This window comes from Bradyrhizobium diazoefficiens (genome assembly GCF_016616235.1).
Taxonomy (GTDB): Bacteria; Pseudomonadota; Alphaproteobacteria; order Rhizobiales; family Xanthobacteraceae; genus Bradyrhizobium; species Bradyrhizobium diazoefficiens_H.
Genome location: NZ_CP067100.1, coordinates 4785099 through 4841886, shown reverse-complemented (window position 1 = coordinate 4841886; position 56788 = coordinate 4785099). Strand labels below are relative to the sequence as shown.

The following is a 56788-nucleotide window of genomic DNA, read 5'->3' as shown; positions in this document are numbered from 1 at the left end:
CCGGTCCGCCTAGTGCTGCGGACGCGGTCCGACGGCAGCCGTTTTGCGGTGGCGCAGAGCACGGGGGTTCGGGACGAGATCGCGGGCGACATGGCGTTCCGGACCGTGCTTCCGATCGCAGCGCTGATCCCCTGCCTGATGCTGGTGATCGCCTTTGTCATTGCCCAATCGCTCCGCCCGATGGTGCGACTGGCTGACGAACTCGACGCCAGGCCCGCCGATGACATGACGCCGCTGCCACTGCGCGGCCTCCCGAGCGAACTCAATCCATTCGTCGCTTCGATCAACGGATTGTTCCGGCGCGTGCACGAAATGATGGAGCAGCAGCGCAGGTTCATCGCCGATGCCGCGCACGAGCTGCGGACGCCCTTGACGGCGCTGAGTTTGCAGGCCGAGAATCTCGATCAGGTCGAGCTGCCGCCAGCGGCGCGCGAACGCCTTGCGGTGCTCCGGCAGGGCATGGCCCGCAGCAAGCATCTTCTGGAACAGCTGCTTGCGCTGGCACGGCATGACGCCGCGTCACCCGATCGCGCGCGATGGGAGGTCGTGGGGCTCGACCAGGCGGCGAGGGGCGTTGTCGCCGATCTCTTGCGGGAGGCGGCGAGTCGCGGCGTCGATCTCGGCTTCGAACGAGCCGAGTCTGTTCCGGTGCGCGGCGAGCCGATGATGCTCGCCGCCGTGATCCGCAATCTCGTCGACAACGCGCTCCGTTTCACGCCAGCGGGCGGCAGCATCGATGTGGCCATTCACCAGGAGGGCGCGACCGGCGTTCTCCGTGTCGGGGACACCGGGCCGGGCGTTCCCCCAGAAGAGATCGGCCGGATTTTCGAGCCGTTCTTCCGCGGTCAACGTCCGGAAGGCGATGGCGTCGGTCTTGGCCTTTCGATCGTCAAACGGATCGTCGATCGGCTCGGCGGGTCCATTGAAGCCGTGAACATCGTCGAACCCGGGCGAACCGGACTGCGGGTCGTCGTCAGACTGCCCGCGGCGGCGACCTGAGGCTCACTCCCCCTGGATCCATTCCGCCACCCCGCGCCACAGCGTGTCGCGGTGGTCGGGACGGAAGAAGCCGAAATGGCCGATGGCTTTGGCGCCGACATCCGATGGTTTGACCGTCAGCACTTCCGGCTGGATCGCAGTGAATCCGCTGGTGAGCAGCTCGACTGCGGAGCGTGTCGCCCAGGGATCGTCGGAGAAGCACAGCGCGCGCAGCTCGCCTTTGTACTTTGCAAAATTCTCCAGCGCCGGCAGCTTTGAATCGAACAGATAGCGGGGGCTCGACACCCACTCGGCCCACTGCAGGAAGACGCCCTTGGGCAGATCTTCGCCGACGCCGGCCCAGCCCGGCGCATAGCCGAGCGCATGGACCAACGGCACGCCGACAAAATTCATGAACGCATAGACGCGGTATTTCTCCGGCGAGGTCATCAGCCGCCAGGTCGCGGCCTGCGAGGCCACGAAGGCGGCGCGCGAGATCTCGGTATTGTTCGCAATCAGCCCGAGTGCCTGGCCGCCGAAGGAATGGCCGACATAGGCCAGCGGCAGGTCGTGATAGCGTTCGCGCATCCAGCGCACCGCGGCGGTGACGTCAAGCGCGGCCCAGTCCGATATCGAGGCCTTGAAGCCGACCAGCGATTTCGGCTGGTTGTAGCCGGTCATCGCTGGCGGGCGGGAGCCGCCGACGCCCCGATAGTCGTAAGTCAGCACCGCGCAGCCGCGGTGGGCGAGATAGGAGGCAAAGCCCTTGTAGATCTTGCGCGGGACGGCGGTGGCCGAATTGATCAGCACGGCATGGCGCTTGGCGCCGCGCGGCAGGAACAGGGTGCCGGCCAGCGCGTACCCGTCGGCCGCCGGGAAGCTGATCTCGTCGATGAAAACGTCGTCGCGCGCCGCGTCCATGGGCAGAAGGTGTCTTGCCGGTTTCCTCGTAATCCCCAGCAAATGCGATTCAGCTTTCCCTGCAAGGGTTTGCACTGCGAAACGGATTTACAACTGGCGGGGCGAAGCCAGCCTGTGTATAAGGCGGCCCTCGCAACCCACAGATCAGGTTGTGCTTTTTGCTTCACGGAGAGATTGCGATGTCCGAGCGGTGGACGCCCGAGTCCTGGCGCAGCAAGCCGGTGCTACAGGTGCCCGATTATCCCGACGCCAAGGCCTTGGCCGACGTCGAGGCGCAGCTTGCGACCTTTCCGCCGCTGGTGTTCGCGGGCGAGGCGCGCAACCTGAAGAAGGCGTTGGCCCGTGTTGCGGCGGGTGAGGCCTTCCTGCTCCAGGGCGGCGACTGCGCCGAGAGCTTTGCCGAGCACGGCGCCAACAACATCCGCGATTTCTTCCGCGTGCTCTTGCAGATGGCGGTGGTGCTGACCTATGCCGGCGCCGTCCCGGTGGTGAAGGTCGGCCGTATCGCCGGCCAGTTCGCCAAGCCGCGCTCGTCGCCGACCGAGAAAGTCGGCGATGTCGAGCTGCCGAGCTATCGCGGCGACATCGTCAACGATATCGCCTTCACCAGGGAAGCGCGCGTGCCCGATCCGCAGCGCCAGCTGATGGCCTATCGCCAGTCGGCCGCAACGCTGAACCTGCTTCGGGCGTTTGCGACCGGCGGTTTCGCCAATCTCGGCAGCGTGCATCAATGGATGCTCGGCTTCCTCAAGGACTCGCCGCAGTCCCGCCGCTACAAGGAATTGGCCGACCGCATCTCGGACGCGCTGAACTTCATGCGCGCCTGCGGCCTCGATCTGGAGAGCCATCCCGAGCTGCGCGCCACCGACTTCTACACCAGCCACGAGGCGCTGCTGCTCGGCTACGAGCAGGCCATGACCCGGGTCGATTCGACCACCGGCGACTGGTACGCGACCTCGGGCCACATGATCTGGATCGGCGACCGCACCCGCCAGCTTGACCACGGCCATATCGAATATTTCCGCGGTATCAAGAACCCGATCGGCCTGAAATGCGGCCCCTCGCTCAAGCCCGACGAACTGCTGAAGCTGATCGACGTGCTCAATCCCGACAACGAGCCGGGCCGGCTGACGCTGATCGGCCGTTTCGGTGCCGACAAGGTCGGCGAGCATCTGCCGAACATGATTCGCGCGGTGCAGCGCGAGGGCAGGGTGGTGGTCTGGTCGTGCGATCCCATGCACGGCAATACCATCACCTCGACATCGGGCTACAAGACACGGCCGTTCGACCGCATCCTGTCGGAAGTGAAGTCGTTCTTCGCGATCCATGCCGCCGAGGGCACCCATGCCGGGGGCGTGCATCTGGAGATGACCGGCCAGGACGTCACCGAATGCCTCGGCGGCGCCCGCGCGATTACGGACGAGGATCTCAACGATCGCTACCACACGGTCTGCGATCCGCGCCTCAATGCTGAGCAGTCCATCGACATGGCTTTCCTGGTCGCAGAGCTGCTCAAGCAGGAACGCGCCGGGAAGGTGAAGCCGATGCCGGTCGCAGCGGGACTCTAGGACCTTGCTGCGCATCTGGAAGGCCACGATCAATTCCCGCAACGGAATGGCCTTTGCCTTCCGCTCGGAACAGGCCATCCGCGAGGAAATCTTTGCGCTGATCCTGTCGGTGCCCGTGGCGTGGTTCGTTGCCGCGAGCGCGATGCGCGCGGTCGAACTGGTCTGTGCAGTTGCTTTCGTGCTGGTCGTCGAGCTGCTCAACACCGCGATCGAGAAGCTCGCCGACCGCCTGACCATGGACCACGACAAGCAGATCGGCCGGGTCAAGGACATGGGCTCGGCTGCGGTTGGCGTTGCCCTCTTGATGGCCGGTGCGTTCTGGATCATCGCCATCATCGAGCGATTGGGGTTTCTCTAGAATTACGGATCGGACAAAGCGGTCATGACCGAGCGTCTCATCACATTCGCGGTCACGCTCGCCCAACTCAATCCGACCATGGGCGATATCGAAGGCAACGCTGCCAAGGTTCGCGCCGCGCGTGCGCAGGCAGCTGCCGACGGCGCCGATCTCGTGCTATTTCCCGAGCTGTTCATCGCCGGCTATCCGCCGGAAGACCTGGTGCAGAAGTCGGCCTTCCAGGCCGCCTGCCGCGTGGCGATCGAAAGCCTCGCGCGCGAGACCGCCGATGGCGGGCCGGCCATGCTGGTCGGCACGCCCTGGATCGAGGACGGCAGGCTTTACAATGCCTGCGCGCTGCTCGACGGCGGCCGCATCGCCGCGCTTCGCTTCAAATGCAATCTGCCGAATTACGGCGTGTTCGACGAGAAGCGGCTGTTTGTACGCGGACCCGCCGCCGGCCCGGTGACGGTGCGTGGCGTGCGCATCGGCGTGCCGATCTGCGAGGACATCTGGCTGGAGGAATCCGAGGACTACGAGAACGTGGTCGAGACGCTGGCCGAGACCGGCGCCGAGATCATCCTGGTGCCGAACGGCTCGCCCTACGCCCGCGACAAGAACGACGTGCGCCTGTCGGTCGCGGTGGCCCGGGTGACCGAAAGTGGTTTGCCATTGGTCTATCTCAACCAGGTCTGCGGCCAGGACGAGCTGGTGTTCGACGGTGCCTCCTTCGCGCTTAACGGCGATCTCTCGCTCGCCGTGCAACTGCCGGCGTTCGAGGAGAGCATCACGACGTTGCGCTTCACGCGTCATGGCGATGATTGGCGCTGCACGGGGCCGATCGCCGAGCTGCCCGAGGGCGACAAGGCCGACTACGCCGCCTGCGTGCTGGGCCTGCGCGACTACGTCGGCAAGAACGGTTTTCCCGGCGTGCTGCTCGGCATTTCCGGCGGCATCGACTCCGCGCTCTGCGCAGCGATCGCGGTCGATGCGCTCGGCGCCGACCAGGTACATGGGGTGATGCTGCCTTATCGCTACACCGCAGCACATTCGATTGCCGACGCCGGCGAGCTCGCCGGCCATCTCGGCATCCGCTACGAGGTGCTGCCGATCGCGGAAGCCGTGACCGGGTTCGAGACCATCCTGTCCGACATCTTCAAGAACCTGCCGCCAGATATCACCGAGGAAAATCTTCAGGCCCGCACCCGCGGCACGCTGCTGATGGCGATCTCCAACAAGACCGGCCTGATGGTGGTGACCACAGGCAACAAATCGGAAATGTCAGTCGGCTACGCCACGCTCTATGGCGACATGAACGGCGGCTTCAATCCGGTCAAGGACATCTACAAGACGCAAGTGTTCCGCTTGGCGAGTTTGCGCAACGGCTGGAAGCCGGATGGTGCGCTCGGGCCGGCGGGCGAGGTGATCCCGCCCGACATCATCACGCGTCCGCCGACGGCGGAGCTGCGCGAGAACCAGCGTGACGAGGACTCGTTGCCGCCCTACGAGGTGCTCGATGCGATTCTCGAGCGCCTGGTCGAACGCGAGGAGCCGCTCGACCAGATCATCGCCGCCGGCTTCGACCGCGACACCGTCACCCGGATCGACCATCTCCTCAACATCGCCGAATACAAGCGCCGCCAGGCCGCCCCCGGCGTGAAGGTGACGGCGAGAAATTTCGGCCGCGACCGCCGCTATCCCATCACCAACCGCTTTCGCGACAAGGGTGAGGGGCTGCCCGCACCGGACGAGACGCTGGTGTCGCGCGGGAGCCGGGCGTCGATCGACGCGTTCGAGGGATAGGTGTGAAGGCGGGCAGTGGCGCTCGATAGATTGCTGTCATCATCCGCGAAGGCGGATGATTTAGTACTCCGCGGCGGGCGTTGTCGAAAACCAACTCCGCCGCGGCGTACTGAATGCCCCGCCTTCGCGGGGCATGACACCGAGCAAATGGCTGCTTACTTCTGCTGCTGCGGCAGGAAGCTCGGGCCGACCGAGCGGATCGGCTTGTTCTCCGACGAGGACGTGGGGGCCGCATCCGCAGGGGGCGTCGCAGCCGGTGCAGTCGCCGTCGTTGGCGCGGGAGCGGCGCCCTTCTTGCTATTGGCAGGCGCGCCCTTGCCGAGCCGCTGCTGCTGCATCTTCCTGGCGCTTTCCTCGGTGACGATGATGTCACCCTGCTGCTCGGCCGCGGCCTTGTCGTCGACTGATTTCAGCGCGTCGGCCCAGGTCTGGCCCGCGGCCTTGCAGGAGCAGGACGGGTTGAACTCGCTGCGGAATTTGAACGCGGTCGGCAGCGCCGTGTAGGGCTGGCCGCCGATGGAGACCGCCGAGTTCATGTCCTCGCCGGGATTGCGATGGGTGTAGAGCACGGCTTCCGCGGCCGGGCAGAGCGCCTTGCAGGTCTTCTCGTCGTCGGGAAAGCGCGCCGGCACGGTGGCAAACGAGATCGGGAAATAGGCGCCGTCGCAGGTGCGCACGCACACGGTGCGATAGGTGCCGGACTGCGGGCCGAGATCGGCGGGCGGCACGCCTTGCGGATTGTTGGCGTTGTTGCCACCGCCGAACAGATTGGTCAGGAAGTTGCCGCCACCTTGCGACTGCGCAGCATTGGCGTATTGCGGGCCGCAATTGTTCTGCGCCAGCGCCGCCAGCACCGAGCGGCGCTGATTGTCGCGCTCCGGGCTGAAGCCGCCGGGGCCGCCGCCGCGCAGGCGCTCGAGATTGCCGGTGATCTGATCCAGATTGGCGCGCATCTGCTGGATCTGGGTGTTGACCGGACCGCATTGCGCCGACTGGCCGTTGAACAGCGAGAAGAAGCCGGAGGAATCGCAGCCCATGCGCTTGGCTTGCATGGTGACGCGGTCCAGCTCGGCCTGCTGCCGGCTCTGGGATTCCTGGTAGCGGCGGATCTGGTCTTCGCGCGCGGGGTCACCACCGCCGCCGCGGTCGAGCGCGGCGAGCTGGCCTTCCAGCCGTGAGCACATCGGGTTCGGCCCGAGCCCGTTCTGGCTTGGCTGCGGCGGTGGACCAGGCGGGCCGGCCTGCGCGAAAGCGCCGGTGGCGAGCACGACGGTGCCGAGGAGCACGGTGCAGGCAAGGAGGGGGCGGGCACGGGAGAGAGACAGAAATTCAGGCATATCCGCCATTCTAGCGAGGTCACGGCCCAATGTGACGTTCCAAGTGACTTGGGTGGGCCGAAGCGCGCCCTCCCATAGCCGCTTCCTGCGGCATCGTCACGTCGTTTCGCCGGCCAAGATTGGGCCTAAGGTACGCCAGTTCCGAGCGAATTCAGCGCTGGCAGGTGATTGCGACATATTCGTCGCAATGGCCATGGGAGCAGTTTGCGCCGGTTTTGGGGACAGAGCCGGTAATTTCGTCGGGATCGACCCGGCGATAGCTTGAGGCCTGGGCAAAATCCCGTGACTGGCAATAGGTGCGCGCGACCTGCGCCCCGCATTTCTCGCCCTTGGCGAGGCACTGGTCGACGCCGTAGCCATCCGCCTGGTTGGCGATGATGAAGACGCGGGTCTCGGCGAAAGCGCCGGATGCCGAAAGGATGGAGGCGCAGGCAACGAGTGCGAGTATGGATCGCATGAAAATACCGGGGGCTTCAGGGAACCGCCGGCTTCCGAATAAACTCAAAAGGTTAAGGATGACGAACCATCAAGGCGGGAGGGCGCGCTTTGCGGAGATAAAGTGGCGCTTTCGCGGCTCTCTTGACGCGGGGCGGCCTGATAGCCAATATGTTCCGCATGAACGGTCTCCTCGCCAAGTGTGGCATTTGCCGCGAGATTACGAGCTAGCGATTCGCTGGCTGGAGCCGTCTTTTCTCAAAAATATTGAGAGCCCTGGACGCCCGGCCAACAGCCGACGGGTATCCATATGGAATTGCGCCTCTACGATACGCTGAGCCGGGACAAGCGCACCTTCGTACCGCTCGATCCCAACAATGTCCGCATGTATGTCTGCGGACCGACCGTCTATGACTTCGCCCATATCGGCAACGCGCGGCCGGTGATCGTGTTCGACGTGCTGTTTCGGCTGCTGCGCCATCTCTATGGCGAGGCGCATGTCAAATATGTCCGCAACATCACCGATGTGGACGACAAGATCAACGACCGCGCCGCGCGCGATTTTCCCGGTCTGCCGCTGAACGAGGCGATCCGGAAAGTCACTGAGCAGACCGGCAGACAGTTTCACGCCGACGTCGATGCGCTCGGCGCACTGCGGCCGAGCGTCGAGCCGCGCGCCACAGAGCATATCGGCGAGATGCGCGAGATCATCGAACGGCTGATCGCGGGCGGCTTTGCCTATGCCGCCGAGGATCATGTGCTGTTCTCGCCGCAGGCGATGAACGCGGCCAACTCCTCGCTGCCGCGCTATGGCGCGCTGTCCAACCGCTCGCTGGACGAGCTGGTCGCCGGCGCCCGCGTCGATGTCGCGCCCTACAAGAAGGGCAATACCGACTTTGTGCTGTGGAAGCCGTCGAAGCCGGGCGAGCCGTCATGGCCGTCGCCGGCCGGCATCAGGGCCGAGGGCCGTCCCGGCTGGCACATCGAGTGCTCGGCCATGGCCTGGAAGCATCTCGGCGAGCACTTCGACATCCATGGCGGCGGCATCGATCTCGTGTTCCCGCATCACGAGAACGAGGTCGCGCAGACTTGCTGCGCCTTCCACCGGGAGCGCATGGCGAACTACTGGATGCACAACGGCTTCCTGCAGGTCGAGAGCGAGAAGATGTCGAAGTCCCTCGGCAACTTCATCACCATCCACGAGCTGCTCAAGGACTGGCCGGGTGAGGTGCTGCGCCTGAACATGCTGAAGACGCATTACCGTTCGCCGATCGACTGGACCATGAAATCGCTGGAGGAGAGCGCAAAGACGCTCGATGACTGGTACCGTGTCGCGGCCGACGCCGAACCCGGCAAGCCGGCTGCGTCGGTGGTCGAGCCGCTGCTCGATGATCTCAACACGCCGCTGGCGATCGCGGCGCTGCACGGCTTGCGTGGCGATGCCGCTGCATTGTCGGGATCGCTGCGGCTGCTCGGCTTCCTGTCCGAGAGCGCCGCGCAGTGGGAAAGCCGCAAGCAGCAGGCGAACGGCGTCGATGCCGCGGAAGTCGAGCGCCTGATCGCGGAACGGACGGCCGCGCGTAGCCGCAAGGATTTTGCGGAATCGGACCGCATCCGCGATCTGCTCGCCGCCATGGGCGTTGCGATCAAGGACTCCAAGGAAGGGACGACCTGGGAGATCGCGCGATGAAGCGGCCCGATACGCCTTTCCCGCGGCACTGGCTCTATTACATCATGCTGAAAATCCTGCTGCTTGCCGCTGCCGTGGCGATCGCGCTGAAACTCTATGGGATGTGGTGAGGACGATGGCACAAGCACACCCAAAGCCCGGCTTGCGGCCCTTCCTGCCGGATGACGTGCCGCTGCTCGCCGCGATCTTCGCCGCCAGCATCGAGGAGCTGACCGGCGAGGACTATAGCGAGGCGCAGCAGCAGGCCTGGATGGAAGCGGCGGAAAGCGAAGAGTTCGGCAAGCATCTCGCCGCCGACCTGACGCTGATCGCGACGCTGGAAGGCTCGCCCGTGGGCTTCGCGTCCTTGCGCGGCACCGATCACATCCGCATGCTCTATGTGCATCCGGCCGCTGTCGGGCAAGGCATCGCGACCATGCTGGTCGATGCGCTGGAGAAGCTTGCGGGCAGTCGCGGCGCAACGGCTCTGACCGTTGACGCCAGCGACACCGCCCAAAACTTCTTCGCCAAGCGCGGCTACACCGCCCAGCAGCGCAACAGCGTCACCATCAATGACGAGTGGCTCGCCAACACCACCATGAAGAAGACGCTCGGAGCGGGCCAATGAGCCGGGAGCGTGTTCACCAAATGCGATCCTCTCTCCGCTCCCTCCCCCCTTGTGGGGCAGGGTTGGGGAGGGGGGTAGCTCCGCACTCCGGCCACCCGTGTGGCACCCCCCTCCCGACGATGCTGCGCATCGTCGACCTCCCCCACAAGGGGGGAGGTAACAAGAACGGACGCTCGCGATGAGCTCGGCACCGGCAAAGAAAGAGCGTCTCTATCTGTTCGACACTACGCTGCGCGACGGCGCGCAGACCAATGGCGTCGATTTCACCCTGGCCGACAAGCAGGTCATTGCCGCTATGCTCGACGATCTCGGCATCGACTATGTCGAGGGCGGCTATCCCGGCGCCAATCCGCTCGACAGCGAATTCTTTGGCTCCAAGCCGAAGCTCAAGCACGCGCGCTTCACCGCCTTCGGCATGACGCGGCGGGCCGGGCGCTCGGTCTCCAACGATCCCGGCGTCGCCGGCCTTCTCGCAGCGAAAGCCGATGCGATCTGTTTTGTCGCAAAATCCTCGGCCTATCAGGTGCGCGTCGCGCTGGAGACGACGAAGGAAGAGAATCTCGCCTCGATCCGCGACAGTGTTGCAGCCGCAAAGGCTGCCGGTCGTGAAGTGATGCTCGATTGCGAGCACTTCTTCGACGGCTACAAGGAGGATGCGAGCTTCGCGCTCGCCTGCGCGAAGGCGGCCTTCGATGCCGGCGCGCGCTGGGTGGTGCTGTGCGATACCAATGGCGGCACCATGCCACACGAGATCGAGGCCATCGTCACCGAGGTGACCAAGCACATCCCCGGCGACCACATCGGCATCCACGCCCATAACGACACCGAGCAGGCGGTGGCGAATTCGCTCGCCGCGGTGCGCGCGGGTGCGCGGCAGATCCAGGGCACCTTGAACGGCCTTGGCGAGCGCTGCGGCAACGCCAATCTCTGCTCGCTGATCCCGACATTGAAATTGAAGAAAGAGTTTGCAGACGGCTTCGAGATCGGCATCACGCCGGAGAAGCTGGCGACGCTGGTCAAAGTCTCACGCACGCTCGACGACATGCTCAACCGCGTGCCGAACCGGCATGCGGCGTATGTCGGCGAGAGCGCCTTCGTCACCAAGACCGGCATTCATGCCTCCGCCGTGATGAAGGACCCGCAGACCTACGAGCACGTCCTGCCTGAACTGGTCGGCAACCACCGCAAGGTGCTGGTCTCCGATCAGGCCGGCCGCTCCAATGTCATCGCCGAGCTCGACCGCGCCGGCATCGCTTACGAGAAGAGCGATCCGAAGCTGACGCGTCTCGTCGAGGAATTGAAGGAGCGCGAGGCGCAAGGCTACGCCTATGAATCCGCCAATGCCTCGTTCGAGCTGCTGGCGCGCCGCACGCTCGGCAAGGTGCCGCATTATTTCGAGGTCGAGCAGTTCGACGTCAATGTCGAGCAGCGCTACAATTCGCATGGCGAGCGCGTCACCGTCGCGTTGGCGGTGGTGAAGGTCGACGTCGCCGGCGAGCATCTGATCTCGGCCGCCGAAGGCAACGGCCCCGTCAATGCGCTCGACGTCGCCTTGCGAAAAGATCTCGGCAAGTACCAGAAATATATCGAAGGCCTGACGCTGATCGACTACCGCGTGCGTATCCTCAACGGCGGCACCGGCGCGGTCACGCGCGTCCTGATCGAGAGCGAGGACGAGAACGGCGACCGCTGGACTACGGTCGGCGTGTCCCCGAACATCATCGATGCCTCGTTCCAGGCGCTGATGGATTCGGTGATCTACAAGCTGGTGAAGTCGGGCGCGCCGGCGTAGGCCCCCCTCGACGACTGTCATATCCCGCGAAAGCGGGGTATCCAGTACACCGCGGCTTCTCTGTAACGCCGCAGCGTCTCGGAGTACTGGATCACCCGGACCTCGTGCGTAATTGCGCACCGGCCGGGCGATGACAGTGGAGCGGGAGGAGAGGGCAGGACATGATCGACCACATTTCCGTCGGCGTCAGCGATCTCGAACGCGCCGCAAGATTCTATGAGACGACACTCGCTACCCTCGGCCTCACGCGCCTCATCACGCGCCCGCGCACGGTCGGCTTCGGCAAGGCCTATCCTGAATTCTGGATCAATCTGCGGGAAGGCATGCCGCCCGTAGCCCCGGAAAGCGGCGTGCACACTTGTCTACGCGCGAAGACGACAGGCGAGGTCGATGCGTTTCACGCCGCGGCGCTGTCCGCCGGCGGCGCGTCCGATGGCCCGCCGGGCATCCGCCCGCATGACCGCGTCCGTTACTACGCAGCCTTCGTCACCGATCCCGACGGCAACCGGATCGAGGCGGTGACGTTCCCGGCAGAGTAGGGCGTTACAGCCTGCGCGCCACTTCCGGGGTCATCTGCTTTTCCGCTTCGGCGATCTGCGCCGCGGCCGCCTTCAGCTTCGGCAGGATGTCCTCGATCCGATCGGCCTTGAGGATATCGACCGACAGGCCGGCACGGATGAACTCGGTCTGGCGCATATGCGACAGCAGCGAGAACAGCGGCTCCCAGAAATTGTCGATATTGGCGAGCAGCACCGGCTTGGCGTGACGGCCGAGCTGCTTCCAGGTCAATTGCTCGACCAGCTCCTCCAGCGTGCCGACGCCGCCCGGCAGCGCCACGAAGGCGTCGGAGCGTTCGAACATCAGCCGCTTGCGCTCATGCATGTCGGGGGTGACGATCATCTCCTGCACCCGCGTCAGCGCATTCTCGCGCTTGCGCAGGAATTCGGGAATGATGCCGGTGACGGTACCGCCGTGATCGAGCACGGAGGTCGCGACCGAGCCCATCAGGCCGAGCGAGCCGCCGCCATAGACCAGGCGGATGTTGTTGTCGGCGAGTGCCTTGCCGAACGCCTTGGCGCCTTCGGTGAAGCGGGGATTGGTTCCTGGGCCGGAGCCGCAATAGACACAGACGGTTTTAATGGTGCTCATTGATGTCATGATGCATTGCAGCGAAGAGGCGTCAAGTCCAATCGGTGATTCGGATCACCCGGAAATCTACCGGTAAATGACGACAAACAATCGAAGATTCGCCATCTGGCGGGGTGCGCTGGCATCGAGAAGGCTCTATATGACGGGCGAAAATCGCAATCGTAACGCGGCCCGCATCCGGTGGGCCTTCAGGCTATTTGATGGACCAACCTCAATCGTTCGACGGCCCCAACGTTCCTGAGCCCGCTGGGGGACCGCCGGAGCGGGCCACGCTGATGGGCACGCTGGCGCATCTGTGGCCCTACATCTGGCCGGGCGACCGCTTCGACCTGAAGATGCGCGTGGTCTGGTCCATGGTGCTGCTGCTCGCCGCCAAGCTGATCACGCTCAGCGTGCCGTTCAGCTTCAAATGGGCGACCGACGCGCTGACCGGCGCCCATACCGCGCCGGTCGCGGCCGACAACTGGCATCTCTGGGTGATCGCCTCGCCGCTGCTGCTGACCGCGAGCTACGGCGCGATGCGCATCCTGATGGCGGTGCTGACGCAGTGGCGCGACGGCATCTTCGCCCGCGTCGCTATGCATGCGGTGCGCAAGCTCGCCACCATCACCTTCGTCCACATGCACGAGCTGTCGCTGCGCTTTCACCTCGAGCGCAAGACCGGCGGCCTGACGCGCGTGCTCGAGCGCGGCCGCGAGGGCATCGAGGTCATCGTGCGCATGGTGATCCTCCAGCTGATCCCGACCATCGTCGAGGTCTCGCTGTTGCTGGCGGTGCTGCTCTGGCAGTTCGACTGGCGCTACGTGGTCGCGACACTGATCACGGTCGCGGTCTACATGTACTACACCTACATCGCGACCGAATGGCGGATCGGCATCCGCCGCAAGATGAACGATTCCGACACGGAAGCGAACACCAAGGCGATCGATTCGCTGCTCAATTACGAGACCGTCAAATATTTCAGCGCCGAGGCGCGCGAGGCGCAGCGTTACGACCGGTCGGTCGCGCGTTACGAGGAATCGAGCATCCAGGCCTATACCTCGCTCGCCGTGCTCAACACCGGCCAAGCCGTGATCTTCACGCTGGGGCTGACTGCGACCATGCTGATGTGCGCGATCGGCGTGCGCAACGGCACCAACACGGTCGGCGATTTCGTGCTGGTCAACGCCATGATGATCCAGCTCTACCAGCCGCTGAATTTCATGGGCATGGTCTATCGCGAGATCAAGCAGGCGATCATCGACATCGAGAAGATGTTCGGCGTGCTCGGCCGCGAGGCCGAGATCAAGGACGCGCCGGACGCGAAGCCGCTGGTCATCTCCGCCGGTACGGTTCGCTTCGAGGACGTGCGCTTTGCCTATGAGCCGGCACGGCCGATCCTGAAAGGCATCAGCTTCGAGGTGCCGGCCGGCAAGACCGTCGCGATCGTCGGTCCCTCCGGCGCGGGCAAGTCGACGATCTCACGGCTGCTGTTCCGCCTCTACGACATCTCCGGCGGCAAGATCCTGATCGACGGGCAGGACATCCGGGAGGTCACGCAAGCCAGCTTGCGCGCCTCGATCGGCATGGTGCCGCAGGACACCGTGCTGTTCAACGATACCATCCGCTACAACATTCGCTACGGCCGCTGGGATGCGACTGATGTGGAGGTCGAGGAGGCGGCGCGGCTGGCGCAGATCGACCATTTCATCCGCATGGCGCCGATGGGCTACGAGACCCAGGTCGGCGAGCGCGGCCTGAAGCTCTCGGGCGGCGAGAAGCAGCGCGTCGCGATCGCGCGCACCGTGCTCAAGGCACCGCCGATCCTGGTGCTGGACGAGGCGACTTCGGCGCTCGACACCCATACCGAGCACGAGATCCAGGGCGCGCTCGACCGCGTCGCCAAAAACCGCACCTCGCTGGTGATTGCACACCGGCTCTCGACCATCGTAGGTGCCGACGAGATCATCGTGCTGGACCAGGGCCGCATCGCCGAACGCGGCACGCATGCCAGCCTGCTCGCACAGGGCGGCCTCTATGCCAGCATGTGGAACAGGCAGCGCGAGGCGGAGGCCGCACGCGAGAAACTGGCCCAGATGGCCGATTCGAGCGATGCGCCTAACCGGGAGCCGCCGCCGGTCGAGGACGTCCTGGCGGCGCCGGCGGCCGCGGAGTGAGCTTGTCTCCGGTCCCAACTCTGGCCTAAACAAGCCACCGCGCCGGGGTGACCTTGCGCCATTAACCCTCCAGCGGCAGATAGCGATGTCCATTCTCGATTCGATCCAGCGTCAGATCCCGCCGATCCACAAGGAGGGTTATCCCTTCATCGGCGGCTTTGCGCTGGCCAGCCTGATCCTGTTCTGGCTGTGGTCGCCGCTGGGCTGGATCGGCACGATCCTGACCGTGTGGTGCGCGCTGTTCTTCCGCGACCCGGTGCGCGTGACGCCGGTGCGCGAGGGGCTCGTGGTGTCGCCGGCCGACGGCCGCGTCTCGATGATCACCATGGCGTTGCCGCCGGCCGAACTCGGGCTCGGCGACCGGCCGCTGCCGCGCATCTCGGTGTTCATGAGCGTGTTCAACTGCCACGTGAACCGCGCTCCCGTAGCGGGCAGGGTGGACCGCATCGCCTACCGGCCCGGACTGTTCATCAATGCCGAGCTCGACAAGGCGAGCGAGGACAATGAGCGCAATTCGCTGGTGATCTCGACGCCGACGGCGCGGATCGGCGTGATCCAGATCGCAGGCCTTGTCGCCAAGCGCATCGTCTGCTTCGTGAAGGAGGGGCAGGCCATTGGCGCCGGCGAGCGATTTGGCCTGATCCGCTTCGGCTCGCGGCTCGACGTCTATCTGCCTGTCGGCACCAAGGCGCTGGTGTCGGAAGGGCAGACCGCGATCGCGGGCGAGACCATCCTGGCCGATCTCGTCGGGGAGGACCCGAGCCGCGCTTTCCGCGCCAATTAACCAAAGCCTGTCCATGGGGACCTCCCGCCGCAATGGCGGAGGGGGATGCGGCTTGCTATATCTCGCCTTGAGGTGAGGACCAGCAATGACACCCTATGATTTGAGAGATCCCGATATACGCCGGCGGCGGTTCCGCCCGATCCCGGTGCGGATGCTGGTGCCCAACGTCATCACGCTGCTGGCGATCTGCGCTGGCCTGACCTCGATCCGGCTGTCGATCGAAGGGCGGATGTCGCTCGCCGTCTACGCCATTGTGTTCGCGGCTGCGCTCGACGGCATCGACGGCCGCGTTGCGCGCCTGATCAAGGGCCAGTCGAAATTCGGCGCCGAGCTCGACAGCCTCGCCGACTTCGTCAATTTCGGCGTCGCGCCCGGCCTGATGCTGTATTTCTGGCAGCTGCACGAGCTCGGCAATGCCGGCTGGATCGCCGCGATGGTGTTCGCGATCTCCGGCGGCCTGCGTCTGGCGCGCTTCAACGCCACCATGGACGATCCGAACAAGCCGGCCTTCGCCGCCAATTTCTTTACCGGCGTGCCGGCACCCGCCGGTGCCATCACGGTGCTGCTGCCGATCTATGTCGCGTTTCTCGAGCTCGGCCGCTGGCCCGCTGCGGTGACCGCGGCCTACACGCTGCTGATCGCCTTCCTGATGGTGTCGCGGCTGCCGGTGTTCTCCGGCAAGACCAAGCGCATGCGCGTACCGCCCGAGCTGGTACTGCCGGCCTTCGTCGCGGTGATCGTCTTCATCGCGATTCTGATCGCCTATCCCTGGCACGTGCTCTCGATCGGCACCGTGCTGTATCTGCTCTTCCTGCCGCTCGGCTACAAATCCTACCGCGACCAGGCGCGCGCGGTGGAAGCCGCCGCGCCGGCGGGCGGCGAGGTCACTTCGCCGCCATCTGCGCCGACGCTGGCGAACTTGTCCGAGCCGCCGCACGACGATCGGCCTGGCCGGCTGCACTGAACGATTTTCGCGGATATCTGCCATGAAGGCGACCCAGTTGGGCTGAGCCGCGATCTCGGCTATATCGCCCTGTGCCGGCGGCCTCGCGTCAATCAGCCGCCAATCTGGGAGACAACGCCGTGACTGATACCGCGACCGGGCCGCTGCCCGCTGCCGTCCTCGAAGCGCTGGGCCGCTATGACACGCCGACGATCTGCAACGCCATGGAGATCGTGGCGCCCGAGCGCCGGCTGATCGGCTACACCACCAAGCAACTGGTCTGCCCATTCCCCGACCTGCCGCCGATCGTCGGCTATGCCCGCACGGTTGCGATCCGCTCAGTGCTGAAATCCTCGTTGTCTGCCGAGGAGCAGTCGAAGCGCCGTATCGAATATTACGAATATGTCGGCACTGGCCATGGGCCGCGCATCTCGGTGATCCAGGACATCGACGGCCCTGATGTCGGCTACGGCGCGTTCTGGGGCGAGGTGCAGAGCAACGTGCACAAGGCGCTCGGCTGCCTCGGCGTCATCACCGACGGCTCGATCCGCGACATCCCGCAATGGGCCCCTGGCTTCCAGGCGCTGGCGGGCTCGATCGGCCCGTCGCATGCATGGGTGCATGCGGAGAGCTTTGGCGGCGAGGTGCGCGTCGCCGGGATGACGGTGAAATCAGACGATCTGATCCACGCTGACCAGCACGGCGCCATCGTGATCCCGCTCGACGTCGCCGCAAAGCTGCCGGAAGCCGCCGAGCTCTGCGGCCGCCGCGAGACGCCGATCCTGGAGATCGCCCGCAGCCCCGATTTTTCGCTGGAGAAGCTCAAGGCCGCGCTGAAGCGCTCGGCGGAGATCCACTAGGATCCATATCCCAGCTTGGAGCACTGCCATGGACATGGTTGGCAAGACGGTTCTGATCACCGGTTCCACCGATGGCGTCGGCCGCTACGTCGCAAGCCGTCTTGCCGCTGAGGGCGCAAAGGTCCTGATCCATGGCCGCGACGCGGCCCGTGCGACGACGCTGATGGAAGAGATCGCGAAGGCCGGGCATGCCGCGCCGGCCTTTTACCAGGCCGATCTGTCGTCGATGGCGGGCACGCGCCAGCTTGCCGAAGCGGTGAGGCGCGACCACGAACGCCTCGACGTCTTCGTCAGCAATGCCGGCATCGGCTCGCAGAACGGCGGGCCGCAACGGCAAGAGAGCGCCGACGGCCATGAGCTGCGCTTCGCGGTGAACTATCTCTCCGGCTTCCTGCTCGCGTATCTCCTGCTGCCGTTGTTGAAGGCGGCTGCGCCATCGCGCATCGTCAACGTGGCCTCGCTCGGCCAGCATCCGATCGATTTCGACGACGTCATGATCACCAGGGGCTACAGCGGCTCGCGTGCTTACGCGCAAAGCAAGCTCTCGCAGATCATGTTCACGATCGATCTCGCGGAGGAGCTGAAGGCAAGCCGCATCACCGTCAATTCGCTGCATCCGGCGACCTACATGAACACCACGATGGTGCGCGCGGGCGGCATCACGCCGATGTCGACGGTGGAGCAGGGTGGCGCTGCGATCCTGCATCTCGTCGCAGGCGACGACGTCGCGAACCGGAGCGGTCTGTTCTTCAACGGCATGAACGAGGCACGCGCCAATCCGCAAGCCTACGATGCCGACGCCCGCAAGCGCCTGCGCGGACTCAGCCTGAAGCTGACGGGCCTGTCGGCCTAGCCGGGGCGGTCATGGTTAGGGAAGTGTTGAGATTCCTGCCGGCACCCGGCAGAGCCGGCGTTCTTCAGCGCGGTGGGGCGATCCGGCGCGCCGTCTGGACTTAACCTTTACGCGTCTTTAATCGCAGCGAACTAGGGTTCCTCATCGCGGTTCGGGTTGGGCCGCGCCAGCGGCCAGGACGGCCGTTGTTGCGTACGCGTTGGAGTCTCCCATGGATATCATGACGGGCGTTGGGCTGACGGCTGGCATCATCGTCGTCGCCACGATGATCTTCATGGGCGGCGACCTCCACATGTTTATTTCCGAGCACGCGATCATCATCATCTTCGGCGGCTCGATCTCCGCCACCATGATCCGCTTTCCGCTCTCGGCGCTCCTGCATGGCCTCCCGCTCGGCGCCAAGTTCGCCTTCACCATGAGCCGGCTGTCGGCCCACGACCTCGTCGACGAACTCGCCCGCATCGCCGAGATCGCCCGCAAGCAGGGCCCGGTCGGCCTCGAAAAGGTCGAGACCGACGAGCCGTTCCTGGCCAAGGGCATCCGCTACGTCGCCGACGGCTACGACCTCGATTTCATCCGCGACAATCTCGAGCGCGACCGCGACAATTTCCTGATGCACCTCGACGAGGGCAGCAAGATCTACCGCGCCATCGGCGACTGCGCCCCGGCCTTCGGCATGATCGGCACCCTGATCGGCATGGTGCAGATGTTCGCCAACATGACCGACCCCTCCAAGCTCGGCCCGTTCATGGCGACCGCGCTGCTCGCCACGCTTTACGGTGCGCTGGTCGCGAACCTGTTCTGTCTGCCGATCGCCGACAAGCTGCACGGCAAGCTGCTGGATGAAGAGACCAATCGCACGCTGATCATCGATGGCATCCTGATGATTCGCGACTCCAAGAGCCCGACGCTCGTGCGCGAAATGCTGCTGGCCTATTTGCCGGAGAAGCATCGTCACGCCGAAGGCGAACCGGTGCCGGCGTAACGCCGCCCGGTCCGGATTTCGCCAGATGGCCAAGAAGAAGCGCGGCGATGCTCACGGCGGCGGTCACGGCTGGTTCGTGACCTTCGCCGACCTGATGGGCCTGATGATGAGCTTCTTCGTGATGCTCGTCGCGTTCTCGACGCAGGACGCCAACAAGCTGAAGATCGTGGCCGGCTCGATGCGCGACGCTTTCGGCGTGCAGAGCGAGGCGCGCTATGCCGGCATCGTCGAATCCGACGGCCTGCCGACCCGACCGCGGCTGAAGAACGTCGACCACATCCAGCCCGAGGATGCCTCCAACACGCCGACGCCGGACCAGGAAGACCGCGACCGGACCTCGGGCGCGAAGATCAAGATCGACCGCAATTTTGCGCTGGCCGCAGCCTCGCTCCGCCAGGCGCTCCAGGACATGCCGGAACTGACCGAGATGTCCAAGCACATCATGTTCGAGGAGACCAAGCAGGGGCTTGACCTCGAGATCGTCGACCAGGACGGCCGATCGATGTTCGCCGATGGCTCCAAGGTGCCCTATGACCGTACCCGTCGCCTGATCGAGAAGCTCGCGATCCCGCTCAAGGCGACGCCGCTGCGCGTCTCCATCGCTGGCCACACCGCGGCCGGATTCGTGCCGACCCGCAGCGACTACGGTGCCTTCGACCTCTCGGCCGACCGCGCCAATGCCGTGCGCCAGATCCTCGAACGCGAGGGCCTGCCGCCGTCCCACATCTTCGCCGTCTCCGGCAAGGCGGACACCCAGCCGCTGTTTCCGGATGACCCCTCGCTCGCCGCCAACCGCCGGGTGACCATCACCCTGATGCGCGAAGACCCGCCGCTGCCGCCGAATCTGAAGCCCTAAGGCATGATCCGGAGAGGTGGGCACCGATTCTGCGAAGACAGCATGCCCAAACGATAGGCCCCCTTGCGCTACCATCTTACCTGAGGCATCTCGTCGCGCTAGCGGCGAGCGTGGCCGCGGCGTCACAGCATCCGCCGCTGCGCCTGCTATGTTGTGCCAATTGACAGGCGCGCAGGAAGCGTCAAAAGGCGCCGGATCAAATCCAGGGACGAAGCGTTTTCCACCTCCATGACGGCGAGCATCACACAGGCCGAGACCCAGGACGGGCCGGTCACCTCAGGCTTTTGGGCCCTTACGCTCGGGAGTATCGGCGTCGTCTTCGGCGATATCGGCACCTCGCCGCTCTACGCATTCCACGAGGCGGTCAGGGGCGCCGCCCACGGCGAGCCGGTCTCGCGGGTCATCGTGCTCGGCGTGCTCTCACTGATCCTGTGGGCGCTGCTGATCGTCGTCACCGCGAAATACGTGCTGCTGCTGCTGCGCGCGGACAATAACGGGGAGGGCGGCACGCTGTCCCTGATGGCGCTCGGCCAGCGCGCGCTGGGGCGGCGCAGCTGGTTCCTGCTTGCGCTTGGCGTGGTCGGCGCCTCCATGTTCATCGGCGATTCCATGATCACGCCGGCGATCTCGGTGCTGTCGGCGGTCGACGGACTGAAGCTCGCAACGCCTGCGTTCGAGCATTATGTCGTGCCGCTCACGGTCCTGATCCTGGCGCTGCTGTTCGCGGTGCAGAGCAAAGGCACGGCGCTGGTGGCCTCTGCATTCGGCCCGGTGATGGTGGTCTGGTTCGCGGTGCTGGCGGTGCTGGGCGCCGTCCACATCGCCGACGATCCGTCGGTGCTGGCGGCGATCAATCCCTATTACGCGCTGCAATTCCTGCTGTCGCACGGCACGATCGGCCTGGTGACGCTGGGCGCCGTGTTCCTGGCGGTCACCGGCGGCGAGGCGCTTTACGCCGATCTCGGCCATTTCGGCCGCAAGCCGATCCAGTCGGCCTGGATGTTCTTCGTGCTGCCCTCGCTGCTGATCAACTATTTCGGGCAGGGCGCGCTGGTGCTGTCCGATCCCAGCGCGATCGAGCATTCCTTCTACCGCATGGTGCCCGAGCATCTGGTGCTGCCGCTGGTCGGCCTTGCGACCGCCGCCACCGTGATCGCGAGCCAGGCGGTGATCACCGGCGCCTATTCGCTGGTCTATCAGGCCGTGCAGCTCGGCCTGCTGCCGCGCTTCGAGGTGCGCTACACCTCCGAAACCCATGCCGGCCAGATCTATCTGCCGCGGGTGAACCGGCTTCTGCTGATCGGCGTGATGCTGCTGGTGCTGCTGTTCCACACGCCCAGCAACCTGGCATCGGCCTATGGCATCGCGGTCTCCACCACCATGGTGGCCGACGGCATCATGGGCTTCCTCGTGATCTGGAAGCTGTGGAATTGGCGCGCCGCGACCGCCGCGGTCGTGATCCTGCCCTTCGTCATGGTCGACATGACCTTCTTCAGCGCCAACCTGCTCAAGCTGCTCGAAGGCGCCTGGGTGCCGCTGCTGTTCGGCGCGGCTATGGCCGGGACGATCTGGACCTGGCGCAAGGGGACCGGCATCCTGATCCAGAAGACGCGCCGGATCGAGGTGCCGCTCGACGATCTGATCCGCAGCCTGGAGAAGCGGCCGCCGCATATCGTCAAGGGCACCGCGGTGTTCCTGACCAGCGATCCCGCTTTCGTGCCGACCGCGCTGCTGCACAATCTCAAGCACAACAAGGTGCTGCACGAGCACAACGTGATCCTGACCATTGAGACCGCGCATACGCCGCGGGTCGATCTGTCCGAACGCTTCCGGATGGAGAAGATCAGCGACAAGTTCTCGAAGGTCCGCCTGCGCTTCGGCTTTATGGAGCAGCCCAACGTGCCGAAGGCGCTGGCAATCGCGCGTAAGCAGGGCTGGCAGTTCGACATCATGTCGACATCGTTCTTCGTGTCGCGGAGATCGCTGAAGGCCTCGGCGCAGTCGGGCATGCCGCTGTGGCAGGACCATCTGTTCATCGCCCTGAGCCGGTCCGCGAACGATGCCACCGACTATTTCCAGATTCCCACCGGGCGGGTGGTTGAAGTCGGAACCCAAGTGACTATTTGAAAACGCAACTGCCGAACCCATGCGAAATTCGCATGGCGAGGGCCCAGAATCGGGCTAGGCTATGCCGGCAGCGCAGGACTATAAGCCGCGCGCTCTTCCGCCGTTGTGCAGTGAAGCATCTTTAGAGGCCATCGGGCTTTCCCATGATTAGCGACGTAGCGATTTCCGCCCCGGAAACGGCGGCGGCCAATGGGCATGGCGATGCCCACACCACCGCCGGCTTCGGCGCGCTGACGCTCGGCAGCATCGGCGTGGTCTATGGCGATATCGGCACCAGCCCGCTCTACGCGTTCCGCGAGGCGGTGACGGCGGCTTCGGGCGCCGAAGGGGTTGCCACGCCGGCAGCCGTGCTGGGCGTGCTCTCCCTGATCCTGTGGGCGCTGATCGTCGTGGTGACGCTCAAATACGTCGTGATCCTGCTCCGCGCCGACAACAACGGCGAGGGCGGCACGCTGGCGCTGATGGCGCTGGCCCAGCGCGCGGTCGGCACCGGCGGGGCGACCATCGTCCTGCTCGGCATCATTTCCGGCGCCCTGTTCTACGGCGACGCCGTGATCACGCCGGCGCTTTCGGTGCTGTCGGCGATCGAAGGCATGAAGGACGTCACGCTGACATTCGAGCCCTATATCGTTCCGCTGACGGTGGTGATCCTGGTCTGCCTGTTCGCCGTGCAGTCACGCGGCACGGCGCGCGTTGCGGCTTTCTTTGGCCCAATCATGTGCGTCTGGTTCGCGGTGATCGCGATCGCGGCGATCCACCCGATCATGCAGCAGCCGCAGGTGCTGTTCGCGCTGAACCCGCTCTATGCCGTGTCGTTCATGCTCCACCACGGCATCATCGGCTTCGTGACGCTGGGCGCGGTGTTCCTCGCCGTCACCGGCGCCGAGGCGCTCTACGCCGACCTCGGGCATTTCGGCAAGCGGCCGATCCAGACCGCCTGGCTCTTCATCGTGCTGCCGTCGCTGGCGCTGAACTATCTGGGGCAGGGCGCTCTTGTCCTCGGCGATCCCGGCGCGCTCGAGAGCCCGTTCTTTCAGCTGTTTCCGCAGGGCTGGGTGCGCGGCGGCATGGTCGTGCTCGCCACCATGGCCACCGTCATCGCCAGCCAGGCGGTCATCACTGGCGCTTACTCGCTGACGCGCCAGGCGATCCAGCTCGGCCTGCTGCCGCGCTTCGAAATTCGCCATACGTCGGAAGCCCATTCCGGCCAGATCTTCATCCCGCGCATCAACCAGCTGCTGCTGGTCGCGGTGGTGCTGCTGGTGCTGCTGTTCCGTTCCTCCAGCGCGCTGGCCTCGGCCTACGGCATCTCCGTCACCGGCACCATGGTGGTCACGGCGATGATGGGCTTCGTCGTGATCTGGAAGGCCTGGCGCTGGTCGCCGGTCGCTGCCGCCGCGCTGATCGTCCCCTTCCTGTTCCTCGACCTGACCTTCCTCGCCGCCAATCTGCTCAAGGTATTCGAGGGCGGCTGGGTGCCGCTGGCGCTCGGCGCGCTGATGATCCTCATGATGTACACGTGGCGGCGCGGCAGCCGGCTGCTGTTCGAGAAGTCGCGCAAGCTGGAGTTCCCGCTCGCCGACCTCGTCGCCATGCTGGAGAAGCGGCCGCCGCAGCGCGTGCCTGGCACCGCCGTGTTCCTGACCTCGGACCCCCTCAGCGCGCCGACGGCGCTGATGCATAGCCTAAAGCACTACAAGGTGCTGCATGAGAAGAACGTCATCCTCACCATCGAGACCGCGCAGACCCCGCGCATCGATCCGGCCGAGCGCGTCAAGCTCGAGCAGATCTCGCCCACCTTCTCCAAGGTGACGCTGAAGTTCGGCTTCATGGAATCGCCCAACGTGCCGAAGGCCCTCGCCATCGCCCGCAAGCTCGGCTGGCAGTTCGACATCATGTCGACCTCGTTCTTCCTGTCGCGCCGGGCGCTCAAGCCCGCCGCCCATTCCGGCATGCCGCGCTGGCAGGACCGGCTGTTCATCTCGCTCAGCCGCTCCGCCAACGACGCCACCGACTATTTCCAGATCCCCAGCGGCCGCGTGGTCGAGGTCGGCACCCAGGTGACGATCTAGCGGCTTCCACTGCTGTCATCGCCCGGCATTGACCGGGCGATCCAGTACTCCGAGACGGTTGTGATTGAACCGATAAGCCGCGGCCTACTGGATTCCCCGCCTTCGCGGGGAATGACACCGAACCTGATGAGAGAGTTGAAGTCCCTCAAACCGCCCCTTCAAGTCGCTGCGATTTAGCTTTAACTTGCGCCGCGCGGCTCAAGCCTTTGTAGCGCTTGATTTTCGTGAGCCGAGAGGCGAGTTTGCCCGCCGGCCGGGATCGCCCCGGCATGCGGCTGCGACGTTGGAGGATGAAGTGGCAAATCAAGTGCAGGATCTGACCCCGGAGGAGGTCTCCAAGGGTGTCGAGGAGGGCCGCTATCTGCTCGTCGACGTCCGCGAGCCGAACGAGGTCCAGGCCGAGGCCTATCCGTATGGCGTCGTCGTACCGCTCTCGACCTTCGACCCCAAGGCGATCCCCGACCCGCAAGGCAAGGAGGTCGTGTTCGCCTGCCGCTCGGGCAAGCGCTCGGTGACCGCCTCGCTCGCGGCGCAGGCGGCGGGTTTGCCTTATGACAAGCATCTGGCCGGCGGCATGCTCGGCTGGAAGGCGGCAGGTCTTCCCAGCAAGGTCGGCGGCTGATCGGCCCGATGTCCAAAAGCTCGTCCCTGAACAAGGTCTTCGCGGACCTGCCCGTCACCATCTTCGAGGCGATGTCGCAAGCCGCGCGCGACAACAATGCCATCAATCTCGGCCAGGGCTTCCCCGACGATCCCGGCCCCGAGGACATCCGCCGCGCCGCGGCCGAGGCGTCGCTAAACGGGTACAACCAGTATCCATCGATGATGGGCCTGCCAGAGCTGCGCCAGGCGATCGCGACCCATTACGGCCACTGGCACGGTCTCAAGCTCGACCCGATGAGCGAGGTGATGGTGACCTCCGGCGGCACCGAGGCGCTGACCTCGGCCATCCTCGCGGTGGTGCAGCCCGGCGACGAGGTAGTCTGCTTCCAGCCGGTCTACGATTCCTACCTGCCGATCATCCGCCAGGCCGGCGGCATTCCGCGCCTCGTCCGGCTCGAGCCGCCGCACTGGCGCTTGAATGAGGACATGCTGAAAAGCGTCTTCAATTCAAAGACCAAGGCGGTGCTGTTCAACAATCCCCTGAATCCCAGCGCGGTGGTCTATCCGCGCGAGGACCTTGAGTTGCTGGCGCGCTATTGCCAGGAGTTCGACGCCATCGCGATCTGCGACGAGGTCTGGGAGCATGTCACCTTCGACGAGCACAAGCATACCCCGCTGATCACCATCCCCGGCATGCGCGAGCGGACCATCAAGGTCGGCTCGGCCGGCAAGATCTTTTCGCTCACGGGCTGGAAGATCGGCTTTGTCTGCGCCGCGCCACAGCTCTTGCGCGTCGCCGCCAAGGTGCACCAGTTCCTGACCTTCACCACCGCGCCGAACCTGCAGGCCGCCGTCGCCTACGGTCTCGGTAAGTCCGACGACTACTTCCTGTCGATGCGCAAGGACCTGACCCGGAGCAGGGACCGCCTCACCAGGGGCCTCGAGAGTCTCGGCTTCCCCGTCCTGAGGTCGCAGGGCACCTACTTCCTCACCGTCGACCTGTCGCCGCTGGGCTTGAACGAGAGCGACACCGAGTTCTGCTGGCGCATCGTGAAGGATTACAAGGTGGCAGCGATCCCGGTCTCGGCGTTCTACGAGCAGGACCCGGTGACATCAGTGGTGCGCTTCTGCTTTGCCAAGAAAGACGAGACGCTCGACACGGCACTGGAGCGGCTGTCGGACGCGGTGCGCGGTCGCAAGAGGTAGGGAGGATGACGAACGTCAGCCGCTGCGGATTTGGCCTTGGTTTCGCAATCGCCGCGGCGCTGACGTTGCTCTCCGCCCCCGCCGGGGCCGACGAGCGGGTCGTCAACTTCTACAACTGGTCCAACTACATGGCGCCAGGTGTCCTCGAGGCCTTCACCAGGGAGACCGGCATCAAGGTGGTCTATGACACCTTCGATGCCAACGAGACGCTGGAGACGCGCCTGATGGCCGGCAAGTCCGGCTACGATGTCGTGGTGCCCACGGCCTATTTCCTGCAGCGCCAGATCAAGGCGAACATCTTCCAGAAGCTCGACAAGTCGAAGCTGCCGCACCTTAGCAACGCCTGGCCGATGGTGACCAAGCACCTTGCGACCTACGATCCCGGCAACGATTTCGCCGCCAACTACATGTGGGGCACGACGGGCATCGGCTACAACGTCGCCAAGGCGAAGGCGATCCTGGGAGCGGACGCGAAGATCGACAGCTGGGATATCGTCTTCAAGCCGGAGAACTTGGCGAAGTTCAAAGACTGCGGCGTCCACATGCTCGACTCCGCCGACGACATCTTTCCCGCGGCCCTGAACTATCTCGGGCTGGATCCCAACTCGACCAAGCAGGCTGACCTGGAGAAGGCCGCCGAAATCGTCGCAAAAGTCCGCCCCTTCGTGCGCAAGTTCCACTCCTCCGAATACCTGAGCGCGCTTGCGACCGGCGAGATTTGCTTCGTGGTCGGCTGGTCCGGCGACATCATGCAGGCCCGCGCCCGCGCGGCGGAAGCCAAGAGCGGCATCGAGATCGGCTATGCGATCCCGAAGGAGGGCGCGCAGATGTTCTTCGACAATTTCGCGATCCCCGCCGAAGCCAAGAACGTCAACGAAGCCTACGAGCTGATCAACTATCTCTACCGCCCCGACGTTGCCGCCAAGAACTCGGACTTCCTGTCCTACGCCAACGGCAACCTCGCCAGCCAGAAGCTGGTCGATCCGAAGATTCTGAACGACAAGAACATCTATCCGGACGAGGCGACGCTCGCAAAACTGTTCGTCATCACCGCGCGCGAGCCGGCGACCCAGCGCATCATCAACCGGCTGTGGACCAAGGTGAAGACGGGGCGGTAGTTGATGCTGTCATTCCGGGATGGTGCGAAGCACCAGACCCGGATCTCGAGATTCCGGGTTCGATGCTTTGCATCGCCCCGGAATGACGGCAACAGAGACCAGCCCGCCTACCGCCACCGCCGGTGCAGCCACAGCCACTGCTCGGGATGCTCGCGGACCCAGCTCTCCACCACGCTCGTGACCGCCTGCATCGTGCCCTGGATGTCGATCCTGCCGTCGGCGCCGCGCACCGGCTGGACCTCTTCGGTCAGCTCGCCGCGAAAGCGGCCGCCGGGCAGGCGGATGATGCGGACGCCGTGGATTGGGCATTCGACCTGGCGCAGCAGTCGGGCAAGCGTCGGATTGGCGCGGGTCTTGCGGCCGAAGAAGGTGACCTCGACGCCGCTGGTCAGATACTGGTCGATCAGCATCGCGACGTGCTTGCCCTCTTTCAGCGCCTGCCCGAGCCGGAGCGGTGCGTCGCGGCCGGCCGGGATCAGCGTGCCCATGTTGACCTGGCGCATCTCCTGGATGATGCGGTCGGCAGAGGCGATGTTCGGCCTGCGGTAGAGGATCGCAGCATCGAGCCCATGCGCGACCGCGGCGAGCGCCGGCAATTCCCAATTGGCGAGATGGGCTGCAAAAATCAGCGCCGGCTTGCCGTCCTCACGGATCTGGTCGAACAGCTCGATGCTGCGCTCGGACAGCTCGATCCTGCTGTTCTCCGGGTGCTCGCGATTGTAGTCCCAAACCTGGTCCATGTGAGCGAATTCGGCGCCGACCCGGCCGAGATTGTCCCACACGCCCATCAGGATCTGCTCGATCTCCTCCGGCGACTTCTCGGGAAACGCCGCGGTGAGGTTGGCGCGGCCGATGCGATGCTCGCGCAGGCGCGGGCCGATCAGCTTCGTCACCCGCGCGAAAAAATCCGCCGTCTTGACCGGGTCGAAATAGCGTGTGGTACGCAGCATGCCGACGGTGGCGGCGCCGATCAGGCCTCCGCCGACCGTTTTGGCAAGCTCCCGCGCGCGGGCCTTCGTGCTCGCAGGAAGCAGCGCCATGCGTCCGGTCAGGCCGGTTCGCGGGTCAGGATGAGCGAGGCGTTCTGGCCGCCGAAGCCGAACGAATTCGACATCACCGCGGTGACGCGGGCATCGCGCGCCTTGTTGCCGACGACGTCGAACAGGATCGTCGGATCCGGATTGTCGTAGTTGATCGTCGGCGGGATGCGCTGATGCTCGAGCGTGAGCAGCGAGAAGATCGCCTCGACCGCGCCTGCGGCCGAGATGGTGTGGCCAACCATCGACTTGTTGGAGGTGACCGGGATCTTCTGCGCAAGATCGCCGAACACGGCCGACGTCGTGTTGAACTCCATCTTGTCGTTCTCGGGCGTCGCGGTGCCGTGCGCGTTGATGTGGTCGATCTGGTCCGGCGTCATGCCGGCATCGGCCAGCGTCTTGTTCATGCAGCCGATGATCGGCTTGCCGTCAGGGGACGAGCGGGTGCGGTGGAAGGAATCGGTGAGCTCGCCGCAGCCGGCGATCACGCCGAGAATCTTTGCGCCGCGCGCGATTGCCGCTTCATAGCTCTCGAGCACGAGCGCGCCGGCGCCTTCAGCCATGACAAAACCGTCGCGGTTCTTGGAGAAGGGACGGGAGGCGGCCTGCGGCGGATCGTTCTGGGTCGACAGCGCCGAGAGCAGCGAGAAGCGCACCAAGGCTTCGGGGTTCACGGTGCCGTCGGTCGCGACGCACAGCGCAGCATCGGTCTCGCCGCGGCGGATCGCCTCGACGCCGAGCTGGATCGAGGTGGCTCCGGATGCGCATGCCGTCGACAGCGAGATCGGCGAGCCCTTGGTGCCGAAGGTCTCGGCGAGATAGGCTGCGACCGAGCCGAACATGAAGCGGTGGTGATAGGCGCTGTACTTGCCGCCGCCGGAGATGCGCAAGAGATCGTCATAGGTGAAGTCGGTCGTGCCGACGGCGCGGCCGAGCTCGCGGCGCTGCGGCCATTCGACCTCGACCGGCGCAACGGCGAGGAAGAGGGGGCCCGGGAAGTCGGCCTTTGCGCCGATGCCGGCCTGCTCGAGCGCTTCCTGCGTCACCAGCTCCGCCATCCGTTCGGACAATCCGGTGGAGGAGAACGGATCGACACTAACGAAATCGACAGTGCCGGCCATCGTGGTCTTGAGGCCATCGACCGGAAAGCGCGTGATGGTGCGGATGCCGGATTCGCCGGCGACGAGCTTTGCCCAATTGTCGGCCTTGCCGGCGCCGAGCGAGGTCATGATGCCCATGCCGGTGACGACGACGATGGGGCGCCCGAGTTTGTCGCGTGGTGCAGTCATGTCGATCCCCCGATGAGTAGAGCATAGCCTGCTAAAGCGCGGACGCGCTTCAGCTCACCGCCTCGACCAGCGCCATGCCTTCGCCGCGCCAGTGTCCGGCCCCCACCACCACGATCTGGGTGGGCGCCCCCTGCATTTCAATCTCGGTCCCCGTGGAATCGTTCGGCGGGAACAGCGCGCCGCGCGAGATCGAGAGCGCGGCGAGCGCGATCCCGAGCGGGAATTGCGTTTCCATGGCGTGGCCGAACATGGTGCCGGTCGAGCGCACCGGAAAATCAGCGTGGCTCTTCAAGAAGCCGCGCTCTTCACTCGTCGCGGGCTCGGCCCCGGTCGCACCCGTGATGATCGCGCCCTTGCCCTCGCGCCTGGGCAGCTTGGCCCACAGCTTCTCCAGGGTCGCAGCCATGTCGCCGGGTTGCTTGCGCCGGGCGAGGTCGGCAACGACGCTCGACAGCTTTGCGAACGGCTTTGCGCCGCGGGCTTCGGCATGGGCGCGGGACTCCAGCACCAGGAACGCGCCGGCCGAGCCGAGCGCGAAGCCGGCGTGGTCCTTGCGAGCCCAGACCGGCGCGAATTTGTTCTTCAGGTTGAAGTCGCCGAATTCGTAGAGGACCAGAAGGTCCTTGCGCTCGCCATTGTGCGAGCCGCCGATCAGCGCAATGTCGCTCTCGCCCGAGGCGATGCGCGCCAGCGCGATACGTGCCGCATCGGCGCCCGCAACCTCTTCGCCCATGAAGGTGCGCGAGGTGCCGCCGAGACCGTGCACGATGGCGATGTTGCCGGCGAGGAGATTGGAGAGCTGGGCCAGGAACAGGGTCGGGCGCAAATCGCTCATCAGGCGTTCGTTGAGGAAGCCCGGCGCATTGGCGCCCTTGGCCTCGGCCGTCAGCACGCCGGTGTCGACGTTGAGATCGCGCTCGCCGCCGCCGGCGGCCACCACCATGTCGATTTTCGACAGGATATCCTTGTTGCCTTTGATCCCGGCGGAGTCGAGCGCAAGGCCGGCAGCGTAGGTGCCGATGCGCTGCCAGGCTTCCATCTGGCGCTGGTCGCCCTTCTTTGGGATCTGGCTGTCGAAGGTCACCGGCATCAGGGGATGCACGATGTAGGGCGCAAAGCCCTTTTCATCGACATTGATGCGCTTCTCCTGAAGCGCAGCCCAGTTGGCATCCAGGCCCTCGCCGAGCGAGGTGGCAAGGCCAATACCGGTGATCCAGACTTCGGTCTGGCCCGGCTTCGAAGCAGTCTCAGTCATGGCGATACGGCCTGTTGCGGAAAGCCGATGCGTTTGGCGAACGAATCCATGTAGCCGCGCATATCCGCATTGGGGAAGGGAATCTGCGTGAAGGTCAGCGTCGAATTCGCGCGCAGCTTGCCGCCGACCCTGATCTTGGCCTCGGTCATGGCGTAGCCCGAACCCTCATGGGCCAGCGTCGCCTCGATGCTCATGAGGTCGCCGGGAAACACGGAGCCGCGGACCTTGGCCTCCTTGACGGCGGCGAGGATCGGCATGCGCTCGAACTTGAGCACGCCGAGCTGAAGCCAGCCCGAGGCCTGCGCCATCGATTCGATCAGGAGCACGCCGGGCATCAGCGGATAACCCGGGAAGTGCCCCTCGAAGATGGTGCTTTCCTTGGGGACCTGAGCCTCGACGACGATCGTCTTCTCGTCGATGTTGAGGTCGACGATCCGATCGATCATGTGGAAGTATTCGAGTTGCATGACCGCGCGCTTAGGCGCTCGCGCCCTTGGCCGCAACCAGTTCGTCGATGCGGGCGCACAGATTCTTCAACACGAAATACTGCTCGGTGGTCGCCTTGCCGTCGTTGACCTCCTGGGTCCATTTTTCCAGCGGCAGCTTGATGCCGAACTGCTTGTCGATCGCGAACGCGATGTCGAGGAAATCAAGGCTGTCGATGCCGAGATCGTCGATCGCGTGACTATCCGGCGTGATCGTGTCGCGCGGGATGTCGCAGGTTTCAGCGATAATCGTGGCGACCTGATCGAATGTGGAAGACATCACTAAGCCTTTGATATATTGCAGATATTTGTCAGATGGTTCCAGAGTGGCACGGTGGGCGGGCATCGCGCCCCAGATGACGCCCTCAACCCCGCTCTGGCCGGGTCGAAAGCCCGTATATCGGAGCGCCGCCCTGAGTTCAATGGAGCCGGACAAGGCGCTTCGGACAGGGCTGGGGACGCCTGCCGGAGCCGTTTCGGCCGGGACCGGGCCTTAGATATGGGGCGTCGTGATCTTGACGCAGTCCCGGCGGCCCATCAGCACGCAATCCTGGGTCCGGCGCAGATCGGCGATGCTCACCGCGAGCCAGATCCCGATCGCGGTCAGCGCGACGGTGAAGGCGAGGGCGGCGATGTTGGCGAGCATGCGGTGGCGGAAATCGTCCGGCGCAGCGCGGGGCTGCTCGTAGCGGGACATGTCGAGCGGCTCGGGCGTGACGCGGAGCGGCTGAACGGTGCCGCTGCCGCGGTGGACCGGCGGGGAGGGCGAATTGCGCGGCCTGAACTGGAGCACCCGGTGCTCGTCATCAGAGCTTATGGGCCGCTGGGTCTTCATGATGTGAGGATCAACTCCGAAGCAGCGATTTTAGATAGCATACGTGGTGAAGGCGTTGCAGAAAATCTTCTCAACGCGCACGTGCATTGCGCGTTCGCACTATCCCGTGGGGCTGCGGGCGAGCGGTCGTCATCCTTGCGCCAGGAGGGCATCCTTGCATCAGGAAGGCGCGGTGCGCTGCAGCAACGGCCACGGCGCTCGGCGTCGTCGCCGTGCACATTGGCTTGTGATCTCGTTGCCGGAACCGAATGCATTTTGCCGCCGCCGGGCCCGTGTCATAATCCCGCGGAACCGGCACCGCCGGTTGCGAACTCATGCGAGAGGCCTTCGACCATGACAACTACCAACGCGCGCGAGCCGAGAGTACATCCGGTGCCGATCCTGTCGCTTCGGCCGACGCAGATGACCGTCGGCATGCGCGAGGTCAAGGAGAAGCGCAAGCGCTGGCGCGAGCAGGACAAGAAGAAGCAGGCCGATCTGCTCGGCAAGCATATGATCCCGGTCGTCTACGGGCCGGACCTGCGCTACTACGTGATCGACCATCATCATCTCGGCCGCGCGCTGCATGACGAGGGCGTCAAGGACGTGCTGGTGACCGTGGTGGGCGATCTCCGGATGGTCGAGCGCGAGGCGTTCTGGGGCGTGATGGACAACAAGCGCTGGGTCTATCCCTACGACGCCAAGGGCGAGCGGCGCCCGTTCCGCGATCTGCCGAAGTCGGTCGCCGATCTCAAGGACGATCCGTTCCGCAGCCTTGCCGGCGAACTGCGCCGCATGGGCGGCTTCGCCAAGGACACCACGCCGTTCTCGGAATTCTTGTGGGCCGACTATCTGCGCCGGAAACTCTCGCGCAAGGCGGTGGACGCCAATTTCGACAAGGCTCTGGAAAAGGCGATGGCGTCGGCCAAGAGCAAGGATGCGATCTATCTGCCCGGCTGGTGCGGACCGGCGGATGATGACTAGACGCCAGCTCACATCAGTCGCGCTGGAAGATCTTGGCGCCGGGATAGGCACGCCGCGCGTCGGTCACGACCAAGGCGCGGTCCTGGGTTGCCAGGAAGGGCGTTCGGATCAGACTTGATCCAATGATGAGGTGCCACAAACCATTCAGCTTCCGGATGACGACATCCATTTGAGTATTCCTCGAAGACTATGCACTCAGGCCCAGCCTGTCGCTGCAGCCTTGCGATTCACGATCGTGATCCCTGATGCAAATTTCCCGGGACGACTCGCGCCCGCTGCAAGACAACGGCATTCTTGTTTGTTGGTTACGGCAGGGGGCCCGATAAGACGAATGTCATCACAGCCGCTTGAGCGAAATCATTTTCCGCCGCCATGAAACCGTCCTGAAACAGAGCTGCCCCATCTGTTTGGGATCGTCGAGCTCGCACAGGAGGCCAAAATGCGCCGTCTGTTTTTCACGGTTGCCTTGCTTGCGGTCGCTTCAGCAGGCATCTCGGCGTCGTTCGCCGCGGTTCATCACGCCACAACATTGACATTTGCCGAGCGCTTTGCGCCCGCGCTCGAGCTGATGGCGAAGCAGTAGCAGCAAAGCGCCTAGCATCCGCTGCCAACGCAGATCATTTCGGCGGTTGCAGGCCCGGTGAGGACAGCAGGCGTTCCATTTCCGCGGCCGCTTCACCGTCGCGCACCTTTTGCAACAGGGCGCGGCGCTCGGCGCCTGCCGGGAGATTCTTGGCGGCGGCGCGGGCATCCTGCGTGAATTTGGTCAGGCGCTCCTGGAGTGACAGGGCCGGTCGTGTGCGGTTGCGCTTCTTGGTCATGGCTTGCTGGTCATGGTTTGGGCTTTCCAGCCGAAACTCAACCATGTCGGCGCGCGCAGCGTCCTTAACTTTTGTTGGAACCTTAGGCAGATCGTGGGTTTGTCGCTGTGGAGCCGCCGCTCATTGCAATCCCGGCCACGGCAAGGTTCCAATCCTCAGACCGGAGCAGCTCCAGTGCCCAGCGATGCGATCCGCGCGGCGCTCATCAGGCGCCTGCGCATCTCCGCCGCGATCGCGGAGGAGGACATCAACGAGATCGAAGCCCTGCCGATCTCGGTGCGGCAGTATCCGGCGGAGACGACGGTGGTGCGGGACGGTGAGCGGGCGACCAGTTGTTGCTTGGTTGTCGACGGCTTCTGCGCGCGCTCCAAGACGATTGCGAGCGGCAAGCGGCAGATCCTCTCGATCCACATCCCCGGCGAAATCCCCGATCTGATGAGCCTGTTCCTGCACGTGATGGACCATGATCTGTCGACGCTGACGCCGTCGACGCTCGGCTTCATCAGTCACGACACGCTGCAGAAGCTGCATCGCCGCCGGCCGAATCTCGCCGAGATGTTCTGGCGGGACACGCTGATCGACGCCGCGGTGTTTCGCGAATGGATCGTCAATGTCGGCCAGCGCCCTGCGCCGGCGCGCCTCGCCCATGTCATCATCGAGCTGCGCGAACGGCTCAGAATCATCGGACGCGTCGATGGCGCCAGCCTCGAGATGCCGCTGACCCAGGAGCAGATCGGCGAAGCCTTGGGCATCACCGCAGTGCACGCCAACCGCGTGATCAAGCAATTGCGCCAGGAAGGTCTCGTCGAGTTGCACCGCGGGCGCGTCACCGTGCTGGACGAGCGGAAACTTTTGGAACTGGCGGATTTCGACGACCGTTATTTGCACCAATCGCCAACGCTTTGAGCGCCCGATGCCGCGATTTCATTTCGACATTCACGAGAATGGTCGTCTCATCCCGGATGAGAACGGGCAGGAGCTCTCCGACGCAGACGACGCGCGCAAGGAAGCGGTGCTGACCGGCGCCTCCATTGCCCGCGATGCCTTCATCGCCGGCAGCGCGCATCACGTCGTCGTCGACGTGCGCGAGGAGGGCGCGCCGCTCCTGAAAGTGTCGATCACGATGCAGGTCGAGAAGGCGTAAGGTCGAGAAGGCATAAGGTCGAGAAGGCGTGGGCCGGCAAGCACCGCCCTCGCGACGATAGCTGATGAGCGCGGACCCGCGCTCATCAGCCGTGCCCTGCGGTCGCGCGACCTGCTTCAGCGCAGGATATCGCGCAGCACCTCGCCATCGACCTGATGCGGCCGGACGCCGAGGAGCTGCATGATGGTCGGTGCGACGTCGAGGTTGCGCATGCGCCGGATCGTCGTCTTGCGGATATCCGGACCTGCGGCGATGAAGGTCGCGCTCATCACCGGCAGTTCGGGATCGTGGCCGTGCGCGCCGTAGAAGTTCGGCATCGACAGCGTGGTGGTGGCCGCATTGAACGCCGCATCGCCAAGGCGGGCGACGCCGGGGCTCTGGATGCCGTCGAAATTGTAGCCCGGTGCCATCAGTGCGAACACATCGCCGAAATCCTGGCCGATGGTCTTGCTGGTGCACTGTCCGGTCCCGGCGTCGCACTGCAGCGGCCGGGTCTCAACCACGGTGAAGATGCGGCCGCTGTCGAGCGAATAGTTGAACTTCGGGTTGGGATCAACCGCGTTCCTCACTGCGTCGGTGATCTGCGCGACCAGCGCCTTGTAGGTCGCGATATCGACAGTGCCGCCCTGTTCGCGGTTCTGGAGGTTGACATAGATGTTGACCACCGGACCCGAGGTGCGGATCGCCAGCTTGCTAGTGTCGATGCCGGCGCTCTTCAGGATGTTGGTCATGTTGACCGAGGTGTGGAACGGAGCGAAGCCGTGGTCGGACACCACGATGACGTTGCTGTCCGAGCCCGCCGCGTCGGCGATCTTCTTCACCGCCTTGTCGGCAACCTGATAGGCGAAGCGGATGTAGGAGGCGTAGCGCTTGACCTTGTCAGGATCCTGGCCGGCCCCGATCGAGTTCGGGTCCTTCGGATTGGTGCCCTGGCGCGGATCGGTCAGCAGGAACTGGTGCTCGGAGCCGTCGGGCTGCTCGATATAGACCATGACGAGCTCGGCGTCGGGATGGTTCTGGATCGCGCGCTCGCCGATCTCGGCCTGGTAGCGCACGAAGGTCTTGACCATGTCCTCATACATCGCCTCGATCTCGGTATCGGGAAAATCCGTGAAGCCGGGGCTGAGCCGCTCCGGAATGCGGAAATCGGCCTGCGGGCGCCAGAAGCCGATGTTGTCGTTGATGTCGTCGACGTCGGCCAGCACCGGCGTGTTGCGCGGGATATAGTTGGCACCGTAGCGGCCAAAGCGCACCACCGAGAGATCGGGCGACAGCTGCGAGACGTAATAGGCGGCACCGACCCTGGCGCCGCTGCCCTCGAAGAAGAACGGCGCGTTCTCCTCGCCGAACTTGGCATAGGCGGGTCCCGTGGACGGCGCATGGAACGGTCCCGGCTTGATGCCCTGCGCGGTGTCGAAGAACACCAGCGTATCGTAGTTCACCTTGTTGTCGTTGGTGGTGTCGATCGCCGCGACGCGAATCGAATATTTGACATCGAACGTCGCCGTGTTGCTGGAGCAGGTCGAGGTCTGCGCCGAGGAGCACGAGAACGATTCGATCGGGTTGGTCGTTACCAGCACCGGGCTATAGGAGAAATGGCCGGCGGCCTGGAGCCCCGAGACGACCCCCGCATCGGGCGCGAAGTCGGACTGGGTCAGCGAGAAGCCGCGGGCGGACAGGCCGCCGAACCCGCCGAACGGCACGGTGTAGTTGACGACGCGGGTCGGCTGGGCCGGCTGCACCACGGTGCCGTTGATGGAGATGTCGGCGCCGTCGCCCCCGGGCCAGGTCGCGGTGGCGACCTTCTTGCCCTGCTGGCGGAGCTGCACCCAGAGCGGTTCGGCAGTCGGGTGCGGCGAGGGTCCGAGCGGGCTCTCCTGATAGCCGCCGATCGGGGCTGCGAAGCCGCTGATGCTCGACGAGATCGGCGCGACGACGGCCTGGAACGTGTTCGAGGGGACATCGTTGTGCACGGCGTTCGAGCCGGTGGCGATTTCGATATGCGACACCGCCGTCAGTGACGGCGAGGCCGTCACGTTTTGCAGCGCCACCGCACCTTTGCGGCTCAGCCGCGCCAGACCGCCGTCACGCGGCAGCACGCCTTCCTCGATGAATTGCTGGATGAAATTGGGCTTGGCACCGTCGAGCGAGATCAGCACGACCTGTTTCGACTTGTGGCCGTGACGGCCGCCGTCCTGATCGTGATTGCGGCCGAAGTCGCGGTCGTCGTCGCCCGCATGTACAGGCGTCGCGATGCCGGCCAGCGATGTGGCGAGCGACATCGCCGATATCAGGCAAAGGAAATTCTTTTTTTTCATGTGATCGCCCCCAGGCTGGCTGCGCAATCTGCGCGGATGTTGTCTGCAACGGGGCGCGATTATCGAGTGCGGCCGACGACGCGCATATGACACGGATACGTCGAAGCGATTACGCCAACGGGATGTAGGCTTGCGATCGTCTGCGCATGATGCCGAAGAAGAGACGATCGCATTTCGAAAAGGTCATGACCGAACAACGATCTAAAGCGGGATGATGACGATATGAACTGACAGTGCTTTGGGCATCGTCATCACATGGAACCCGACGAGCTCGAAGCACGCCAGTGCACATCAGGCCCAGGGCGTCGCTTCCGTCTAATGGGGACCCTCGTCGCCGCCAAGCAGACGATGCAGCCAGCGCTCGACGGGCCGGCCGACTGTGAGCAGCGCAATCGCGATCAACAGCGCGACGAGGACGATCCTCCATGCTCCGGCGCCACAGGCGATGCCGAGGCAGGCGGCGAGGAAAGCGCAGGCTGCGCTGGTCAATCCGTGGACGCGGAAGCGATGGCCCTCGCGCACGATGACGCCGGCGCCGAGAAAGCCGATACCGGTGAGGATGCCCTGAATCACCCGGCTCCCCGCATCGCTGATCTTGCCGGGCTCGGCAAACTGCACGGCGAGCAGCACCACGGTCGCGGTCGAGAGGCCGACGACGCCCAGCGTCTTCAGACCGATCGGCTTGTCATGCAGATCGCGGTCCAGCCCGATGGCGCCGCCGGCGAGCGTCGCAACCCCGAGGCGCAGCAGGATGTCGGTCCAGTCCAGTTCGGTCATGTCTTGCCGTTACGTCTTGGGCAACCGTCCCATGAGGTAGAACTCCTCGTTCGGGCGCATGCCGGTGAAGTTGGCGAGGCGGTTCGAGAGCGCGAAGAAGGCGGAGATCGCGGCGATGTCCCAGACGTCCTCGTCGCTGAAGCCGTGGGGCGCGAGCGCGGCGAAATCGTCTTCGGAGACGCGCTGCGCGTCGGCCGAGACCTTCATCGCGAAGTCGAGCATCGCCTTCTGCCGCGGCGTGATGTCGGCCTTGCGGTAGTTCACCGCGATCTGGTCGGCAATCAGCGGATTCTTGGCACGAATGCGCAGGATCGCGCCATGGGCGATCACGCAATACTGGCACTGGTTGGCCGCCGAGGTCGCCACCACGATCATCTCGCGCTCGGCCTTGCTGAGGCCGCCGTCCTTCTCCATCAGCGCGTCGTGATAGGCGAAGAAGGCACGGAACTCGTCGGGGCGGTAGGCCAGCGTCAGGAAGACGTTGGGCACGAAGCCGCTCTTCTCCTGCACGGCGAGCAGGCGGGTGCGGATGTCGTCGGGCAGGGTGTCGATTGCGGGGGCGGGAAAGCGTGGCGCGGCGGGCTTTGTCATGGCTATGATTCCGGCTTGGGGCCGGCAACCATAGTCGATGCGGACGGCCGCCTCAACGTGCTGAGGTGCTTGCCACGCATTCGGTGTCATCGCCCGACTTTGATCGGGCGATCCAGTATTCCAGAGACGGCTGTGATTGAACCGAGAAGCCGCGGCGTACCGGATGCCCGGTCAAGCCGGGGCACGACAGCGGAATGTGCGGAAGCGGTGTCCGCTCCTTACCGCAGCGGCTTCTTCAGCAGCGAGAAGCGGTCGGGATCGAGTCCCATCGACGGTTGCAGCATCGGGGCGTCGAGGCTGGACATGGTCTTTGCGGGTGGCGCCGCGAACACCGGGTCGTTCGGCACGTCGCGCTGCGAGGTGGCGCCGCGCCAGCGCTCGAGCACGGCGCCGACGAAATGCATGTCGTGGCCGGAGGTGACCGACGGCACGCTGGAGATGGTGGCTTCGCCGCGCGGCAATTGGTGCGGCGGCACCTCCTTGAAGCGCAGGCGCGTCGGCAGCGCGACGCCTTCGCCGAACGCCAGCACCTCGCGGGTGCCGAGCGAGGGCACGAAGGACAGCAAGTTCGCGGCCGCGTCCGACACCGCGGCGCGCAGCAGCGCCTGGTCGCGGTCGTTGGCTAGTCGCATCGTGAACAGCGTGTTGCACTGGGAAATGATGGTGGCGTCGAGCTCGGCCGGACGCTGGGTGATGAGGCCGAGATAGACGCCGTATTTGCGACCTTCCTTGGCGATGCGCGACACCGCCTTGCGGGTCGGGCCGAAGCCGACATTGCGGTCGGCAGAGGCGTAGCGGTGCGCCTCCTCGCAGACGAACAGCAGCGGCGAGACGCCGTCGCTCCACAGGCCGAAATCGAATGCCATGCGGCAGAGCACGGACACCACGGAGTCGATGACCTCGGCCGGGAAACCGGCGAGCTGCATCACCGTCATCGGCTTGCCGTTGGCCGGCAGGCGGAACAGATGGCTGATGACCTCGGCCATGGTGTCGCCGCCGACATTGGCGTTGTCGAACATGAAGGCGTAGCGCGGGTCGTTGCGCACCGCTTCGATGCGCGAGATCAGCTTGTGATAGATGATGCGCGATGAGCGGTTTTCCAGTTTGCCCATGCGCTCGTCGATCAGCGACATCAGATCGACCAGGCGATACGGCACCGGCGTGTCGACGGTGTAGCCGACCTGCTTGGGATCGATGCGCTTGAGCCCGATACGATCGGCGTTCTGGTATTGGGTGTAGACGCCCTTGGCGATCGGGATCACTTCGGCGAGGATGTCCAGCTCTTCCGGCACGCCGGCGCGGCCGCCGAACAGCACGTCGACGATTTCCTCGAAGTTGAACAGCCAGAACGGCAGCTTCAGGTTCCGCGGGTTCAGCACCAGCGCGCGGTCGCCGAAGCAGCGGCCATATTCGTTATGGACGTCGAGCAGGAAGATGCGCAGGTTCGGGCGCGCCTTGAGGATCTCGTTGAGCAGCAGCGACACGCCGGTGGACTTGCCGACGCCGGTCGATCCCAGCACCGCAAAATGCTTGGACAGCATTTCCTCGACGTCGACATAGGCGATGACGGAGCGGTCCTGCTGGAGGAAGCCGACATTGATCTGGTCCGAGCCAGTCGGCGCGTAGATCGTGCGCAGCTCCTGGCTGGTGATCAGGTCCACTGCATCGCCGATGGTCGGATAATTGGTGACGCCGCGCTGGAATTTCGGCTTGTCCGCGGCGTTGAGGATCTCGCCGAGCAGGTCGACCGAGGCGATGGCGATATAGTTGTCGGCGCTCGACAGGTTTTCGCAGGAGACCTCGGTGATCATCGCGACGATGACCGAGCTGGCACAGCGAATGCTGACGAAACGGCCGACTGTCGCCCGAACCTCGGAGATCGGCATGTGGCTTTCGGCCAATAGCCCGACCCGGGCGAGCGATCCGCGAACCGAAATCACGCGTCCAAAGGATGTCACGTTGAATGAACCTGGCAAGAGAACCTGGCAAGAGCACGGGGTTTGCCCCAGACTATGCGCGGCCGTCGCTGCACAAACGGTTAAACGGCAGGCGCGGCCGCTTCGTTAAATCCGCGACAATTCGGCCAACAGGTTTGTTCCAAATGCATATTTGTGGGCGGAAACGGCCGGAAAAATGCTGCATTTCTGGGCCGGTCGCGCCTGACGCGCTTAAGGAAGATTTTACCATTCGGGCAAGCAGCCTGCCGGTCGGGAGATGCTCCATCAGCATCGGCAGGACGGTCTGGGAGGTTTGGTTTGTTGACGGGACCTAATCATTTGTACATTAGTACAAATGAACCCGCGGCCTCGGCGCCGCCCTGGACGCATGAGCCGATTACGGCCCTGCGTCCGATTGCACGATCCGCTCCGGCGGATCGCAGCAACCCCAGGAGGAATTCATGCAGCCGGAACCGATCCTCGATCTCGCCCATCTCGGCCATATGGAGCTGCTGACGCCCAAGCCCGACGAGAGCCTGAAATTCTTCGTCGACGTGATGGGCATGACCGTCAGCGGGCAGAAGGGCGAGTCGGTCTATTTGCGCGGCTGGGACGATTACGAGCGCTATTCGCTCAAGCTCACGGCCTCGAAAACCTCAGGCATGGAGCACATGGCGCTGCGCGCGCGCAGCCAGCAGGCGCTGGAGCGCCGCGTCGCAGCGCTGAAGGGCTCCGGCTTCGACATCGGGTGGATCGACGGCGACATGGGGCAGGGGCCGACCTTCCGCTGCCGCGACCCCGACGGCCACATCGTCGAGCTCTATTACGAGACCGAATGGTACCAGGCGCCGCCGGAGCTGAAGCCGGCGCTGAAGAACCAGGCGCAGCGCTTTCCCGCGCGCGGCGTCAACGTCCGCCGGCTCGATCACCTCAACTGCCTTGCCATCGACATCAAGGCCAACCGCGAGTTCTTCGAGAATTATCTCGGCTGCCGGCTCACCGAGCAGATCGTGCTCAATGACGGCCGGGAAGCGGCGATGTGGCTGACCATGTCGAACAAAAGCTACGATTTCGCCTATTCGCTCGACCATTCCGGTACGCCCGGCCGCTTCCACCACGTCACATACGCCCTCGACAGCCGCGAGGAGATCTTGCGCGCCGCCGACATCTTCCTGGAGAACGGGGTGCACATCGAGACCGGCCCGCACAAGCACGCGATCCAACAGACCTTCTTTCTCTATGTGTACGAGCCCGGCGGCAATCGCGTCGAAGTCGCCAATGCCGGCGCGCGTCTCATCCTCGCGCCGGACTGGAAGCCGATCGTGTGGACCGAGGAGGAGCGCAAGAAGGGCCAGGCCTGGGGATTGAAGACGATCGAGTCCTTCCACACCCACGGCACGCCGCCGGTGGGGCCGAAGAAGCACGCTTAGTGCGGTGACGACCGCACGCGTGCAATCGTCTCGCGCACGCCGGCCCACGCGGGCTTGTCCGGTGCGAACTGACCACGCAGGAAGCTGACGAGCTCTTCGACCTGCGCGTCGCTCATGCTGTTCCTGAACGCCGGCATGTAGCCAAGATCGCTCGACACTGGCTCCGCAATGCCGTGCAGGATCGCGTGCACGAGATTGTCCGATGTCGCGCTGTGCAAATTGCTGTTGAGCGCGAGCGAGGGACGGCTGCCGAACAGCGGCAGTCCGCCGACCTCGTGGCAGACGGCGCAGGCGCCCTGATAGAGCCGCGCGCCGCTAGAAGCGGCCACCGTGACCTGTGTTGCGCTCTCGAGCTTGGCGGCGAGCGCATCCTGCGTTGGCCGATCGGTCGGGTCGTTGAATGAATTGAGATAGACCGCCATCGCGCGGATATCGTCGTCGGGGAGCGCCGTGAGATCCCTGACAACAGGCGCCATCGGACCGGCGGCGACGCCGTGGTAGCGCGAATGGCCGGTACGCAAATAGGCGAACAGCTCGTCCTCGCTCCACGGGATCGGCGCATGCGAGAGCGAGGTCAGCGGCGGCGCCTCCCAGCCCTCGGCAAAGCCGCCGGCGAGATAGGCATTGCGCTGCTCGGCGCCGAGCGCATTGCGCGGCGAATGGCAGGCGCTGCAATGGCCGAGGCTCTCGACGAGATACGCGCCGCGATTCCATGGCTCGGACTTGGCCGGATCGCGCTTGAGCTCGCGCGGCTGAGGAAATAGTGCATTCCATCCCGCCAGCAGCGGCCGCACATTGAACGGGAAGGCGAGCCTGTTGGCGGGCGCCGTCGCGCGCACCGCGGGTTGCGCGACGAGATAGGCATAGAGCGCCTGAAGATCGGCGTCGCTGGTCCTGGCGAAATGCGTGTAGGGAAACACCGGATAGAGCTGCCGCCCGTCGCGATGAATGCCATCGCGCATCGCGCGCTCGAAAGCAGGATACGACCACGCACCGATGCCGGTCTCGACGTCGGGTGTGATGTTGGTGCTGTAGATCGTGCCGAACGGTGTCTCGATCGCGCGACCGCCGGCGTTCGCCGCGCCGCCGGTCGTGGTGTGGCACACCGCACAATTGCCGAGCGCGGCCAATTGCCCACCGCGAGCGATGGTTGCGGCGGAATAGACCGATGCATCGGGCCGCGCGATCGGGGCGATCGCACGCCCGGGCCATAGCGTGGCCCCGATGCCGATCGCGGCCGAGCAGAGGGCGGCAACCGCCGCGAAGGCGCCGGCGCGCCTGGCGAAAGGATTTTGCCAGCTGCGCGACGGCTGCGGTGCTGCGGGAGCAGGCAAAGCCTGCGGCGTGGCGGCTGCATCGCCGTGCAGACCCTTCAGGATGCGCTCCGGAGTGAACGGCGGTTCCCGGAAGCGCACGCCGGTGGCATCGAAAATTGCGTTCGCGATCGCCGCCGCACTCGGCACCGAGGCGGACTCGCCGACGCCGAGCGGCGGCTGGTTCGGCCGCGGCACCATCAGCACGTCGATTTTCGGCACGTCGGGGAAGGGGATGATCGGATAGGCGCCCCATTCACGCGCCGCCACCGCGCCGCGCTCGAACGTGACCTCCTCCATCAGCGCGCGGCTGGTGGACTGGATGACGTTACCGTGGATCTGGTGGCGCACGCCGTCCGGATTGATCATCAGGCCAGAGTCCTGACCGGCGACGACGCGCGTCACGCTGACGTCGCCGGTGGTCTTGTTCACCGCGACGTCGGCGACCCAGGCGGACCAGGCCGCGCCATAGCCCGGAAATTTGCTGTGGACATAGAGCGCATAGGCGAAGCCGCGCCCGTGCACGATCTCGCCGTCCTTCCCCTCGCGAACCGGCCGCGGCGTCCAGCCGGCGCGCTCGGCGACCGCATTGACAAGATCGACCGCGCGCTGATCCCTAAGATAGCGCAGGCGGTATTCGATGGGATCGACGCCGGCCTCGCTCGCGGCCTCGTCGATATAGGATTCATGCGCAAAGGTGTTCGGCAGCGCCGAGACGCCGCGGAACCAGGACGCGCGCACGATCGGCGCCATGTCATGCGCGACCACGCGCATGTGGTCGTAGTCGTAAGGAGGAATGGCGGTGCGGTCACCCATCTGGAGCACGGCCGGTTCGGACGAGATGCGCCCGGTGAGCAGGAGTGCCAGCGTCGGTGCCGCGTTCGATGGATAGCGTGTCGCGAGGTCGTAAGCGGCGATGTTGCCGTCGGCGTCGAGCCCGCCGTTGACGTCGATCAGCTGCGCGGTGCCCTTGGGCTCCCAGGCGTGCTCCTGCTCGCGCGTCAGCTGCACGCGCACTGGCCGGCCCACCGCGCGCGAGAGCAGCAGCGCGTCCGCAGTGACGTCGTCGGCGCAGTTGCGGCCGTAGCAGCCGGCGGCCTCGAGGCGGATGACCTCGATCTCGCTCTCGGGACGCTCGATCAGGAGGGCGAGGTCGCTGCGGAGCAGATGCGGGTTCTGCGTGCCGGACCAGACGCGGATGTTGCCGTCCTGGAAGTCCGCGACGGCGCAGGACGGGCCGATCGACGCATGCATCTGATACGGCCACACATAAGTGCGCTGCATCGGCTTGGCCGCGCCTGATATCGCGGCATCGACGTCGCCCTTATCGATCAGTGTGCGCGGCGTCGAGGGATTGGCGCGCAGGGCGGTCTCGACATCGGCGAGGTCGGTCAACGTCGGCGTCGGCTTCCAGCTCACCTTGAGCTGCTCGGCCGCGCGGATCGCATTCTCCTCGCGTTCGGCGACTACGCCGACGAAATCGCAAATGCGCACCACGGCGACGAAGCCGGGAATGTCGCGCACCGAAGCTTCGTCGACGGCGATCAGGCTGGTGCCGACGAACGGCCCGGCGTCGACGCCGGCATAGGGCGGACGCACCACCCGGCCGTGCAGCATGCCGGGCACGCGGATATCGTGCACGAAAGTCAATTGGCCCGTGGCCTTGGCCGGCAGGTCGACGCGCGGCACCGACTGGCCGACGATGGCATAGTCGCCAACCGCTTTGACCTGGACGTCGTCGGCTAGCTCGAGGCTGATCGCCTCGTTGCCGATTAATTCCCCATAGCTGATGCTGCGATTGTGCCCGCGGACGAGACCGTCTTCGACTTTGAGCTCGTCCGCGGGCAGCTCCAGCCGCTCGGCCGCACGCGCGATCAGGAAGTGGCGCGCCTGCGCGGCGGCCTTGCGTAGCGGCACGGCGGTGATCTGGATGGTTTCGCTGGCGATGGTCGCGCCCTGGTTCGGCACCAATGCGGTGTCGCCGAGCACGATGACGACGCGCGCGAAGGAGACGTCGAGCTCTTCGGCGACGATCTGGCCGAGCGCGGTGCGGATGCCGGTGCCGAGATCGACATGGCCGTTATAGGCTGTAACCGAGCCGTCCGCGGTGATGCGGATGAAGGTTTCAGATGTGACTTCGTCCACCGTGCGGACGACGACAAGCGAACCCTGTGGCCGCTCAGCTCCGTTCGAGACAGGCGAGGCCATCAATCCGCGGCCTCGGTGAGCTGGCCCGATGCGCGCATCACCGCGCGCAAGATTTCGACGTGGGTGCCGCAGCGACAGAGATTGTAACGCAGAGCCGCCAGCGCCTCCTGCTCGGTCGGCTGTGGATTGATTGCCAGCAGCGCCTTGGTCGTCATGATCATGCCGTTGAGGCAGTAGCCGCATTGCGCGGCCTGCTCGTCGATGAACGCCTGCTGCACCACGTCAGGCTTATCGCGCGTGCCGAGCCCTTCGAGCGTCACGATGTCGCGGCCTGCGCAGCCGCTGATAGGAATCACGCAGGAGCGCGCCGCGGCGCCGTCGATCAGGACAGTACAGGTGCCGCATTCACCGAGACCGCAACCGTATTTCGGACCGTTGAGCGCGAGATCGTTGCGCAGCACGTAGAGCAGCGGCGTATCGCGCGCGGCGCTGATCTCGTGGATCCTGCCGTTCACGGTGAGGCGGATCGGTGCCTGCGTCATCTCGTTCCCAAGCCTGCATCAAAATCTACGTCCGCGACGATACCGTTTGTACACAAACGTGCAAGCCGTGCATGCCGCAGTGCAGCGCAATTGCCCGCTTTGTGGACAGGGCGGATAGGCAAATGAGGTTTTATGCGGCAGCAGCACCTTTTGCATTGCACCGCCGCTTGACAGCCCTAGGGGAGCGCGCGCAACATCGTTCGTATACGAATGATAACCGCAAGGTCCGGCCGGCTTTGACATGGTGATGGAAACAACGAGCGCTGCCACCGACAAGATCCGCTGCGATGCCTGTCCGGTGATGTGCTACATCAAGCCCGGCGCGGCGGGCGCCTGCGACCGCTATGCTAATCACGACGGCAAGCTGGTCCGCGTCGATCCCCATGTGATCTTGGAGCGCACCGTCGAGCACGGCGGCAAGCTCGTCCCGTTCAATCGCACCGAAGACTGGGACGGCAAGCTCGTCCACGAGCCCTCGACCTTCGTCACTGCAATCGGCGCGGGCACGACCTATCCCGATTACAAGCCGGCGCCGTTCATCGTATCGTCCGAGATCGATGGCGTTGACATGGTGACCGTGGTCACCGAGGGCATCTTCTCCTATTGCGGCATCAAGGTGAAGATCGACACCGATCGCTATCTCGGCCCCGAAACCGCGACCGTCCGCGCGCAGGGCGAGGCGGTCGGACACGTCACCACCAGCGAATACGGCTCGCAGATGCTCTCGCTTGGCGGCGTGCATCATCTCACCGGCGGCTCCAAGAAGGAGGGCCGCGTCACTTGCGATACGCTGATGGATCTCGCCAATTGCAAGGCCGTGGAGCTAACCATCGACGGCGGCGCGAGCGTGGTGGTGCAGGCCGGCCAACCGCCGATCGTCAATGGCGTGAAAGAAGAGCGCATGCGCGTCGGCTGCGGCTCGGCGACGATCGGCATGTTCGCCAAGCAATGGCATGGCAAGGTCGATGAGGTCGTCGTGGTCGATGACCACATCACCGGCGTGCTGTCGGAGCACCAGGCCGGCAAGCTGCTCGACATCGCCGATACCGGCATCAAGATGAAGGGGCGGCGTTCGACACCCGGCCGCTATTTCCAGGTCGCCGATCCCGGCACGGGCTGGGGCGGCACCAACATTTCCGATCCGCTGGCGATTCTCGGGCCGTTCGACGCCAAGCAAGCCAGGCCCGGTCTTTCGATGCTGATGGTCTCCACCACCGGCGAGCATGCGTCCTATTACGTGCTCGACGAAGCCCTGAAGCCGGTCGAGACCGAGATGCCGGCCGACCTGAAATTCTCGGTCGAGCGCATCCAGGAGAATTGCGAGCCGGCGCTGTGCACGGTGTTGTTCATGGCCGGCGCCGGTGGCTCGCTCCGCGCCGGCGTCACCGACAATCCCGTGCGGCTGACGCGCTCGGTCAAGGACGCGCTGACGCGCGTCACCAGCGGCGGCGCGCCTGTCTATGTCTGGCCGGGTGGGGGCATCACCTACATGGTCGATGTGACGCAGATGCCTTCAGGCGCATTCGGCTACGTACCGACGCCGGCGCTGGTCGCGCCGATCGAGTTCACGATGAGGCTGTCCGACTACGCCGCGCTCGGCGGGCACATGGATCATGTGAAACCGCTTGCCGAGGTGCAGAATGGTGAGGACGTCCGGCAGCTGCCCTGGCAGAACCCAATCCCGGGACGTCGCGCATGAGGAGGCTCCCGCAAATCGCATTGCTGTCTGATGGCCGGCGGCTGCATTTGCAGGATGGACCGATTGATCTGATCGTCGAGGCGAGGGGCCGTGCGGATGAGGTGCGCGCGGCCTATGAGGCTGCCGGGCGAAGGTTCACGGGCTTGCTGGACGAGCTCTGCGCTGAATTGCCGGAATTGCGGACGGGCGCCGGGGCGCGGACCTCGCTGAAAGGCGTGGTGGCGCGTCGCATGCACGCTGCTGTCGCGCCCTATGCCGCCGACTGCTTCATCACGCCGATGGCTGCGGTCGCCGGCAGTGTGGCGGAGGAAATTCTCGGCGCGATGCTTGGCGCTGCGACGCTGGATCGGGCCTACGTCAATAACGGCGGCGACATCGCGCTGCATCTCGGGCGCGGTGAGGATTTTTCGGTGGGTTTGATGGACCGGCCGGACCGTGGCGGCGTGATGCGCACCATGAGGGTCACTGCGAATGATCCCGCGCGCGGCATCGCGACCAGCGGTCGGCACGGCCGCAGCTTTTCGCTCGGCATCGCCGATGCCGTGACGGTGCTGGCGGCGACCGCGTCGCAGGCCGATGCGGCGGCCACCGTCATCGCCAATGCCGTCGATCTGCCCGGGCATCCCGCCATCCTCCGGCAACCCGCGAACGAGCTTCAGCCTGACAGCGATCTCGGCGCGCGTCTCGTCACCCGAGATGTCGGTGATTTGTCGCAGAATGAGACCGGCGCTGCGCTGGAATCTGGCGCGGAATGTGCACGGCAATTATTCGATCGCGGATTGATCGAGGGGGCCGTGCTCAGGCTTTGTGGTGATATGCTTGTCATCGGACCAAAGGATATAGAAGGGCAACGACCGCGCCCGGCTGTGCTGGAGAACGCGGTTTATGCCTGAGCAGGGAAGTGCCCAAAGGAAAACAATCATGAGCGCGATCATCCGCAAGATCGTCACCGTCGTCGAGGAGACGCAGATGGAGATGGGCCAAAAGGTCTCGCCGCCGAGCCGGCGTGCTGCGGCGATCGCCGTGATCGAAAATCCGTTCGCCGGACAATATGTCGAGGACCTGTCGCCGCTGATCGCGATCGGCGAGGAACTCGGCGAGCTCCTGTCGAAGCGCGCGGTGGCGGCGCTGGGCATCGAGGGCGCCAAGGCGCAGAGCTACGGCAAGGCCGCGGCCGTCGGCGAGAATGGCGAACTGGAACACGCCGCCGCGATCCTTCACCCCAAGATGGGCGCGCCGGTGCGGAAAGTCCTGGGCAAGGGCGCGGCGCTGATCCCCTCGTCGAAGAAGCGCAGCGGCCCCGGCACGACGCTCGACATTCCGCTCGGGCACAAGGATGCGGCCTTCGTGCGCAGCCATTTCGACGGCATGGAGGTGCAGATCAACGACGCGCCGCGCGCCAACGAGATCATGGTCGCGGTCGCCGTCACCGACAGCGGCCGGCCGCTGCCGCGTGTCGGGGGCCTGACGGTTGCGGAGATCAAGGGCGAAGACGGTTTGCGATAGAAGACGCAAGAGAGTTCAAAACTGGAGGTTGGGATGCGAGCAAGAAACTATTTCGTCGGCGCGGCCTTCGCGCTCCTGGCGGGCGGCATGGGTCAGTCGGCCGTGGCGCAGGACATCAAGATCGGCGAGATCAACAGTTACTCGTTGCTGCCGGCCTTCACCGAGCCCTACCGCAAGGGCTGGCAGCTCGCGGTCGAGGAGATCAACGCGGCCGGCGGCATCAACGGCAAGAAGCTGGTCGTCATCTCCAAGGACGACGGCGGCAAGCCGGCGGACGCGCAGACCGCGGCCAACGAACTCGTCTCCAGCGAAGGTGTGGCGATGCTGACGGGCACGTTCCTGTCGAACATCGGCCTCGCCGTCAGCGACTTCGCCAATCAGAAGAAGGTATTCTTCCTCGCAGCCGAGCCGCTGACCGACGCCATCACCTGGTCGAAGGGCAACAAGTACACGTTCCGTCTGCGGCCCTCCAACTACATGCAGGCGGCGATGCTCGTGGAAGCGGCCAGCAAGCTGCCGGCAAAACGCTGGGCGACGATTGCGCCGAACTACGAATACGGTCAGTCGGCGGTCGCGGTATTCAAGAAGCTGATGTCGGAGAAGCGCCCCGATATCCAGTGGGTCGACGAGCAATGGCCGCCACAGGGCAAGATCGATGCGGGCCCGGTGGTGCAGGCGGTTGCGCAAGCTAATCCGGAAGCCATTCTCAACGTCACCTTCGGCGCCGATCTCGTCAAGCTCGTGCGCGAGGGCAACACTCGTGGCCTCTTCAAGGGACGCGAGGTCGTCTCCTTCCTGACCGGCGAGCCGGAATATCTCGACCCGCTGAAGGACGAGACACCCGAGGGCTGGATCGTCACCGGCTATCCCTGGTACGCGATCAAGACTCCCGAGCATGATGCGTTCCTGAAGGCCTACCAGGGCAAGTACAACGACTATCCGCGCCTCGGCTCGATCGTCGGCTACCAGACCATCAAGGCGGCCGCCGCGATCCTGGCCAAGGCCGGCTCCACCGATCCGGAGAAGCTGATCGCCGCGGCGGAAGGTCTTTCGATGCCGTCGCCTTTCGGCGAGATCACCTTCCGCAAGATCGACCATCAGTCGACGCTGGGGGCCTTCGTCGGCAAGACCGCGCTGAAGGACGGCAAGGGCGTGATGGTGGACTCGTCCTACAAGAAGGGCTCGGACTATCTGCCGAGCGATGCCGAAGTCGCGAAGCTGCGGCCGAAGGATTGAACTCTCTTTTTATCTCTCCCTCTCCCCGCTCTTCGCGGGGAGAGGGTTGGGGTGAGGGGCTCTCTCCACGCCCCGCGCTGGTGGAGAGAGCCCCTCACCCGGATCGCACCGGACGATGCTTCGCATCACCGGAAGCGATCCGACCTCTCCCCGCAAGAGCGGGGCGAGGTGACTTCAAACCCAACCCGGACCACCGATGGCCTTTTATGTCGTACAGTTTCTGACCGGTCTCGCCAGCGCAGCGTCGCTGTTTCTGGTGGCCTCGGGTCTGTCGATCATCTTCGGCGTGACGCGGATCGTGAATTTCGCGCATGGCGCCTTCTATATGATCGGCGCCTACATCGCCTTCACGCTCACCGAACGGCTGTCGGGTGCGTTCGGCTTCTGGGGCAGCATCGTGCTGGCCGCGCTCGCGGTGGCGCTGATCGGCGTCATCGTCGAGATGGTGCTGCTCCGCCGCATCTATCACGCGCCTGAATTGTTTCAGCTGCTCGCGACCTTCGGCCTAACCTTGATGGTCGAGGATCTCGTCGTGTTGATCTGGGGCCCCGACGATCTCGTCGGCCGCCGTGCGCCGGGCTTCAAGGGCGCGATTGATTTCTTCGGGCAGAACATTCCCAGCTATGACCTGTTCCTGATCGTGCTCGGTCCGGTCGTGCTCGGCATTCTCTGGCTGCTGTTCCAGCGCACCCGCTGGGGCGTGCTGGTGCGCGCGGCGACGCAGGACCGCGACATGGTCGCAGCGCTCGGCGTCAATCAGAAGTGGCTGTTCACGAGCGTGTTCGCGGTCGGCGTCTTCCTCGCAGCGCTTGGCGGCGCGCTCCAGATCCCGCGCGATGCCGTGCATCATGCCATGGATCTGCGCATCATTGTCGAGGTCTTCGTCGTCGTCGTGATCGGCGGTCTCGGCAGCATCGTCGGCGCCTTCGTCGCGGCGGTGCTGGTCTCCGAGCTCAACGCCTTCGGCATCCTGATCTTCCCGAAAATCTCCATCATCCTGGTCTTCCTGGTGATGGCGATGGTGCTGATCGTCCGCCCATGGGGCCTGTTCGGCAAGCCCGAGGCACCCGCGCGCAGGACGCCGGGCCTCACCGTCAACCCCTGGCGGCCGCTGACGTCGAACGAACGATTGGCCGCGCTGGCGGCGCTGGTCATCGCGGCGACGCTGCCGCTGTTTGCCGGCAATTACGCGCTGACGGTCGGCTCCGAGATCGCGATCTTCGTGATCTTCGCCGTCTCCTTGCACTTCCTGATGTCGGTGGGCGGGCTGGCGTCCTTCGGTCATGCCGCCTATTTCGGGCTCGGCGCCTATGGTGTCGCCTTCCTCGCCAAGATGGCGGGGTTGCCGATGATCGCCTGCCTGCTGCTCGGGCCGCTGCTCGGCTGCATAGGCGCTGCGGTGTTCGGCTTCTTCGCGGTGCAGCTCTCCGGCGTCTATTTCGCGATGCTGACGCTCGCGTTCGCGCAGATCGTCTGGTCGGTCGCGTTCCAGTGGGTCAACGTGACAGGCGGCGATAACGGCATCCTGGGCGTGTGGCCTGCAAGCTGGGCGGCGAGCCCGTCGCATTTCTACTGGCTGGCGCTGGGCGTTGCGGCGCTCGTCACGATCGCGCTGCGGGCCATGATATTCTCGCCGTTCGGCTACGCGCTGCGCGCCACGCGCGACTCAGCTTTGCGCAGCGAGGCCGTCGGCATCAACGCCAAGCGCATCCAGTGGACCGCCTTCGTGATCGCGGGCACGACCGCCGGTATTGGTGGCGCGCTGTTCGCCTATCTCAAGGGCAGCGTCTTCCCCGACAATCTCGGCATCTCGCTCTCGGTCGATGCCCTCGTCATGGTGCTGCTCGGCGGCGTCGAGACGGTGTCGGGCGCGGTGATCGGCGCGATCGTCTACAAGGCTTTGAACATCTGGCTGGTCAGCCAGACCGACCTCTCGAAACTCGTCCTCGGCGGCTTCATCGTGCTGATCGTCGTCGTCTTCCCCAAGGGCATCGTCGGTATGCTGGAGACACTGGCGCAGCGCCGCCGGAAGGCCTCGCCGCCGGGATCACCTTTGCTCGCCAAGCCGATCGAGTCTGCCGAATGAGCCTAGCACCCCCACTTCTCGCGGTTGAAGGCCTGAGCAAATCCTACGGCGGCATCCATGCCGTGCGCGGCGTCTCGTTCTCGCTGCGATCAGGCGAGATTTTGGCGCTGATCGGCCCGAACGGCGCGGGAAAAAGCACTTGCTTCGATATGCTCAATGGCCAGAACAGGCCTGATAGCGGCCATGTCCGCCTGCTCGGCGAAGAAACCACCGGCAAGAAGCCGCGCGACATCTGGCGCATGGGCGTCGGCCGCACCTTCCAGATCACCGCGACCTTCGCCACCATGACCGTGCGCGAAAATGTGCAGGTCGCGCTGATCTCGCACGGGAGGCAGCTGTTCAATTTGTTCGGCTCGGCGCCGAATTTCGATCGCGGCGAGGCCGGCCGTTTGCTGGAGCTCGTCGGCATGAGCGGCTACGCCGATCGTCCCTGCGGCGAGCTCGCCTATGGCGACCTCAAGCGGCTCGAGCTGGCGGTCGCGCTCGCCAATGAGCCCAAGCTGCTTTTGATGGACGAGCCGACCGCCGGCATGGCGCCGCGCGAGCGCGTCGATTTGATGCGGCTGACGGCTCAGATCGCACGGGAAAAATCCATAGGCGTGCTCTTCACCGAGCACGACATGGACGTGGTGTTCGAGCATGCCGACCGCATCCTCGTGCTAAATCGCGGCACGCTGATCGCCGAGGGCTCGCCGGCCGAGGTGCGAGGTAATCCGCAGGTGCAGGCGGTCTATCTCGGCGAGGGCCTCGTTTACGATGCCCGCCACCGCGAGGGAGCCTCGACATGAAGCTGACCGTCGAGGCGCTCAACAGCCATTACGGCCCGGCGCACATCCTCTTCGACATCGGCTTCGAGGTCGGCGAGGGCGAGGTCGTCGCGCTGCTCGGGCGCAACGGCGCCGGCAAGTCGACGACGTTTCGTTCGATCGTCGGGCTCGTGGCGCAGCGAACCGGCTGCATCATGTTCGAGGGCAAGGACGTCTCGGCGAAGCCGACGCACGAGATCGTGCGCGAGGGCCTCGGCTATGTGCCGGAGGAGCGGCGCATCTTCACTGACCTGACGGTGGAAGAAAATCTCGAAGTCGGCCGCCAGCCCAAGCGTCCGAACGCCCCGCACTGGACGCGCGAAAAACTGTTCGCGCTGTTTCCAAATCTGGGTGAAATGAAGAGCCGTCCGGGCGGGCGCATGAGCGGCGGCGAGCAGCAGATGCTGACCATCGCGCGCACGCTGATGGGCAATCCGTCATTGGTGCTGCTCGACGAGCCCTCGGAAGGCCTGTCGCCGAAGATCGTGGAGCAGATGGTCGATGCCATCCTGACCATGAAGAAGGAGGGCGTCAGCATCGTCGTCTCCGAGCAGAATCTGCACTTCGCGCGGCTGATCTCCGACCGCGCCTATATCATCGAGCGCGGCCGCATCTGTTTCGGCGGCACCATGGCCGAGCTCGACGCGCGTCCGGACATCCGCGACGCGCATCTGTCGTTGTGAAGGGCGGGGAAGGGATGGCAAGAAGCGTCGCGGCGAAGAAGAACATCAAACCGGCAAAACCGCCCTACGTGCTCGACGAGCAGGTCGGATTCATCCTGCGCCAGGTCTGGCAGCGGCACAGCTCGATCTTCTCACGAGACATCGGCACCAATCTGACGCCGACCCAATGGGCGGCGCTGTCGAAGCTCGCCGAGACCGGACCGTGCTCACAGAACCAACTCGGGCGGCTGACGGCGATGGACGTCGCCACCATCAAGGGCGTGATCGACCGGCTGACGGCGCGCGGCCTCACCGAGACCAGCCAGGATCCCGAGGACGGCCGGCGCTTGCTGGTGAGCCTGACGCGCGCCGGTCAACAGCTTGCGGAGAAGGTCGCGCCGAACGCGCTTGCGATCACGCGCGAGACGCTCGCGCCGCTCGACGCCAGGGAGCGCGAGACGCTGATGGCGCTGTTGAACAAGTTGAGGTGAGGGCGATCTCGTAGGGTTGGGCAAAGGCGCAAAGCGCCGTGCCCACCATCTTTCATTGTTTGGAAGAAGTCCTGGTGGGCACGCTTCGCTTTGCCCACCCCTACGGTACTGTTTCCTTGGCCTACTTCCCCACCACCTCCGGTACCTTCCCCGCGGGCGGCGTGTTGCGGCTGCGTTGCGTGCGCACGATACCGTCGATGATGGTCATGCCGATGCCCGGGAGATCGCCGAGCTGCACGCTCTCCAGAATGTTCTTGCCGGGCGAATGCTGCGCCTTATCCATGATGACGAAGTCGGCGGCGCGGCCGATCTCGATCAGGCCGCAATCGAGCTGGCGCATCCGCGCGGTGTTGCCGGTAGCAAGGCAGAACGCGATCTCGGCCGGCAGTTCGCCGAGCGAGGACAGCATCGAGACCATGCGCAGAATGCCGAGCGGCTGCACGCCGGAGCCGGCCGGCCCATCGGTGCCCAGGATGACGCGATGCAGATCGCCCATCTCGCGCGCGATGCGCAGCGTGTAGAGCGCCGAGCGCTCATTGCCGTTGTGAACAATCTCGAGCCCGCGCTTGCAGCCCTCGCAGATGCAGCGGATCTGGTCGTCGGGCAGCGCGGTGTGGCCGCCATTGATGTGGCCGACCACGTCGGTGTCGGCCTCCAGCACCACGTCCTTGTCGATCAGGCCGGACCCGGGAATCGAGGGGCCGCCGGTGTGGATCGTGCTCTGGATGCCGTATTTACGCGCCCAGCCGACCATCTTGCGGGCGGTGGGGCCGTCCTTGACGCCGCCGAGGCCGACCTCGCCGAGCAGCTTGACGCCGGCTGCGGCCAATTCCTTGAAATCTTCCTCGACCATCTCGCATTCGATCACCGGCGCTCCGGCATGAACCTTCACCCCGCCCGGGCGCAAGGTCCAGAACGCGCGCTGGGCGAAGATCGCCATCGCCTTCAATCCCACGACGTCGCGGGGGCGGCCGGGCATGTGCACTTCGCCGGCCGAGATCATGGTGGTGATGCCGCCATGGAGGGAGCTGTCGATCCAGTTGATCTGGTTCTGTCGCGGCGTCCAGTCGCCGGCGACCGGGTGGACGTGGCTGTCGATCAGGCCGGGCGTGACGGTCGTGCCGTGGGCATCGACGATGGTGGTCGCGCTCTCGACGTTACAGTCTTTGAAGCGGCCGATCGCGGTGATCTTGCCGTTCTCGGCGACGATGGTGTCGCCGTCCAGGATCGGCTTTTCCAGGGCGCCGGACAGGATCAGGCCGATATTGCGGATCACGAGCTTCGAGGGTCCGGTGGCCTGGGGTGCGTCATGCGCCATGGAAGGGGCTCCTTATTCCTAACTGCAACGCTCGCGATCTTGAGCAGCCTTGACCACGGGATCAAGCGGGATTATTCATTAGTATACGAATGATCGTATACAAACGATGCATAGCTGCCCGCCTCGAAAACCGCAAATGACGCGACAGGGAAGGTGAGATGAGCAATTTCAATCAGGAAAGCGTTCTGAGCGTCCACCACTGGACCGACACGCTATTCTCCTTCAAGACCACCCGCAGCCCGACTTTCCGCTTCCGCAATGGCGAATTCACCATGATCGGGCTCAAGGTCGGCGAAAAGCCCCTGCTGCGGGCCTACAGCGTCGCCAGCGCCAATTACGAGGACACGCTGGAGTTCTTCTCGATCAAGGTGCCGGACGGACCGCTGACCTCGCGCCTTCAGCATCTCAAGGAAGGCGACGAGATCATCGTCAGCCGCAAGGCCACTGGCACGCTGGTGATCGACAACCTCGAAGAAGGCCGCAACCTCTATCTGATCGGCACCGGCACGGGCCTTGCGCCGTTCCTGAGCGTGATCAAGGACCCCGAGACCTATGAGCGCTTCGAGAAGGTCGTGCTGCTGCACGGCTGCCGTCACGTCAAGGAGCTCGCCTATGGCGAGATGATTACCGAGCATCTGCCGAAGGACGAGCTGCTCGGCGAGTACATCCAGAGCCAGCTCATCTACTACCCGACCGTGACCCGCGATCCCTTCCGCAACCGCGGCCGCATCACCGACCTCATCACCTCAGGCAAGCTGTTCAGCGATATCGGCCTGCCGGCGCTGGAAGCGGCCCACGACCGCGTCATGATCTGCGGCAGCCCGGCGCTGGTGGCGGACACCCGCGTGCTGCTGGGCGAACGCGGCTTCATCGAGGGAAATCACGGCGAGCCGGCCCAGTTCGTGGTCGAAAAGGCCTT

The 56788-nt window shown here is 64.9% G+C and carries 53 protein-coding genes (2 of these 53 only partly in view); 34 read left to right on the top strand and 19 right to left on the bottom strand.

From position 1 onward, the window contains the following. Positions 1-999, top strand: partial view of an ATP-binding protein gene (locus JJB99_RS23160; RefSeq protein WP_200494617.1) — the 3' portion only. The gene continues 312 nt to the left of window position 1, outside the view; 999 of the gene's 1311 nt are visible here — the last part of the coding sequence; its start codon lies beyond the left edge, outside the window; it ends in the stop codon at positions 997-999. A 3-nt stretch (positions 1000-1002) separates the two neighbouring features. On the opposite strand, the gene JJB99_RS23155 is transcribed toward JJB99_RS23160, so the two are convergent. After that, a complete protein-coding gene (locus JJB99_RS23155) occupies positions 1003-1899 on the bottom strand; it encodes an alpha/beta hydrolase family protein (protein WP_200494616.1) in 897 nt (298 codons plus the stop codon). 179 nt (positions 1900-2078) lie between these two features. Between JJB99_RS23155 and JJB99_RS23150 the strand changes: the two genes are divergently transcribed. From JJB99_RS23150 to JJB99_RS23140, 3 genes are read left to right on the top strand one after another with little or no spacing between them, the layout of a single operon-like run. Next, positions 2079-3467, top strand: coding sequence for a class II 3-deoxy-7-phosphoheptulonate synthase (locus tag JJB99_RS23150; RefSeq protein ID WP_200494615.1), 1389 nt, complete (start codon positions 2079-2081; stop codon positions 3465-3467). 4 nt (positions 3468-3471) lie between these two features. Then, positions 3472-3825: a diacylglycerol kinase gene (locus JJB99_RS23145; RefSeq protein WP_200494614.1), complete on the top strand. Its 354-nt coding sequence runs from the start codon at positions 3472-3474 to the stop codon at positions 3823-3825. 24 nt (positions 3826-3849) lie between these two features. Beyond that, complete coding sequence (locus tag JJB99_RS23140) at positions 3850-5607, top strand: NAD+ synthase (RefSeq protein WP_200494613.1); 1758 nt, start codon at positions 3850-3852, stop codon at positions 5605-5607. 155 nt (positions 5608-5762) lie between these two features. On the opposite strand, the gene JJB99_RS23135 is transcribed toward JJB99_RS23140, so the two are convergent. Further along, positions 5763-6953 (bottom strand): DUF2865 domain-containing protein, encoded by a 1191-nt coding sequence (locus JJB99_RS23135; RefSeq protein WP_200494612.1) that lies wholly within the window; start codon positions 6951-6953, stop codon positions 5763-5765. Positions 6954-7095: 142 nt separating this feature from the next. Next, positions 7096-7401, bottom strand: coding sequence for a hypothetical protein (locus JJB99_RS23130; protein WP_200494611.1), 306 nt, complete (start codon positions 7399-7401; stop codon positions 7096-7098). Between the two features lie 288 nt (positions 7402-7689). Between JJB99_RS23130 and cysS the strand changes: the two genes are divergently transcribed. From cysS to JJB99_RS23110, 4 genes are all read left to right on the top strand, one after another. Continuing rightward, positions 7690-9069: a cysteine--tRNA ligase gene (gene cysS / locus JJB99_RS23125; protein WP_200494610.1), complete on the top strand. Its 1380-nt coding sequence runs from the start codon at positions 7690-7692 to the stop codon at positions 9067-9069. Positions 9070-9184: 115 nt separating this feature from the next. Next, positions 9185-9676: a GNAT family N-acetyltransferase gene (locus JJB99_RS23120; RefSeq protein ID WP_200494609.1), complete on the top strand. Its 492-nt coding sequence runs from the start codon at positions 9185-9187 to the stop codon at positions 9674-9676. A 178-nt stretch (positions 9677-9854) separates the two neighbouring features. Next, entirely contained in the window at positions 9855-11468 is a 1614-nt protein-coding gene (cimA, locus tag JJB99_RS23115; protein ID WP_200494608.1) for a citramalate synthase, read from the top strand. A 161-nt stretch (positions 11469-11629) separates the two neighbouring features. Further along, on the top strand, positions 11630-12007 hold the full coding sequence (locus JJB99_RS23110; protein WP_200494607.1) for a VOC family protein: 378 nt from the start codon (positions 11630-11632) through the stop codon (positions 12005-12007). 4 nt (positions 12008-12011) lie between these two features. Here the strand turns inward: JJB99_RS23110 and JJB99_RS23105 are convergent, their stop codons facing one another. After that, positions 12012-12617 carry a TIGR00730 family Rossman fold protein gene (locus tag JJB99_RS23105; protein WP_200494606.1) on the bottom strand — a complete coding sequence of 202 codons (606 nt, stop codon included), beginning with the start codon at positions 12615-12617 and terminating at the stop codon, positions 12012-12014. Positions 12618-12817: 200 nt separating this feature from the next. On the opposite strand from JJB99_RS23105, the gene JJB99_RS23100 reads away from it, so the two are divergent. The 12 genes from JJB99_RS23100 (at position 12818) to JJB99_RS23045 (ending at position 27180) form a co-directional block, all read left to right on the top strand. Then, the gene (locus JJB99_RS23100) at positions 12818-14773 is read left to right on the top strand and encodes an ABCB family ABC transporter ATP-binding protein/permease (RefSeq protein WP_200494605.1); all 1956 of its coding nucleotides are present in this window, start codon (positions 12818-12820) and stop codon (positions 14771-14773) included. Between the two features lie 85 nt (positions 14774-14858). Next, positions 14859-15557 (top strand): phosphatidylserine decarboxylase, encoded by a 699-nt coding sequence (locus JJB99_RS23095; protein ID WP_200494604.1) that lies wholly within the window; start codon positions 14859-14861, stop codon positions 15555-15557. An 85-nt stretch (positions 15558-15642) separates the two neighbouring features. Continuing rightward, positions 15643-16521 (top strand): CDP-alcohol phosphatidyltransferase family protein, encoded by an 879-nt coding sequence (locus JJB99_RS23090; RefSeq protein ID WP_200494603.1) that lies wholly within the window; start codon positions 15643-15645, stop codon positions 16519-16521. A 119-nt stretch (positions 16522-16640) separates the two neighbouring features. Then, a complete protein-coding gene (locus JJB99_RS23085) occupies positions 16641-17360 on the top strand; it encodes an RraA family protein (RefSeq protein ID WP_200494602.1) in 720 nt (239 codons plus the stop codon). A 28-nt stretch (positions 17361-17388) separates the two neighbouring features. Then, positions 17389-18213 carry an SDR family NAD(P)-dependent oxidoreductase gene (locus JJB99_RS23080; protein WP_200494601.1) on the top strand — a complete coding sequence of 275 codons (825 nt, stop codon included), beginning with the start codon at positions 17389-17391 and terminating at the stop codon, positions 18211-18213. 211 nt (positions 18214-18424) lie between these two features. Then, positions 18425-19198, top strand: a complete 774-nt coding sequence (locus JJB99_RS23075; protein WP_200494600.1) for a motility protein A — start codon at positions 18425-18427, stop codon at positions 19196-19198. A gap of 25 nt (positions 19199-19223) precedes the next feature. Continuing rightward, complete coding sequence (locus tag JJB99_RS23070) at positions 19224-20054, top strand: OmpA/MotB family protein (protein ID WP_200494599.1); 831 nt, start codon at positions 19224-19226, stop codon at positions 20052-20054. A 228-nt stretch (positions 20055-20282) separates the two neighbouring features. Further along, entirely contained in the window at positions 20283-22181 is a 1899-nt protein-coding gene (locus JJB99_RS23065; protein WP_200494598.1) for a potassium transporter Kup, read from the top strand. Positions 22182-22324: 143 nt separating this feature from the next. Beyond that, entirely contained in the window at positions 22325-24253 is a 1929-nt protein-coding gene (locus JJB99_RS23060; protein WP_200494597.1) for a potassium transporter Kup, read from the top strand. 295 nt (positions 24254-24548) lie between these two features. Further along, positions 24549-24875: a rhodanese-like domain-containing protein gene (locus tag JJB99_RS23055; protein WP_200494596.1), complete on the top strand. Its 327-nt coding sequence runs from the start codon at positions 24549-24551 to the stop codon at positions 24873-24875. An 8-nt stretch (positions 24876-24883) separates the two neighbouring features. Next, positions 24884-26062, top strand: a complete 1179-nt coding sequence (locus JJB99_RS23050) for an aminotransferase (RefSeq protein ID WP_200494595.1) — start codon at positions 24884-24886, stop codon at positions 26060-26062. Positions 26063-26067: 5 nt separating this feature from the next. Further along, positions 26068-27180 (top strand): polyamine ABC transporter substrate-binding protein, encoded by a 1113-nt coding sequence (locus tag JJB99_RS23045; protein ID WP_200494594.1) that lies wholly within the window; start codon positions 26068-26070, stop codon positions 27178-27180. 107 nt (positions 27181-27287) lie between these two features. Here the strand turns inward: JJB99_RS23045 and JJB99_RS23040 are convergent, their stop codons facing one another. The 6 genes from JJB99_RS23040 to JJB99_RS23015 form a co-directional block, all read right to left on the bottom strand. Continuing rightward, positions 27288-28220 carry a lipid A biosynthesis lauroyl acyltransferase gene (locus tag JJB99_RS23040; RefSeq protein ID WP_200494593.1) on the bottom strand — a complete coding sequence of 311 codons (933 nt, stop codon included), beginning with the start codon at positions 28218-28220 and terminating at the stop codon, positions 27288-27290. An 8-nt stretch (positions 28221-28228) separates the two neighbouring features. After that, a complete protein-coding gene (locus JJB99_RS23035; RefSeq protein ID WP_200494592.1) occupies positions 28229-29506 on the bottom strand; it encodes a beta-ketoacyl-ACP synthase in 1278 nt (425 codons plus the stop codon). 49 nt (positions 29507-29555) lie between these two features. Continuing rightward, a complete protein-coding gene (locus JJB99_RS23030) occupies positions 29556-30761 on the bottom strand; it encodes a beta-ketoacyl-ACP synthase (protein WP_200494591.1) in 1206 nt (401 codons plus the stop codon). Beyond that, entirely contained in the window at positions 30758-31228 is a 471-nt protein-coding gene (locus tag JJB99_RS23025) for a 3-hydroxyacyl-ACP dehydratase FabZ family protein (protein ID WP_200494590.1), read from the bottom strand. The genes JJB99_RS23030 and JJB99_RS23025 overlap by 4 nt, the downstream gene beginning before the upstream one ends. A 10-nt stretch (positions 31229-31238) precedes the next feature. Continuing rightward, entirely contained in the window at positions 31239-31526 is a 288-nt protein-coding gene (locus JJB99_RS23020; protein ID WP_007592476.1) for an acyl carrier protein, read from the bottom strand. Between the two features lie 213 nt (positions 31527-31739). Beyond that, positions 31740-32081: a hypothetical protein gene (locus tag JJB99_RS23015; RefSeq protein WP_200494589.1), complete on the bottom strand. Its 342-nt coding sequence runs from the start codon at positions 32079-32081 to the stop codon at positions 31740-31742. Positions 32082-32414: 333 nt separating this feature from the next. Here JJB99_RS23015 and JJB99_RS23010 point away from each other — a divergent pair, with 333 nt between their 5' ends. Then, positions 32415-33044, top strand: a complete 630-nt coding sequence (locus tag JJB99_RS23010) for a ParB-like protein (protein ID WP_200494588.1) — start codon at positions 32415-32417, stop codon at positions 33042-33044. A gap of 13 nt (positions 33045-33057) precedes the next feature. Here JJB99_RS23010 and JJB99_RS23005 read toward each other — a convergent pair whose 3' ends face one another. After that, positions 33058-33213, bottom strand: coding sequence for a hypothetical protein (locus JJB99_RS23005; protein WP_200494587.1), 156 nt, complete (start codon positions 33211-33213; stop codon positions 33058-33060). A 270-nt stretch (positions 33214-33483) separates the two neighbouring features. Between JJB99_RS23005 and JJB99_RS23000 the strand changes: the two genes are divergently transcribed. Beyond that, positions 33484-33627 carry a hypothetical protein gene (locus tag JJB99_RS23000; protein ID WP_200494586.1) on the top strand — a complete coding sequence of 48 codons (144 nt, stop codon included), beginning with the start codon at positions 33484-33486 and terminating at the stop codon, positions 33625-33627. Between the two features lie 34 nt (positions 33628-33661). Here the strand turns inward: JJB99_RS23000 and JJB99_RS22995 are convergent, their stop codons facing one another. Further along, positions 33662-33910: a hypothetical protein gene (locus JJB99_RS22995; protein ID WP_433995727.1), complete on the bottom strand. Its 249-nt coding sequence runs from the start codon at positions 33908-33910 to the stop codon at positions 33662-33664. Positions 33911-34039: 129 nt separating this feature from the next. On the opposite strand from JJB99_RS22995, the gene JJB99_RS22990 reads away from it, so the two are divergent. Then, a complete protein-coding gene (locus tag JJB99_RS22990; protein WP_200494585.1) occupies positions 34040-34771 on the top strand; it encodes a Crp/Fnr family transcriptional regulator in 732 nt (243 codons plus the stop codon). Between the two features lie 7 nt (positions 34772-34778). Then, complete coding sequence (locus JJB99_RS22985; protein WP_200494584.1) at positions 34779-35009, top strand: DUF6894 family protein; 231 nt, start codon at positions 34779-34781, stop codon at positions 35007-35009. 116 nt (positions 35010-35125) lie between these two features. Here the strand turns inward: JJB99_RS22985 and JJB99_RS22980 are convergent, their stop codons facing one another. From JJB99_RS22980 to JJB99_RS22965, 4 genes are all read right to left on the bottom strand, one after another. After that, positions 35126-37327 carry an alkaline phosphatase family protein gene (locus JJB99_RS22980; RefSeq protein WP_200494583.1) on the bottom strand — a complete coding sequence of 734 codons (2202 nt, stop codon included), beginning with the start codon at positions 37325-37327 and terminating at the stop codon, positions 35126-35128. A gap of 315 nt (positions 37328-37642) precedes the next feature. Then, the gene (locus JJB99_RS22975; RefSeq protein ID WP_200494582.1) at positions 37643-38104 is read right to left on the bottom strand and encodes an MgtC/SapB family protein; all 462 of its coding nucleotides are present in this window, start codon (positions 38102-38104) and stop codon (positions 37643-37645) included. Between the two features lie 9 nt (positions 38105-38113). Continuing rightward, the gene (locus JJB99_RS22970) at positions 38114-38695 is read right to left on the bottom strand and encodes a peroxidase-related enzyme (RefSeq protein WP_200494581.1); all 582 of its coding nucleotides are present in this window, start codon (positions 38693-38695) and stop codon (positions 38114-38116) included. A gap of 218 nt (positions 38696-38913) precedes the next feature. After that, positions 38914-40653, bottom strand: a complete 1740-nt coding sequence (locus JJB99_RS22965; protein ID WP_200494580.1) for an ATP-binding protein — start codon at positions 40651-40653, stop codon at positions 38914-38916. Positions 40654-41093: 440 nt separating this feature from the next. Here JJB99_RS22965 and JJB99_RS22960 point away from each other — a divergent pair, with 440 nt between their 5' ends. Continuing rightward, the gene (locus JJB99_RS22960) at positions 41094-42062 is read left to right on the top strand and encodes a catechol 2,3-dioxygenase (RefSeq protein WP_200494579.1); all 969 of its coding nucleotides are present in this window, start codon (positions 41094-41096) and stop codon (positions 42060-42062) included. Here JJB99_RS22960 and JJB99_RS22955 read toward each other — a convergent pair. Continuing rightward, a complete protein-coding gene (locus JJB99_RS22955) occupies positions 42059-45583 on the bottom strand; it encodes a molybdopterin cofactor-binding domain-containing protein (protein ID WP_200494578.1) in 3525 nt (1174 codons plus the stop codon). The two genes, JJB99_RS22960 and JJB99_RS22955, sit on opposite strands and share 4 nt — an antisense overlap. After that, a complete protein-coding gene (locus tag JJB99_RS22950; protein ID WP_200494577.1) occupies positions 45583-46065 on the bottom strand; it encodes a (2Fe-2S)-binding protein in 483 nt (160 codons plus the stop codon). Before JJB99_RS22950 ends, JJB99_RS22955 begins: the two co-directional genes overlap by 1 nt. Positions 46066-46306: 241 nt before the next feature. Between JJB99_RS22950 and JJB99_RS22945 the strand changes: the two genes are divergently transcribed. From JJB99_RS22945 to JJB99_RS22910, 8 genes are all read left to right on the top strand, one after another. After that, entirely contained in the window at positions 46307-47764 is a 1458-nt protein-coding gene (locus JJB99_RS22945; protein WP_200494576.1) for a 6-hydroxynicotinate reductase, read from the top strand. Next, positions 47761-48657, top strand: a complete 897-nt coding sequence (locus tag JJB99_RS22940; RefSeq protein WP_200494575.1) for a UPF0280 family protein — start codon at positions 47761-47763, stop codon at positions 48655-48657. The genes JJB99_RS22945 and JJB99_RS22940 overlap by 4 nt, the downstream gene beginning before the upstream one ends. Before the next feature lie 28 nt (positions 48658-48685). Beyond that, a complete protein-coding gene (locus JJB99_RS22935) occupies positions 48686-49270 on the top strand; it encodes an amino acid synthesis family protein (RefSeq protein ID WP_200494574.1) in 585 nt (194 codons plus the stop codon). Positions 49271-49303: 33 nt separating this feature from the next. Next, positions 49304-50506 carry an ABC transporter substrate-binding protein gene (locus JJB99_RS22930; protein WP_200494573.1) on the top strand — a complete coding sequence of 401 codons (1203 nt, stop codon included), beginning with the start codon at positions 49304-49306 and terminating at the stop codon, positions 50504-50506. A 196-nt stretch (positions 50507-50702) separates the two neighbouring features. Continuing rightward, positions 50703-52592: an ABC transporter permease gene (locus JJB99_RS22925; protein ID WP_200494572.1), complete on the top strand. Its 1890-nt coding sequence runs from the start codon at positions 50703-50705 to the stop codon at positions 52590-52592. Next, complete coding sequence (locus tag JJB99_RS22920; protein ID WP_200494571.1) at positions 52589-53380, top strand: ABC transporter ATP-binding protein; 792 nt, start codon at positions 52589-52591, stop codon at positions 53378-53380. The genes JJB99_RS22925 and JJB99_RS22920 overlap by 4 nt, the downstream gene beginning before the upstream one ends. Continuing rightward, positions 53377-54081, top strand: coding sequence for an ABC transporter ATP-binding protein (locus JJB99_RS22915; RefSeq protein WP_200494570.1), 705 nt, complete (start codon positions 53377-53379; stop codon positions 54079-54081). Before JJB99_RS22920 ends, JJB99_RS22915 begins: the two co-directional genes overlap by 4 nt. Positions 54082-54095: 14 nt before the next feature. Further along, complete coding sequence (locus JJB99_RS22910; protein WP_200494569.1) at positions 54096-54551, top strand: MarR family winged helix-turn-helix transcriptional regulator; 456 nt, start codon at positions 54096-54098, stop codon at positions 54549-54551. A 121-nt stretch (positions 54552-54672) separates the two neighbouring features. Here the strand turns inward: JJB99_RS22910 and JJB99_RS22905 are convergent, their stop codons facing one another. Further along, positions 54673-55869, bottom strand: a complete 1197-nt coding sequence (locus JJB99_RS22905; RefSeq protein WP_200494568.1) for an amidohydrolase family protein — start codon at positions 55867-55869, stop codon at positions 54673-54675. Between the two features lie 158 nt (positions 55870-56027). On the opposite strand from JJB99_RS22905, the gene JJB99_RS22900 reads away from it, so the two are divergent. Further along, positions 56028-56788: the 5' portion of a ferredoxin--NADP reductase gene (locus JJB99_RS22900; protein WP_011086612.1), read on the top strand. 13 nt of this gene lie beyond the right edge of the window; 761 of the gene's 774 nt are visible here — the first part of the coding sequence; the start codon lies at positions 56028-56030; its stop codon lies off the right edge, out of view.

Excerpts from the sequence above, each read along its gene's own strand:
- JJB99_RS23155 (WP_200494616.1), bottom strand. The coding sequence starts at position 1,899 with ATGGACGCGGCGCGCGACGACGTTTTCATCGACGAGATCAGCTTCCCG.
- JJB99_RS23150 (WP_200494615.1), top strand. The coding sequence starts at position 2,079 with ATGTCCGAGCGGTGGACGCCCGAGTCCTGGCGCAGCAAGCCGGTGCTA.
- JJB99_RS23140 (WP_200494613.1), top strand. The coding sequence starts at position 3,850 with ATGACCGAGCGTCTCATCACATTCGCGGTCACGCTCGCCCAACTCAAT.
- JJB99_RS23135 (WP_200494612.1), bottom strand. The coding sequence starts at position 6,953 with ATGGCGGATATGCCTGAATTTCTGTCTCTCTCCCGTGCCCGCCCCCTC.
- JJB99_RS23130 (WP_200494611.1), bottom strand. The coding sequence starts at position 7,401 with ATGCGATCCATACTCGCACTCGTTGCCTGCGCCTCCATCCTTTCGGCA.
- cysS (WP_200494610.1), top strand. The coding sequence starts at position 7,690 with ATGGAATTGCGCCTCTACGATACGCTGAGCCGGGACAAGCGCACCTTC.
- JJB99_RS23120 (WP_200494609.1), top strand. The coding sequence starts at position 9,185 with ATGGCACAAGCACACCCAAAGCCCGGCTTGCGGCCCTTCCTGCCGGAT.
- cimA (WP_200494608.1), top strand. The coding sequence starts at position 9,855 with ATGAGCTCGGCACCGGCAAAGAAAGAGCGTCTCTATCTGTTCGACACT.
- JJB99_RS23110 (WP_200494607.1), top strand. The coding sequence starts at position 11,630 with ATGATCGACCACATTTCCGTCGGCGTCAGCGATCTCGAACGCGCCGCA.
- JJB99_RS23105 (WP_200494606.1), bottom strand. The coding sequence starts at position 12,617 with ATGAGCACCATTAAAACCGTCTGTGTCTATTGCGGCTCCGGCCCAGGA.
- JJB99_RS23100 (WP_200494605.1), top strand. The coding sequence starts at position 12,818 with ATGGACCAACCTCAATCGTTCGACGGCCCCAACGTTCCTGAGCCCGCT.
- JJB99_RS23095 (WP_200494604.1), top strand. The coding sequence starts at position 14,859 with ATGTCCATTCTCGATTCGATCCAGCGTCAGATCCCGCCGATCCACAAG.
- JJB99_RS23090 (WP_200494603.1), top strand. The coding sequence starts at position 15,643 with ATGACACCCTATGATTTGAGAGATCCCGATATACGCCGGCGGCGGTTC.
- JJB99_RS23080 (WP_200494601.1), top strand. The coding sequence starts at position 17,389 with ATGGACATGGTTGGCAAGACGGTTCTGATCACCGGTTCCACCGATGGC.
- JJB99_RS23075 (WP_200494600.1), top strand. The coding sequence starts at position 18,425 with ATGGATATCATGACGGGCGTTGGGCTGACGGCTGGCATCATCGTCGTC.
- JJB99_RS23070 (WP_200494599.1), top strand. The coding sequence starts at position 19,224 with ATGGCCAAGAAGAAGCGCGGCGATGCTCACGGCGGCGGTCACGGCTGG.
- JJB99_RS23065 (WP_200494598.1), top strand. The coding sequence starts at position 20,283 with ATGACGGCGAGCATCACACAGGCCGAGACCCAGGACGGGCCGGTCACC.
- JJB99_RS23060 (WP_200494597.1), top strand. The coding sequence starts at position 22,325 with ATGATTAGCGACGTAGCGATTTCCGCCCCGGAAACGGCGGCGGCCAAT.
- JJB99_RS23050 (WP_200494595.1), top strand. The coding sequence starts at position 24,884 with ATGTCCAAAAGCTCGTCCCTGAACAAGGTCTTCGCGGACCTGCCCGTC.
- JJB99_RS23045 (WP_200494594.1), top strand. The coding sequence starts at position 26,068 with ATGACGAACGTCAGCCGCTGCGGATTTGGCCTTGGTTTCGCAATCGCC.
- JJB99_RS23040 (WP_200494593.1), bottom strand. The coding sequence starts at position 28,220 with ATGGCGCTGCTTCCTGCGAGCACGAAGGCCCGCGCGCGGGAGCTTGCC.
- JJB99_RS23035 (WP_200494592.1), bottom strand. The coding sequence starts at position 29,506 with ATGACTGCACCACGCGACAAACTCGGGCGCCCCATCGTCGTCGTCACC.
- JJB99_RS23030 (WP_200494591.1), bottom strand. The coding sequence starts at position 30,761 with ATGACTGAGACTGCTTCGAAGCCGGGCCAGACCGAAGTCTGGATCACC.
- JJB99_RS23025 (WP_200494590.1), bottom strand. The coding sequence starts at position 31,228 with ATGCAACTCGAATACTTCCACATGATCGATCGGATCGTCGACCTCAAC.
- JJB99_RS23020 (WP_007592476.1), bottom strand. The coding sequence starts at position 31,526 with ATGTCTTCCACATTCGATCAGGTCGCCACGATTATCGCTGAAACCTGC.
- JJB99_RS23015 (WP_200494589.1), bottom strand. The coding sequence starts at position 32,081 with ATGAAGACCCAGCGGCCCATAAGCTCTGATGACGAGCACCGGGTGCTC.
- JJB99_RS23010 (WP_200494588.1), top strand. The coding sequence starts at position 32,415 with ATGACAACTACCAACGCGCGCGAGCCGAGAGTACATCCGGTGCCGATC.
- JJB99_RS23005 (WP_200494587.1), bottom strand. The coding sequence starts at position 33,213 with ATGGATGTCGTCATCCGGAAGCTGAATGGTTTGTGGCACCTCATCATT.
- JJB99_RS23000 (WP_200494586.1), top strand. The coding sequence starts at position 33,484 with ATGCGCCGTCTGTTTTTCACGGTTGCCTTGCTTGCGGTCGCTTCAGCA.
- JJB99_RS22995 (WP_433995727.1), bottom strand. The coding sequence starts at position 33,910 with ATGGTTGAGTTTCGGCTGGAAAGCCCAAACCATGACCAGCAAGCCATG.
- JJB99_RS22985 (WP_200494584.1), top strand. The coding sequence starts at position 34,779 with ATGCCGCGATTTCATTTCGACATTCACGAGAATGGTCGTCTCATCCCG.
- JJB99_RS22980 (WP_200494583.1), bottom strand. The coding sequence starts at position 37,327 with ATGAAAAAAAAGAATTTCCTTTGCCTGATATCGGCGATGTCGCTCGCC.
- JJB99_RS22975 (WP_200494582.1), bottom strand. The coding sequence starts at position 38,104 with ATGACCGAACTGGACTGGACCGACATCCTGCTGCGCCTCGGGGTTGCG.
- JJB99_RS22970 (WP_200494581.1), bottom strand. The coding sequence starts at position 38,695 with ATGACAAAGCCCGCCGCGCCACGCTTTCCCGCCCCCGCAATCGACACC.
- JJB99_RS22960 (WP_200494579.1), top strand. The coding sequence starts at position 41,094 with ATGCAGCCGGAACCGATCCTCGATCTCGCCCATCTCGGCCATATGGAG.
- JJB99_RS22955 (WP_200494578.1), bottom strand. The coding sequence starts at position 45,583 with ATGGCCTCGCCTGTCTCGAACGGAGCTGAGCGGCCACAGGGTTCGCTT.
- JJB99_RS22950 (WP_200494577.1), bottom strand. The coding sequence starts at position 46,065 with ATGACGCAGGCACCGATCCGCCTCACCGTGAACGGCAGGATCCACGAG.
- JJB99_RS22945 (WP_200494576.1), top strand. The coding sequence starts at position 46,307 with ATGGTGATGGAAACAACGAGCGCTGCCACCGACAAGATCCGCTGCGAT.
- JJB99_RS22940 (WP_200494575.1), top strand. The coding sequence starts at position 47,761 with ATGAGGAGGCTCCCGCAAATCGCATTGCTGTCTGATGGCCGGCGGCTG.
- JJB99_RS22935 (WP_200494574.1), top strand. The coding sequence starts at position 48,686 with ATGAGCGCGATCATCCGCAAGATCGTCACCGTCGTCGAGGAGACGCAG.
- JJB99_RS22930 (WP_200494573.1), top strand. The coding sequence starts at position 49,304 with ATGCGAGCAAGAAACTATTTCGTCGGCGCGGCCTTCGCGCTCCTGGCG.
- JJB99_RS22925 (WP_200494572.1), top strand. The coding sequence starts at position 50,703 with ATGGCCTTTTATGTCGTACAGTTTCTGACCGGTCTCGCCAGCGCAGCG.
- JJB99_RS22920 (WP_200494571.1), top strand. The coding sequence starts at position 52,589 with ATGAGCCTAGCACCCCCACTTCTCGCGGTTGAAGGCCTGAGCAAATCC.
- JJB99_RS22915 (WP_200494570.1), top strand. The coding sequence starts at position 53,377 with ATGAAGCTGACCGTCGAGGCGCTCAACAGCCATTACGGCCCGGCGCAC.
- JJB99_RS22910 (WP_200494569.1), top strand. The coding sequence starts at position 54,096 with ATGGCAAGAAGCGTCGCGGCGAAGAAGAACATCAAACCGGCAAAACCG.
- JJB99_RS22905 (WP_200494568.1), bottom strand. The coding sequence starts at position 55,869 with ATGGCGCATGACGCACCCCAGGCCACCGGACCCTCGAAGCTCGTGATC.